Here is a 57,671-nt window from a genome sequence, read left to right as displayed (position 1 = left end):
TTAGCTGAAGCTATCGACGCATCTAATAGCTTAATGGCTCAAGTAACAGGCTCTCAAGCTAAGCTAAATGAATGGTTAGCATCTCGTTAATTATTGAAGCTGAAACGTGAATTTATTTCAGTATTAAGCACCTAAATTGACTGGCATTTTACGCCTTTACTAGGTTAGTCTAAAGACTCACTAGGGCGTGTTGATCTTTCGGGATTGAATTTGCAACGAGTGTCTGGTTTTTAGGTTAGGCAGAGCCTATGCAGTGTGGTTTTTCCACATAAATAGGCGATAACAACACATAAAGTCCAAACACGCATTGCCCAGAGGGTTCTTCCTAGGGGCTATTTTCTCTTTGTTACTCAATTTTTACTTAGCCCACTAGGTTACAAATCTCGCGCCGCGATTAAATCGCCCCTAGGTTGAACAAATTTAATCCATAAAGTCAATACGCCCTAAAGAGGTAAAAATGTCTGATATTAAAAAGAGTCACAAATTAGAAGGTGTATGTTATGACATTCGTGGGCCGGTTTTAGCACAAGCTAAAAAGATGGAAGACGAAGGTCAAAAAGTATTAAAATTGAATATAGGTAATCCAGCTGCTTTTGGTTTTGATATGCCAGAAGATATGCACCGCGATATTATCCGTAACTTATATTCAGCCCAAGGTTACTGTGACTCTAAAGGCCTCTATTCAGCCCGCGTGGCTATTTATCAGCACTACCAACAACGTGGATTACATAATTTAGATGTAGATAGTATCTATATTGGTAATGGCGTAAGCGAACTTATTCAGATGATCACCCAAGCGCTATTAAATAATGGCGATGAAGTGCTTATTCCAGCTCCTGATTATCCACTTTGGACTGCTTCTGTCACATTATCGGGTGGTAATCCGGTGCATTATTTATGTGATGAAGAGCAAGATTGGTTTCCGGATATTGCAGATATAAAAAGCAAAATAACGTCTAAAACTAAAGCTTTGGTATTAATTAATCCTAATAATCCGACAGGTGCGGTTTACAGTGATGATTTGTTAATGCAATTAATTGATATAGCGCGTGAACATAAACTGCTGTTATTGAGCGATGAGATTTACGAAAAGATTTTATACGATGGTATAACGCATACTTCAATCGGCTCACTGTGTGATGATGTACCAATCATTACTTTTAATGGTTTAGCAAAAACCTACCGTGCAGCGGGGCTAAGAATGGGGTGGATGGTTCTAAGCGGTCGTACCTCGGTAATGGATGATTTACGCAAAGGTCTTGAAATACTTTCATCTATGCGTTTGTGCGCAAATGTACCTGCGCAATATGCAATTCAACAAGCGTTGGGCGGCGTGCAATCAATTGATAATTTAATTAACCCAGGTGGGCGCTTATACGAGCAGCGCGATATTGCATGGCGCGGGTTAAACGCTATTGAAGGTATTAGTTGTAAAAAACCAAAAGGCGCGCTCTATGCGTTTGCCAAAGTAGATACAGCACTTTTTAACGTTAAAGATGATGAAAAGATGATGTACGATTTGCTAAAAGCCGAAAAAATATTACTTGTACATGGCAGGGCGTTTAATTGGCCCGAGCCGGATCATTTTAGATTGGTATTTTTACCAAGCAAAGATGATTTATCGGATGCGATGTTAAAAATGAAGCGTTTTTTTAAAGACTATCGTCAAGTATAGTTATTTAAAAAATAAAAAAACGAGCCAAATTTGGCTCGTTTTTTACTTTAGTCATGAATATATTGGCTAATACGCTTTATCTACACGCACCGTGTTGTCGTTCAAGTACACTAATCTTACGTTATCGCCTTTGCTAAAGCGCATTGATTGGTCTTGATCTTGAACAACCATAAACTGGTCGCCGTTTTCAACTTGTATTAATAACTCTACAAAATGATTTTGCTGATAATGACTTTGCTGCTGCCTATTGTGTGCAACACTGCCGCCAATTACCGAGCCTAATATTGTTGCTACTGTGCGGCCGCTACCGCCACCAAACTGGTTGCCTAAAACACCACCGAGTAATGCACCGCCGAAGGTTTTCCAGCCGTTGTTTTTGTCTTGAATGATTTCTTGTTCGGTAATATTGCGTACCGATTTTACGTCACCAAATAAAACTTGCTGCACAGGGACTGCTTTATTGCGCTCGTATTGAGCAAAAGTTGGCGCGCTCACACTAAGTAGGGCACACATTATTAATATTATAGCTTTCATAATAATCTCCTATTGGTAGCCTTTATGGGCTTATTAGCCCGTAAAGGCTTAGTAACTACCAACCAAATGTCGATTTTTCTTTAGTTTTACGAATTTCAGTTTCGTCAGCCCATTCTACAAGGCCGCTTTCCATATCCATTAAGCGCATTGTAAATTTGTAATAAACATCTGATTTATCAGCGTTTGATTTAACTATGCTCGATAAATTTCCGTACAACATATATTGCGCGCCAATTTGTTTACCAAATGCAACGGCTGTTGCAGGGTTAACAAGGGCATCTTCGTTTTGAAACGTTAATTGCTCACGTACTGATTCAACACGCGTCATATCTACAAAACGGAATTTACCACTGCGTAGCATTTGCGTTGAGATTGAATCGGTGATTGATTCAGTATCAATGTGCTCACTAGTTTTGTTTTTAATACGCTCAACAAATACTACAGGGCGTTTATTAGCGGTCATTGTGCCAACAACGGGTGAGCTGAGTAATGAATCGGTCATTTGGCTAGCTACTTTTTGTAAATCGGTAGAGCCAAAATTAATATCGGTTGTTTCTACTGCTTGTGCATCGCCATAACTTACTACGGCTTTATTAGCACAGCCACTTAATACTAAAGCGCTCAAGCCAACTAAAGCGTAAGTTGATACTGTTTTAAATTTGTTACTGATGATCATGGTTGTTTCCTTTAATCTTTAAATTCTTGTGATTCGGTAGACACTTCTCTTACTGCTAAAGAAAAGGTAACCGCATCAGAGCTCGGTGCTAAGCCCGGTAATTGTGTTTTTGCAAAACCAAATAAGGTGAGTGCTTGCCAAGGTGAATGGTTGCCTTTAATTACAAAGCCGTCTTTATCAAACCAATTAAATTGATACTGTAAATATTGTGATTTTTTATACTGGCTCGAAAGTGTCACTACTACATCGGTTAACTGGTTGGTTTGACGTGTTTTCACATCAGTAATGGCCAGCTTTTTACCAAGCTCTGGGTTATCTACACGTAATTGCTCATTAAACTGGTTTTTATTTTGTTCAACAGAAATACCCGATGTAACCGGTTGGCTGGAACATGCACTGAGCATTAAGGCTGCTAATAATGGCGCTATGTATTTCATGATGGCTCCTAAAGTTGAACTACGTGGTAATTAAAGTAGTTATTAATAGAGGTTAAGTAAATTAACGTTAACCCTTGCTTACTAATGGTAAAATTTATGGGTGCTTGTGTGCCTATATGCACAGAATGCTCACCTGTATTTAGGCTTTGCCTTGCGACACTTATTTGATTTGGAAGTGTAAGCCAGCTGCGTGTATCAGCTTGCTCAGACGCCAAATTATAAATATTAGCAAGTATGTTACCTACATCACCGGCACTGCGAGCAAGTTCTGCCCGTACTTTCTCTTTGGCTACTAATCTGAGTACTTGGCGAGCGACTTTTGCAGGTATTTGATCTTCTAATGTTTTAGCTGCAAGTGCCTCAATGTGTACCAGTGGGCTAAGCGCCAAGCTTTGTGCATCTATATTTATATTGTTAAGGCGGCGCACATAGGCATTATCTTTATATACCGGCATCGCCAAGCTGTAAAAGCGTGCATCGCCACGTGATGAATAAATTGGCAAGCGCAGTTTAAATTCATCTTGTTTTGGTACTAATCCTTGTTCAAATAAAACAATTACTTCGCCTTGTGATGAAGAAATAGTGGGCGTATCGCCAAAGCGTTTTTTAAATTCATTTAGATCTTGGTCAAACCCTTGTTTTTTAGCAAGGCGCATTACATCTTGCTGTAAATAAATATTGTTAGGTTGTATAGCCAATGCTTTTTTATAATCGATATAGGCGTCGTCGTATTGTTTAGCACTTTGGTAAAGCAAAGCAGATAAGTAAAATGTGTAGGCATTTTGAAAGCCATTTTTTATGTTTCTGGTTACATTGCTCATGCTTGGGTAGTGTTGCTGAGCTTCTTTAACGGTTGAGTCTACTTCTGCTTCATTCTCGCTAAGCGCATCAACTTGTACTTTATTAGCTCGGCGAATTTCGACCAATGCGCCTTCAACATCATTTTTATACACGTAGTTAAGTGCTTTATAACTATGAAGCATGCTCATTTCGTAAGCGGGTGGCACATAAGTTATTGCTGAGTCGTTGGTAAATAAAGCGTTACTTTGTTCAAGGCCCGCACTAACTTGTATTTTGGCGGCTTCACGCTTTTTTTGCATTTGCGTATACACGTTCTCAAATTTACTTTGTGCATCATCTGGCGTATTTGCTAAGTCGTTTAAACGAGCTTGCTCAAGTTGGTTGAGTAAGTAGCTGCTGTGCAGGGTGCTATTATTAGCAATAAGGGATTGCGCTTCTTCGATGTTATTTTTCTCGATCGCATTTCTTATTGGTGTCATTTGCGTGGCATAGTCATTAAATAGGTCATTAAAACCCATTGTGCTACACCCACTTAAAATAAAACAAAAGCTTAAAATTATACTGCGGCGCACTGAGCACTCCTCTTAATTTACCTGTATACATTAACATACTATTTTTAGCTAAATGTGTGAAATATTGTAAAAAATCGTAGAGTAAAACTGCCTGCTAATAAAGAAATATAAAATGACATTAGTGAACAAAGTGTGAATTTTTTTTGGTTTATTATCAACTACACTGAAATAGTATTTTCGCTTTAGCGGTCTTGCTAAGAGTTATATCACTCAGAGGAATTAAAAAATGAAAAAGTTTACAGGTGCAGCAATGGCTGTAATGGTAGCAGGTTTAGTTGGTTGTAATGCAATAGAGGCAGAAACGGCAACATCAAGTGCAGTTGCTAATAATGGCGCAACAACTGATTTAGTTCATTGTTATGATGCGAATGTATGTGGTGGCCATAACGATTGTAAAACAGCTGAGAATGCATGTGCAGGTCAAGCGTCATGTAAAGGGACTGGTTTTGTAGTAATGCCTGCAAAATCATGTGCTGACGTTGGCGGTACAGTAAAAGATAAATGGGTTGGCAGTGTAGCTAAAGCAGATTTAGTACATTGTAACGATGTAAATGTGTGTGGCGGTCATAACGATTGTAAGACTGCTAATAATGCTTGTGCTGGACATGCATCATGTAAAGGCACCGGTTTTGTATCAATGCCTGCAAAAGCATGTGGTGATATTGGTGGCTTTGTAGGTAGCTAATACAAATTATCGAACGCATAAAATAAGCCTGAACGATGTGTTTTCTTATTCAGGCTTATTAAGGAAGTTTATGACAAATCGTTTTTTAGGTTTTGGTTTAGGACTGAGAGCCCCGCATTTTGAGCAAATTATTGCAGAGAAACCATCTGTAGATTGGTTTGAAATTATCTCAGAAAACTATTTTGTAGCCGGTGGAAAACCTTGGCATTATTTAAATAAAATAAGAGCAGATTATCCGATTGTTATGCATGGGGTATCAATGTCGATTGGTAGTATTGACCCTATTAATAAGGACTACTTAAATCAGTTAAAAAACACAATTGCGAGGGTTGAGCCGCAGTGGGTGTCTGATCATTTATGTTTTACCCAAGTGGGCGGTATTAATAGCCACGATTTACTACCAATGCCTTACACCTCAGAGGCGCTTGATCATTTAGCAAATAAAATTTCACAAGTTCAGGACTACCTAGGGCGCGAAATGATTTTTGAAAATGTATCGAGCTATTTAACCTATAACGATTCACAAATGAGTGAGTGGGAATTCTTAGCGCAATTACATAAGCAAACAGGCTGTAAGTTTTTAATGGATGTAAATAATGTTTATGTAAGTGCGCGTAATCACGACTTTAATGCAATGGATTATTTATCAGCTATTCCGAGTACAGCTATTGCACAAATTCACTTAGCAGGACATCAAGACTTTGGTACGCATATTATAGATACGCACGATGAAGATGTTCCCGATGCGGTATGGGACTTATATGCTCAGTATGCAAACACATTAAATCCGGTAAGTACCATGATTGAACGCGATGATAATATTGGCTCCCTTGATGATTTAATTACTGAGCTTGAGCATGCTAAAGCGCTAGTGAAACCGTTTTGGGATATAAGTTCATGAGTGATTTAGCAAAGTTGCAAAAACAGTTTATGAATTTACTGCAAGGTGAAAGCTCGGATATTAGCGAGCAAATTGCGCAGCAAGGGCAGTTAAATACACAACAGCGACTCTCTATTTATCAAAGCGCTTATAAAATTCGCTTAAGAGCCGTGATTGAGCAAGATCACGAACAGCTGGGCATTTACTTAGGTGATGATTTATTTGAGATGATGGTTGATGGTTATTTAGCTTTATATCCTTCAACTCATACGTCACTACGAATTTTTGCAGAGCAACTACCAGATTATTTAGCCGCTAATACTCCTTTTAGTGATTACCCCATACTTGCAGATATAGCCAAATTTGAACGACTATTACTAAGTACTTTTGATGCAAGCGATAAAACATTACTTAATGTATCAGAGCTTGAAAGTATTGAACCTCAACAATGGCCAAATTTACTATTAAAATTACATCCAAGTGTACAGTTAGTTGCGTTTAATACGTTGGCGGTTGAAAGTTGGCAGGCAATAAAACAAAAGCAAACACCGCCAGAGCCAAGAGTCTCAGAACCTCGCTTTTGGGTTGTAGCACGTGATGCTCAAAGGCGTACACAGTATTTAAGCGTTAATGCACAAGAATATCGCTTACTGAGTTTATTAAAACAAAACACACCCTTTGCACAGTTATGTCAATCCTGTTTAAATGAACTCCCAGGCGAGAAAATCGCTGGGTTTTTAATTACTAAAATTAATCAATGGCTTGAACGTGGTTGGTTAATTAGCGAGTGAGTTAAAACAATATAGTTATTTTTCGTTGCGAAGGAATTTTTTTGAAAGCCACCATATACACATTAATTGCTTTAATTGCGTTTGCCGCAAATTCTCTTTTTTGCAGAATGGCCTTAGCAGAAGGTTATATAGATGCTTGGAACTTTACTGTTATTCGCTTACTTAGCGGGGCTGCATGTTTGGGCATTATAATGGCTATTTATACCCATAATTTAAAACGTAAAGGCACATTCAATCCCGCTATTTTAAGTGACAGAGGAAGCTGGCGAAGCAGTATTAGCCTGCTTGTTTACGCGCTTTGTTTTTCGATTGCCTACGTAGAGCTAGATACCGGTACCGGTGCACTAATTTTATTTTCTGCTGTGCAACTTACTATGATTGGCTGGGGTATTTATCAAAATGAGCAATTAAGCGTACTCCAGTGGTGTGCATTTATAGTGGCGTTATCTGGTTTTGTATATTTAATGCTGCCATCTGCAGCGGTGCCTTCATTATTAGGTGCATCACTTATGGCACTCAGTGGTGTGGCATGGGGTATTTACAGTATTCGCGGTAAAGTGTGCGTATCGCCACTGCGTACTACTGGGTTTAACTTTATAAGAAGCTTAGTTGCTATCCCTGTTTTATTACTTGTAGGTATGAGTTATTTAAAAAATATGAGTATTGAAGGGGTATTACTTGCGTGTGCCTCGGGGGCAATAGCGTCTGGAGTTGGTTATAGTGTTTGGTATGTAGCAATGCCACTACTTAAAAGTACCCAAGCTGCGGTTGTGCAACTTTGTGTGCCGGTACTTGCTGCCATTGCTGGTGTTATGTTTTTATCAGAGCAGGTAACAATGGAGTTTATAGTAGCAAGCTCGTTAATATTAGGGGCCGTGCTGGTGTTTATTTTAAATAAAAAGAAGGCTTAATAAAACCTAACCTTCTTTTAGGTGTGGGCTTACGTTTGTTACAAAGCGTTTATAAATAGCAGGTAAGTTATCAAGTATTGCCTGCTTACCCTGTAGTTCACTGTTTTTTATGCATTCAGAAAGTACTTGCTCGCTAAGTTTATTCACTAATAATTGTGATTGCTTAATATGGCTTATATGCCAAAGCTCAGGTGCTACGCCACCTAAATCATGCTGGTAAGGGCGATAAAAACCAAATTTAACTAAGTTAGTATCAAGCCAATTACTTAAAGGTGCAAACGGACCACCTTGCAAGTATTCATCAGGTGTTAGCTGTAGCTTATAATCATCACTGACCGCAGCTTTATCAAACACATCTAAGTCAGTCCCTAAATGGTGTCTGCTTGCGCCAGGTAGTGCAGAGTAGAGCATTATTGCTATGCATTTATCTACATCATTTAATTTAGTTAAATTTACAACCTTTTGCTGTTTATTATAAACAGGTCGAATACCTAAAAACTTATTATTCCAAATAATTGACTGGCGTTCAAAGTCGCGAAAACTTGAGGCAATAGTAAGATCAAATCCCGCTTTTTGAGCTGCACTTTGCAGCGCTAAAAAGTCGCTAATAATAGCGCTGTGCAAGCGATGATTTAGTATGTCAGTTAAATGTGTATCACTTTGCCCTGTGATACACATTATCGATGTTGGTTTAGTTACATCCATTATGCTAAAAGTTGCTCTAGTATTTGCTCGTAAATGTCGGTAAGGGCTATTAAATCATCGGTACTTACGCATTCATCTACTTTATGAATAGTTTCGTTACGTGGGCCAAGTTCAATTACTTTAGCACCTGTTTGTGCAATAAAGCGACCATCTGATGTGCCGCCGGTAGTTTCTAGGTTTGTGGTTAAACCGGTTACTGATTTAATCGCTTTTACTGTGGCATCAACAAGTGGGCCGTGCTCGGTAATAAAAGGTAAGCCATTTACTATCCAGCTTAATTCATAATTTAAGTTATGCTTTTGTAGTATGTCATTTACACGTTGTTGTAATTGCTCATGTGTTACTTGCGTGCTAAATCTAAAGTTAAACTGTACTTCTAGCTCACCCGGGATCACGTTGCCTGCACCTGTGCCGCCATTAATATTTGAAATTTGAAAGCTGGTAGCAGGGAAGTATTCATTTCCGTTATCCCACACCGTTTGGCTAAGCTCAGTAAGGGCAGGGGTTGCTAGGTGAATTGGGTTTTGTGCTAAATGTGGATAGGCGACATGCCCTTGTACACCCTTAACGGTTAAAAAAGCGGTAAGTGAACCTCTGCGGCCATTTTTAACAACATCACCTAATACATCTCGTGATGAAGGCTCGCCTACTAGGCACATATCAATTTTTTCACCGCGCGCCTCTAGCGTATCAATTACACGGGTAGTCCCGTTTATAAACGGGCCTTCTTCGTCGGAGGTTATTAAAAAAGAAATTGAGCCTTTATGATCTGGATGTTTAGTAACAAAACGCTCGGTTGCAACAAGCATTGCAGCTAACGAGCCTTTCATATCGGCAGCGCCGCGCCCATGTAATAAACCGTCTTTTATTAATCCTGAAAACGGCGGGTGTTGCCAATTTTTCTCTGGGCCTGTTGGCACAACATCAGTGTGGCCTGCAAAACAAAAGTGCGGTGATTGTGTGCCTTTTCGAGCCCATGTATTTAATGTGTCGGTAAAAAATAATGACTCAATATTAAAACCAACCGCAGCAAGGCGATCGTTCATCATCTGTTGGCAGCCAGCATCCTCGGGCGTTACTGACTCACGTTGTATTAGTGCTTGAGCGAGTGCAATTACATCATCTTTCATGATTTAAATATCTCATCGTATTGGGCTGCTTTAAAACCTAAGTGGTAACTGCCATTGTTAATAAGTACTGGGCGTTTGATCATGGCAGGTTGTTCAACTAACAATGGGATAGCACTTTCTTTAGTCAAACTCTGTTTTTGCTCATCAGTTAGTGCGCGATAAGTTGTGCCACGTTTATTAACAAGCTGTTCCCAATCGAGTTTATCTGCAAAATCACTTACCATTTGCTCATCTACGCCATCTTTGCGGTAATCATGAAACGTAAATTCGATGTTGTTGTCGGCTAAGTATTTTTTTGCTTTTTTTATCGTGTCGCAATTGCTAATACCGTATAGAGTGATCATAAATTTAGTTCTTCTTAATAATAGTTAATAAGGTATCTACATCCGCATTTACATGCGAATGTGAGTAATGAAATGTGCCGAGATTATGGCCGTTAAGTAAGATTAAACTGGCCAGCATAGGCGTTTCTAGTTCGCGTAAATCAAAATAAGCGAGGCGCTGGCCTTTACTTATTTCACTACCATTTAATTGTGCAATATGAGTATGTGTAATTGATTGCGAACCGGTAATAGTTAAGTTGATTAAAACTTTTAAACCATTTTTAGCCTGTAAAATAAACTCAGTACCTGCGTTTTTTACTTGTAATAACGTGCCATCAAACGGCGCTAAAATTTTGTGGCTACTGAGCTTTACAGTAATACCAGGACCGAGAATACCAAACCTAAAAATAGGTTCGGGGTGTTCTTGAAGCGGTATTACTTTACCTGTAAATGGGCTTGTAATAAGGATGGCACTGCGGGGAGTTTTATTGAGTGCTAGATATTCAATTGTTTGTGCTTTCATATGCTATTGGGCCACCACGTTGTAACCATCTTTTTTTAAGGCGTTAAGTGCTAGTGAGGCCGTTTGCTTTTTTACTAAAATATAATCGGTATCGTAGGTTGAGATTGAAAAAATAGAAATTTTAGCGCGTGCTAATACACCCGATATATTAGCCATTATTCCGGTCAGCGAAAAACCAAGTGGGCCAACCACCTCAAGTGCTTGCCAATCAGATTCGGTATCTAAACTCTCTATTTCAAAGCTACTAGGGCAAACAATAGATAGTTCATCCTGGGTTTTAGATATAAAAAATAAAGGAAGCTTGAGTAGCGCCGCAGGTATATCGGCGTCAACATCTAAACTGTGAATAGATAAAACCGTGCTGTGTAATTGTAATGTTTGTTTTGACATTAAACGCCTGCGATACAGCATTATTGATAGCTTTATAGTATAGATTATTGCCTTCAAGTTAAAGGTGTAAGCGTGACTAAAATGAGCATTTGGAAGTGGGTTTTAATAGAGATTAAAAACTTACCCACAATTTCTGTGGATAAGTATGGGGGTTGCAGGGTATAAATAGCCTAACTAGTTAATTATTAAATAAATAATAGCTAGGCTATAAAAAGCACACGTTGTGTTTAATGTGCTATTAGCGCTTCTGCTTGGGCTGCCTGAATTGCAGTTAAGGCGATTGTATACACAATATCATCGACTAATGCACCACGGCTCAAGTCGTTTACGGGTTTGCGCATACCTTGAAGCATAGGGCCGATACTTATTAAGTCGGCACTGCGTTGTACTGCTTTATATGTTGTATTACCTGTATTTAAATCTGGGAATATAAATACAGTCGCTTTACCAGCTACAGGGCTGTTAGGTGCTTTTTTAAGTGCTACATTTTCCATTATAGCGGCATCGTATTGTAGTGGGCCGTCGATAATTAAATCAGGACGTTTTTGTTTTGCTATTTTTGTGGCTTCACGTACTTTTTCAACATCGGCACCCGTACCTGACGTACCCGTGCTGTAGCTTATCATGGCTACACGTGGCTCTATGCCAAATGCAGCTGCAGAGTCGGCAGATTGAATCGCTATGTCAGCAAGTTGTTCAGCATTAGGGTCGGGGTTAATTGCACAGTCGCCGTAAACTAACACTTGATCAGGTAGCAGCATAAAAAATACGGATGATACTAGTGATGATCCTGGCGCTGTTTTAATTAACTGCAGGGGCGGGCGAATTGTATTGGCAGTGGTATTTACCGCGCCCGATACTAAACCATCTACTTTACCTTGCTCAAGCATCATTGTGCCAAGTACGACGTTATCTTGTAGTTGCTCTTGTGCTACTACAGCAGTTAGGCCTTTGCTTTTACGAATTTCGACCATAGGCGCAATATAATCATTTATAATACTTTTTGGCTCGATGATACTTACATGTTCGTTTAGCTCAATACCTTGCTGCTGTGCAATACGCATTATTTCTTCGCGATCGCCAAGCAATATAGTTTTAGCAATGCCACGTTGACCACAAATAGCAGCCGCTTTAATTGTACGAGGTTCATTCCCTTCTGGTAATACTACGGTTTTATCTGCTTTACGTGCTTTATCGGTTAATAAATAACGAAATGCAGGTGGTGATAACTTACGCGTTTTGCCTACACTTTGAGCTAGAGTATCGAGCCAGCTTGAATTGATATGTTCTGCGTTGTGATCTTTTACTTTTTCAATGCGTTGGTCATCATCATTTGGTACTTCCATATTAAAGTTATGCAGTAATAGTGATGTGCGCCATGTGTCGGCATCGGTTGCGAGTATTGGTAAACCGGTTTGCATAGCTTGTTCACACAAAGCCATAATACGTGGCTCTGGCTCAAAGCCACCGGTGAGTAATATAGCGCCAAGTTTAGTGCCGTTCATAGCAGATAAACACGCAGCAACAAGTATGTCAGAGCGATCGCCCGGTGTTACTAATAAAGCACCTGGCGTAAAATAATTTAAAATATTAGAAACCGTACGAGCGCAAAAAGTGATACGACGCAGGCGACGATGAAGCATATCGCCTTCGTTAATTATTGTTGCTTTTAAATACGCGCTTAAGTCTTTTACGCGTGGCGCTACTAAGTCAAAATCCCACGGGATTGCGCCAAGCAACATAAACGGATTTTTTTTAAAAATAGGTAAAGACGCTAAACGATTTAACTCGTTTTCAAGCTCTTCGGGTTTGTAAGCGTCGACTAAATCGGCGCGTGCACGGCCTTCTTCATCAAGTGGCGCATTTACTTTATTAAAAATACAGCCCAGTACACGAGGATGATCGATTCCACCGTAATTACCTGCTGCAATTTCTAGGCGGTCTTCTATTTGAGTAATGGTGTAATTACCAGGGGTAAGTACAAATACAATTTCAGCGCCGAGTGTTTGCGCAATTTCGCGGTTTACACGCCCAGCATAAGGTTGGCGACGAGTAGGCACCATACCTTCAATAATAGCTACTTCATCGTCGTTTATTTTACTTTCAAAGCGTTCAACAATTTCCTCTAGTAGATCATCACCTTTACCGTCGCCAATCATTTGCTCAGCATAATCAAGAGCAAAAGGGGTGGGTGGGTTAATAGGTGAACCTTGAGTGACTATTTGTGTTGACTTTTCAGGACCTGTTTCGCCTGAACGAGGCTGAGCGATGGGTTTAAAAAAGTTAACTTTAACTGTTTTTTGCTCAAGAGCGCGAACTAAACCAACTGATACCGACGTTAAACCCACACCGGTAGACACAGGAATTAACATAATACGACGTGCCATATTAAAGCTCCTTTACGATGTTAGCGGCATCAAGTGCAATAACCCACTCTTCGTTGGTCGGCATTACTACCACTTTGGGTGAAGTATTGGCTGAACTAATAATACCTTGATTACCAAAACGTGCATCAAGATTGCTCTTCTGGTCACAACTGAACCCTAAAAAAGCTAATTGATTAATGACATTTTCACGTATGATATCGGAGTTTTCGCCAATGCCGCCAGTAAATATAAGTGCATCTAAACGTTGTAATGGTACCATGTAGGCTGCAATTTGTTTGGCTAGTCGGTAGCAAAAAATATCCAGCGCTAAACGTGCTTGTTTATGTCCGGCAACAGCGGCTTCTTCAATCGTTCGACAATCGTTAGAGAGTTCGCTAATACCTAGTAGGCCGCTTTCTTGGTTTAATAAATTATCTATTTGCTGAGCGTTGTAACTAAGCTGTGTAGTTAAAAAATTAAATAAACCGGGGTCAATATCTCCACTGCGAGTACCCATAACAATACCAGCCAATGGTGTTAAACCCATACTGGTATCAACACTTTTACCATTTTTTATTGCAGTAACAGAGCAGCCATTACCTAAATGAGCACTAATGAAATTACTCTTTTCTACAGGCTGATTTAATAATTTAGCAGTTTGTCCTGCTACATAGTAATGACTTGTGCCGTGCATACCATAGCGTCTTACACCGTAGCCTGTATAAAGCTTATAGGGTAGGGCGTAAAGGTAGGCAACTTCATCCATAGTTTGATGAAATGCTGTGTCAAATACTGCTACTTGGGGTAAACCTATAAATGAAGCTTGTGCAGATGAAATACCTAACAAGTTCGCATGACCATGTAGCGGCGCTAAAGAAGACGCTTTAGTAATACCGTTAATTACGTCTTCATCAATTAAGACTGACTTTGTGAAATGCTCTCCGCCATGAACAACACGGTGCCCAACAGCAATAAGGTGCTCATCAAGGTTATGATCCTTTATTAAGCTTACAAGCGTATTTATAGCCTCAGCATGCGCTTGATTAGCCGCTAAGTCGATAACCGTCTTAGTTCCATTAAATTTGTATTTAATTGAGGGGGCTTTGGCGCCCAAGCGTTCAGCAAGGCCTGATATAATTTCGTGACCGTCGTTTGCATCAATAATGGCAAACTTTAAACTAGAGCTACCACAGTTTAAAACTAAAACATGTTGGGATTCAGGTGAGGTTGTTGGCATAGATTCAATTTCCATAAACAAATTTAGTAAGTGAACGTTAATACGTGATAGTTACACTTACGGTATTAAATAAAGCTAGAACAATTAAATGTTCAACTGCAAAGTGGTTAACTCAATGTTAAATATTTTACCTTATTTATGATGTTTAAGTTAGGATTGTTCGCCATTAAAGGGGAAATTTAAGCTCTTTTACTGAGAAAGTGTAACTCCCTCATTTTGTGTTACACTTTGGTATAGCTCGTTTTCTATTGTATTTAAAAGCAGTATCTGTGAGGAGTCATGATGCAAAAAAGTGTGATGTCACAACTACAAACAGGCCGTTTGTATGGTAAAAAATGGCCAATGCGTAAAGAGCTTGCGCCTTTGTTTTTAGAGTTTAGAGTGATTAGAGCGACCGAGCTTGCCATTACAGTAATGCCAATCTTGGCTATGTTAACGTTGTTTTTTCAGCTTAATTACTTAGGTTCTGATTTTTTACCTCAAGCTATTGCGAGTGCATTATTCTTTATATCGCTACCTTTACAAGGTTTATTTTGGTTAGGCAAACGAGCGCAAACGCCTTTAGATCCTGCAATGCAAAAATGGTACAACGAGCTGTACACTAAAATGGCGGCTAATGGATATCAAACGCAGTTAAGTGAAAACAAGCCCCGTTATATGGAGCTTGCTAACTTACTTAAAGATATGTTTGAAAAAATGGATAGAGCATTTACTAAAGAGCAGTTTTAGCGGGTTATACCATTATCTATTTTGGTAAACTGAGTAATATAAAATGATAAGGTGACATTGTGTTCACCTTTTTCTTCGAGTGCTGTCCAGTGCTCGGGTCTAAATTTCCATGCAAATGGCGTCATCATTATTAAATTTTTAATATCAGTAAAGCTAAGCGCTACATGCTCTGTTAAAAGAGTCTGTTCTGCTTTTTGAAACCCTTTTGGCGTGGCTATTTCAGTATGTTCGTTTACTTCTGAATATATATACGATTTTAGCTCTTTTAAATGATAAGGGCCTGGGCTTGCTACCACTAATGTTGCGTTTTTATTAGCTAGACGTTCAAGTTCTTCCTCAAACAAAGGCGCAAATACACTAATAAGTACATCAGCAAATTGGCTTTCAAAAGGCACTTGGCTAATTGATGCAACACTAAAATGGCACTTAGGGTAGCGCTTTGCTGCATATTTAACGGCAGATTTTGAAATATCGACACCGTACACTATAGCGTCTGTTTTACTTGCTATTGCCTGGGTATAAAAACCTTCACCGCATCCTAAATCAATAACCGTATTCGCGCTTATTCGACCGACTAACTCGCTAAGATTTTGTTGTAAAAAGCGGTAGTACCCACGCTCTAAAAATGCGCGTCTAGCTTGCACCATTTCAAGGGAGTCGCCCGGTTGTTTTGAATTTTTTTGTTGTACTGGCAGTAAATTAACATAGCCTTCTTTGGCAAAATCAAAGCTGTGGTTGTTAGCACAACGAAGTGTTGAATCAGCTTTCAAAAGTGCGAGATTACATAGCGGGCATTGATATTGTAGACTCATGAGTCTAGGTAGTCCTTATCGTAAAAAGTTTTTACCCAATGCGGGCGATAGGTGATCATAATTGTTATAGCCATGCCGTTGAGCATTGCTTCAGGAAACCAAATTATGGCACTTAAATAAACGTAGTTATCTGCAAGTTCTTGCCAATTGTATTGCCCTATAGCTAAGTAAAATAGAGCACCTAGGCTTATTTTTATACAGGCTATAAACCCTGCAGTTATAAACGCACAAACAAATATATAAACAAAAAAATGACGAGGTAAATACTGGTAACTAATTATAAAGCCAAGGTAGCTTAGTAAAATAGGAATAAACGCACCAATAAGCAGTTGTACTGGTAACAGTTCAAGTTCAATTTGACCAAAGGCAGCGAGTAGCGCTGTGGCAAGTAGGCTACTTAAAATAGTCAATCGCCAGCCTAAAATTAATGTAGCAGCCGTAACACCAAGGATGTGTAAATCAAGGCCAGTTAAAATGCCAGCCTTTATTCGCCAAAGCACTGCAAACACTAACGCACATGCAAGAACTCCAGTTTGACGGGCTGGCGTATTAAGCAATGTTTTATATGTTTTTTTATCAAAGCTTAGTAGGGCAATAATAATTACAAGGGCCCAAAGTAGCCCTTGTATTGTTATGCTGAGCATAGTAATTACTTAAATGTTGACCATATAGGGGCATGATCTGAGGGTTTTTCAATACCGCGCAGTTCGTAGTCAATACCAGTATCTATACAGCGTGCTGCAAGCTCATTAGTTGCAAGTACTACATCTATTCGAAGCCCTCGGTTATCTACAAACCCTTTAGAGCGATAGTCAAACCACGAATATTGATCGTCTGTTTCTGGGTTTTGTTCTCTAAAGGTGTCTTTAAAGCCCCAATTAAGTAATGTTGAAAGCCATTCACGCTCTACCGGTTGGAAAGAACACTTACCCGTTTTTAACCAACGCTTTGCATTAACTTCGCCAATCCCAATATCTAAATCGGTGGGTGATATGTTGATATCGCCCATAACAATGACGTCTTGATCAGGGGTGTGGTTGGTTTCAAGGTGTGTCATCAAATCTTTATAAAATTGTCGTTTATAAGGAAATTTAGTTTCGTGATTAATATTTTCACCTTGTGGGAAATAGCCATTCATGACGGTAAGGTCGCGACCGTTATCTTGTTCAACAGTGACGCTTATCATGCGTTTTTGCGATTCCTCTGTATCGGTAGCAAAGCCTTTTAAGACCGATTTAGGCTCTTTTTTGCATAACATAGCTACGCCATAATGGGCTTTTTGGCCATGAAAGTAGACGTGATATCCCATTTTTTGTACATCTTCTAGTGGGAATGCTTCGTCATGAACTTTAATCTCTTGCAAACCAATAACGTCTGGTTGATGTTTGTCGATAATTGCTTGTAATTGGTGAAGACGAGCACGCAGACCATTGATATTGAAAGAAATCACTTTCATAAAATTTACCTTAAAATTGGATCTATTTAATGAATTAAATTGTATCAGTAAATACGCGTACATAACATGACTGAAATGAGAAAATAGCTGCACAAATGTTGATCAATTGGTGAGTAAAGTTTAAACATTGTAAATGCAGTATTAATTTTTTAAATAAATAAAAAATTCAATTGAACTTAACTTTATTGAATATATAATGCGCGAAATTCACTTGTTTAGCTCGTTCAAATAGGATCTCTCATGAAAACACAACTACTTTTAGCTACTGCTTTATTAGCATCTGCAACTGCTTCAGCACAAAGCAATACTTACTTCAGTCAAGATAATAAAATTGAGTCTAAGTTATGTGTACTAAGCGCAAACGAAGGCTTTAGTGTTGCTCGTAAAGAAGCTGCTCAGCACGGTGTTTACTTATCTCGTTTTTCTAAAAGCATTTTATGTAATGGTGAAGATATTCGCGATATTGCTAAAAAAACGACATTAAGCAACGCATCAGTTGAGAAAGTAGAAGTATTTGCAAAAGACGCTCAACAAGAAACTCAATTATGTATGACGGCTTTAAAACAAGGTTTAGCACCTGTTCGCCAAAAAATTGGTAACTTAAACTCATTAAAATGTAATGGTCAAAACGTTACTGAGTTTGTTAAACGCTACCAAAACGCAGCAATCTAATTATTAGCTGAACTATATAACTAAAATTGAGATACCTGGTTTTTTACCGGGTATTTTTTTGCAAAAATTACAAGGTTGTTTGCAAAGCTTGCAAGCTTAACTTGTTGAAACTGTTCAATAAATGCACCAACCAAGATTAAGTTGTTGATTCTTATAAGTTAACTATTATTGGCATTGGATTTGTATTAGTTAAAGTGACATTTAATTAATTACGAAGGATACGTCATATGAAAAAGTTAACATTAGCAGCCACTATTTTAGCATCATTAAGCCTAGCGGCTTGTTCATCTAATCAGGGTCTTGAAAGAATAGACAGTGACTTTGCAAGTTTAGATAATGACAGCGATGGCTACATCTCAAAAGTTGAAGCTGATGACGATAGCATTTGGGGCCATTTTTCAAATATTGATACCAATATGGATAACGAAATTAGCCGCAAAGAATTCAACACTTACATGAAGTTAAACAATGGTAAAGTAGCCACTGATTCTGAAGTAAGTGAGTCGGCATTTAAAGCTGAAATCGCTAAATTCGATAAAATTGAAAGCAGCTTTTCAAGCTTAGATAACGACAGTAATGGCTATATTTCGGTAGTTGAAGGTAACGACGATGATATTTCAAATCACTTTGGTTACATGGATAAAAACCAAGATAAGCGCATCAGTAAAAGCGAGTTTATGGGTTACATTAAAAAATACGGTAACGCAGTAGCTGAAGATGATGCATTAGAAGCCATTAAACACAGCTAATATTTGTTGTTTTAAAGAGTAAATTAGAAGCCAGTGATAATCACTGGCTTTTTTGTATTTAAAATCTAGTTATTTAGTAGATATATTTTCCTAGTTTGGCGTTGTTCTGTCATAATAGATGGCTGTGTATTTTTATTTGTTAAGAGTGTGTATGGCGGGTCGGCGAATTAGTGATGAACAACTAGTTGAGATCATTGAAGCAGCTATTTTTGTTGCAGATAAGCCTGTGAGTAAACGCCACCTTAAAGATACTGTATTAATAGATTTAGCTATTTCTATGGCGCGAATAAACGACGCAATAGATACAATACAAGAACATTTTCAAACTCGTGGTATTCGCTTAGTTGAAGTTGGTAGTGGGTATCGTTTTCAGGCATGTAGTAGTTTAAGCCCTTGGTTAAATAACTTGTGGCAAGAACGTGCACCAAAATACTCACGTGCTTTACTGGAAACATTATCACTTATTGCATATAGGCAGCCCATTACGCGCGGTGAAATTGAGCAAGTAAGGGGTGTTACTACGGGTTCGAATATTATTAAAACCCTACTCGAAAGAGAGTGGGTTAAAGTGGTAGGGCATAAAGAGGTTCCGGGTAAGCCGGCTTTATATGCAACTACTAAACAATTTTTAGATTATTTTTCGTTAACTGGACTTGAAAACTTACCTGCGCTGCCAACAGAGCAGCAAAGTAAAATTAACCAGTTATTGAGCGATCCTTCTGTGAGAGAACCATCCGAATGAGTATTATACAAGGTGAAAAGTTACAAAAAGTCTTAGCCCGTGCAGGCGTAGGCTCACGCCGTGAAATGGAAAAATACATTGATGCAAACCGCGTTAGTGTAAACGGTAAAGTGGCAAAGTTAGGAGACCGTGTTGAAGAAACCGATTTGATTCGTGTTGACGGGCACACTGTAAAGATTGAAGAAAAAGCAGATAGAATCTGTCGTGTGATTATGTATAACAAACCCGAAGGTGAGTTAAGCACACGTAAAGATCCAGAAGGGCGTCGTACAGTATTTGACCGACTTCCTCGTATTGATGGTGAGCGTTGGATTGCGGTTGGCCGATTAGACGTTAATACTTCGGGTTTGATGCTCTTTACTAATGATGGTGAATTAGCTAACCGCTTGATGCACCCAAGCTATGAAGTAGAGCGTGAATACTCTGCGCGTGTATTTGGTGAAGTAACCAATGAAACGGTTAAAAACTTACTACGTGGTGTTGAGCTTGAAGATGGTCCAGCCAAATTCACGACTGTAACCCCTATGGGTGGCGAAGGCGTTAACCGCTGGTTTAACGTAACGTTAAATGAAGGACGTAACCGTGAAGTACGTCGTTTATGGCAGTCTCAAGATGCGGAAGTATCTCGTCTTATTCGTATTCGTTACGGTAAACTAGAGCTTGATAAGCGCGTGCCACAAGGTGGTTGGATGGAGTATGATTTAGAAACAGTAAACTACTTACGCAAAACCGTTAAATTAGGGCGCGAGACACAAACTAAGCTTTCTGTTATGCCTGAAAAACGCAAAGATAAACGCGCTAAAATCAACCAGATCCGCAAAGCAGTTAAAAAACACAATCAACGTGTTAAGCCTACTAAACGTAAATAATAAATTAGTTATTTATTGAACACAAAAAAGCCGCTAATTGCGGCTTTTTTAATGTGTTGTTTAAATTTTTTAAACTCTAAATTACTTTTTTACTTGAGCATCTAACGATTCGCCATTCACTTTACTAGAATCATCGCTCATCAAGTATAAGTAGGTTGGCATTAAATCTTCTGGTGTAGCAAGCGCGTCTCTATCTTCTCCTGGGTATGCAGCAGCGCGCATAGAAGTGCGAGTAGCGCCTGGATTAATACAGTTTATACGAATATTCGTTTTGCCTACTTCACATGCCCATGTTTGCATCATGCCTTCTACAGCAAATTTTGAGATGGCGTATGGCCCCCAAAACTCACGGCCTTTGCGGCCTACACCTGATGACGTAAATACTATCGATGCATTATCAGACTTACGAAGAACAGGAAAAAGCGCTTTAGTGATCATCGCTTGCGCGGTCACGTTTACTTTCATTATGTTTTCGAACGTAGATGAGCAAAAATGTTCAAGTGGACCAAGTGACCCTAAAATACCTGCATTATTAAGCAAGCCATCAAGGCGGCCAAATTGATATTCAATTGTTGCAGCAAGGTCACGATAGTTTTGTTTAGTTGCGCCTTTTAAGTCCATGGGCACAATTGCAGGTTTAGGGTAACCCGCATTAACAATTTCATCGTAAACACATTCAAGTTTATTAGTTGTTTTTCCTAATAAGATAACTGTAGCGCCGTATTTTGCATACGTAATTGCTGCTACTCGGCCAATACCATCACCGGCGCCTGTTATTAAAATAATTTTATCTTTAAGTGCGTTTTCAGCCGCTTGATATGTGTGCATAAAAGTACCCATTCATCTATTTTTTTTGATTTTAACATAGCGAAACGTGAAGTAATCGAATTTATTGTAAAATTAGGTGGCGAAAATAGAAACTTTACGTTAAGTTTAACTGGTCTAATGTCTCATTAATAACCTGATTACATTGTTTTAACTTAATACACTGATTAAACACACTATAAAAATAAAATATGTGCGGAGCCAACAATATGAAAAAAATGCTACTTTCACTCTCTGTTACAGCTGCCTTGGCAGGTTGTGGCGGCGGAGAAACGTTAGAAGATGTTAAGAACGACACAGCAACCGTTATTCCAACAGCAACGGTTACTTTTGACCCTGCTGCAGGTATCTTATCGGTACCTAATGATTTATTAATGAGTGGAACCCAAGACGGTACACTTAATATTCCTGGAGAATTAGATGACAACAATGTGTCTATTTCTCGAGCAGCTTATGCAGATCCTCAGCTTGCTCTAGGCGCACTTGACGGTTGGTCTTCTCAGGTTCCTTATAAAATCGATTTAACATTCCCACCAAATGTTAGCTTAGATGAAACGTCTGCTGGGACACCAGGTACAGTTCGCATTTTTGAAGTAGTAATGGGTGCAAGTTTAACTGACGCAGAATGTTCAGTTGTTGCTGCCGGTACAGCTTGTAAATTGGTCGGTGAGCTTACTTTTGGTGTTGATTTTGTTACTCAAGCTTCTGGTGATGCCGTTGCAATTATTCCTTTAAAACCATTTACGGCAGGTAGCTCATACATCAATGTACTAACTACTGGCCTTAAAGATTCATTAGGACGCTCTATCGAGCCTTCTTCTACTTATGGTCTGGTTAAGCAAGAAGCGCCATTAATTACAGAAGCCCAACTTGGTTTGCAGGGCGCTGTTAACAGTTACGAAAATGTAGTTGTAAGTTCAGGAAATATAACAAAAGAAGATATTATTTTTTCTAGCGCAATGACTATTCAGTCTGCGGGGCCAGTACTTGGGACAATTAAAAAATTGCTAGCTGCAAGTTTGCAACAGCCTGCGATGCCAACGCCTGCGCTTCAAGTTCCTGAACAACCTATGGTAAATGTGCAACAGGTATTTGCTTCTCAGGGTGTAGAAGTGTCTGCTGCTTTCTCTGGTGTGCAATATCAAAAAGGTAGCATTATGCTACCGATGTATCTAGGTACACCAACGGGTACTGATATTAGTGATTTAAGTGATACATATTGGCAAGGTATGTGTGATAACGCGGTGGCAATAATCGGTTACAAGGCCGTTGCTGGTGATGCATTTCCGACAGATCCTATTAGTGAAAATGATGGTTTATGTTCTGCATTAAGTGACGGGCAATTACGTGACTTAGGACTAGATAGCACACGTCATTTAACAAAATATAACTCCATTCCAAAAGTACAAAGCATGGCAAATGTGCCAGTGCAAGTTACTAAGCCTATTTTACCAATAATTAATGGTGTACGTGCGCAGTTACAATTAGATCCTATCGCAATGCCTGATAGCGGATGGCCAGTTGTTATTATGCAACACGGTATTACAACACAAAAAGAAAGTATGCTTGCTTTAACGGCGCAGCTTTCTATTCAAGGCTTTGCAACAGTTGCTATTGACCATCCAAGACATGGTGAGCGTGGAATAGATGTTGATGGTGATGGAACAGACGACTTTAATGCAACAACAGGTTCTGTGCTTAGTTACATGAATTTAAGTTCATTACTTGTTGCGCGTGATAGCTTACGTCAATCAGCGGCTGATTTATTAGGTTTACGTTTAGGTCTAAACTTTATTAATGATGCAACGATTAATGCGCAAGATGTAACTTACATTGGTCATTCATTAGGCTCTATTGTAGCCCCTGCATTTATTGCACAAGCTAATAACCCATTAGCGCCAACCGTTGACCCATTATTTAATGTAAACACAGTAGCACTTGCAAGCGGCGGCGGCGGTATAGCTAGCTTCTTACTAGAATCAGCTGCATTTGGTCCATTTATTCAAGGTTCAGTACTTTCACAAGCAGGTACAACAGAAGCTGATGAGTTTAACGCGTATTTACAAGTTGATGCAGTGTCTAACTGTGGTGCAGTATTGCCAGATATGGAAGCATATTTAACCTGTGGTTATAACGAGTATGTAGCTTCGTTAACTACAGCTGGCGAAACAAGTAAGCTTACTAATATTCAAGGAGTGTTTACTCAATTTGCATTTGCGGCGCAAACAGCACTTGATAGTGGCGATCCAACTAATTATGCAGCCACTGTAAAAGCATTAGGCACTCCTGTTTATACTAATGTTGTTGTGGGCGATGGTGTTGATAACAAGCCTGACCAAGTGATACCACCAATGGCAGCAAATAATCCTATTTCAGGCACAATTCCATTAGCTAACTTGATGGGTCTTGAAACAGTAAGTACTTCGCAAGCATTGACTGAAACACCAACAAGCTACTTAGTTAAATTTACTAAAGGGCATCATGGTTCTATCTTAACGCCAGCTCAAGATGATGCACAAGCTGCAACTGTTGAAGGCAGTGCTGCCGCTAATACAGAAATGCAGTTGCAAGTAGCTACTTACTTAGCTGCTCGCGGTCGAATGTTATTAGTTTCCAACCCTGAGGTTGTGACTGATTAATAACCAGTAAAATAATTAACCTTTAAAAGCCACTGAAAAGTGGCTTTTTTTTGCTTTAAAGCATGCTAAATTAGCTGAAATTTATAAATGGAGAAACCAGTTGGAATTTTTATACGAATACGGTTTGTTTTTTGCTAAAACAATTACTTTTGTTATCGCTATAGCAGTTATTCTAATGCTAATAGTTGGCGCTGCAGTTAAGCCTAAAGCCAAAAAAGGTGAAATACAAATTGACGACATATCAGAGCAATTAGTCGATCTTAAAGAAAGTTTTCTACAAAATACGCTGGGTAAAAAAGAGCTTAAAGCACACCAAAAGCAGCTTAAATCGCAAAGTAAAAAAGCAGATAAAGATGAGCCTAAACCTCGTTTATATGTAATTGACTTTGTAGGTAGTATGGACGCTCACGAAGTAGAAAGCTTACGAGAAGAAATAACAGCCATTATCTCTATTGCTAACCCAAGTAAAGACAAAGTACTTATTCGTTTAGAAAGTGGCGGCGGAGTTGTGCACGGCTACGGACTTGCTGCATCTCAGCTACAGCGTATTAAAGATGCCGGTATTCCTTTGAGTGTTGCAATTGATAAAGTAGCAGCGAGCGGTGGTTACATGATGGCGTGTGTAGCCGATGAGATACTAGCAGCCCCTTTTGCCATAGTTGGATCTATTGGTGTGATAGCTCAAATACCTAACTTTAATAAAATATTAAAGAAAAATGATGTGGAATTTGAGCAAATTACTGCAGGTGAGTTTAAACGTACGCTTACTTTATTTGGTGAAAACACAGATAAGGCCCGTGAAAAATTTCGTGAAGAAATTGAACAAACACATGATTTATTTAAAACGTTTGTAAGCACTCAACGCCCAAGCTTAGATATAAACTTAGTTGCGACAGGCGAGCATTGGTTTGCAACTCAAGCGATTGATAAAGGTTTGGTAGATGTTATAAAGACAAGTGATGATGCATTGCTGGAGCAGCAACATCAGCGCCAAATTTATAAGATTAAATACAAAATTAAAAAGGGATTAAGCGATAAGCTAGCTCTTGGCCTGAGTAGTGGTGTAAATAAAGTGGGAATAAACTTACTCTCTAAATTTAAATCCCTAAATCCTTAGATTAGAATTTTTTTACGATTCAGTTTAATTCTTTCTACTCGAAAAAAAACCTTGATGTATTGCATCAAGGTTTTTTTATAGCTGTATAAATGTAGCTTATGAGTCAATAGACTGATGATAATCTTCTAAGTCTTTAGCTGCATTAGGGTCGTTAAAGATGCTCTCATCAAGTTCACCTTCAGATTTAGCCACAACACAGGTAACCATACAATCGCCAGTTACATTAACTGCTGTACGTGTCATATCTAGCAAGCGGTCTACACCGATAATAATTGCAATCCCTTCTACAGGTAAGCCAACTTGGTTAAGTACCATGGCCAGCATTATTAAACCAACACCAGGTACGCCTGCTGTACCTACAGAGGCAAGTGTTGCTGTTAGTATAACCATTAGATAATCAGAAATTGTTAAATCTACACTAAACACTTGTGCAATGAATACGGTAGCCACACCTTGCATGATGGCAGTGCCATCCATGTTAATGGTAGCACCCAGTGGGATAGTAAATGAGGCAACCGAGTTATTAGCACCTAGTTTTTTAGTAGCAGTTTCAAGTGTAATAGGCATAGTTGCGCTTGAGCTCGAGGTACTAAATGCAAATAAGCATGTGTGCTTCATTTTTGCTAAGAAAATAAGCGGGTTTAAGCCCGTTAATATTTTTAAAAGCAATGTGTAGTTTACGAAAGCATGTAATAACAGTGCAAGCACTACAACGCCAAAGTATTTGGCTAGGCTAACAATTAAGTTAAGCTCAATTGTTGTAAATAGTTTTGCCATTAAAAAGAACACGCCATAAGGTGCAATGTTCATTAACAGCGTAACTAGTTTTAAGATTACTGTGTTTAAATCTTCAAAAACACTTGCTACGCGTTTGCCTGTTTTACCACTTAATGCCATTGCTACACCAAATAATAGTGCAAACACTATAACTTGAAGCATATTACCCTTGGCCATGGCTTCAAATGGGTTAGTAGGAAACATATCTATAATTACACGTGCAAGGGTAGGCGCTTCTTTGGCATCATAAGTTGCATTAGATGGCAAGCTTATACCTTCACCAGGGCTAAATAATAAGGCAAGTGTAATAGCCACCGTTATAGCAATAGCCGTAGTTAATAAATATAAACCAATAGATTTACCACCTAGGCGGCCTAGTTTTTTAGGGTCACTTAAGCTACAGGTACCACAAACGAGCGATACAAAAACAAGAGGCACAACTAACATTTTTAAGCTGGCAATAAATATTTGGCCACCAACATGGAAAATACCATCAACAAAAAAGGCTTTAATTGGCAAAGAGAATAACCCAAGTGGTATTAGATAATCGTCTTCACCAGCTAATATAGCCTGAAATATAAAACCTACTGCAACCCCAAGCGCCATACCAATCATGATGCGAGTGGTTAAACTCATTGAACGGATTTTTGACATATTCCCTGATCTACATTTTATAAATTTGCCATAGACTACCAGCAAGGAAATATTTACTACAGAAAAAATTGGTATTTATTTAAAATTATTTTGCGCAAAAAAGTAATAAAAAACTGAGATTTTAGACTAAGTTATAGGTTAATATTAAGTGAAAATTAATTTTGATTATAATAACAACGCTAGGGAGAGGTTCATGCCTTTAATGCGACTGCTCGGCATTTCATTGCTAAGTTTTTTAATCACAGCCTGTGGTGGCGGTGGGTCACTTGAAAAAGACGGCTCTATTAGTGATGGTGATTCCACGACGGAAACATCAACCTATACAATAAGTTTGAAAGGTTATTTGAAAGCGAGTGATACTGAGTCGAATAGTGTTACTGCTGATGCTCCTTTAGAATTAAGAGCTAGTTTAGTTAATGAAGATGGTGATGCAGTGTCTGGCGAGCGTATTACATTCACGTTAGCGGATTCTATTGGTGAGCTAGACCCAGTAGCAGGTACCGCTCTTACTCAATCAGATGGCGTAGCGACTATTGAACTAATAGCAGGTTCAAGTGCAGGTGCAGGTGAAGTTACAGCCACTTTTACGATTGATAGTGTCAGTTACACGGATACATTTGCTTTTGAATCTGATGGTACCGCGTCAACAGAACCTCAGTTAAGTATCACAGCTGTAAACAGTTCAGGTGAGAATACTCGTAATGTTGATTATTCAAACCCTCTTACTGTTCAAGTTGAGCTAGAGATTGATGGAGAGCCTGCTGCATTTAAGCTTGTTGAATTCGTACTCACTGGTTTAGGAACAATCAATCCAACTAACGGCACAGCACTAACAAATGCTCAAGGCATTGCAACAATAAGCCTTCTAGCTGGTACAGAAGTTGGTGCAGGTTCTATAGTTGCAACCTACACTGATAATGAAAACATTGTTTACAGCTCTGATGGTTATACATTTACTACCGAAGGTGATGCACCCGTTCAGGGTGAGTCGTTAGACTTTTCTATAGGATTGAGTCTTACATCTTCGACTTCATTGACCGAAATTAGTACCATTAGTGCAGCCGATAGTGGTGTGGTTAAAGCAACTGTTCTTGATGGTGATGGTATTAAAGTAGAGGGGGCCGTTGTTAATTTTTCTTCTACCCTAGGTAATCTTATCCCAAGCATTGGAACAGCATTAACAAACGAAAATGGTATAGCTTCACTTAATTTAACTTCAGGTACTGTCGAAGGTGCTGGTTTAATAACCGCACAGTATGAAGGTGTGGAGAAAACGTTGGGCTTTTACACCCGAGGCGATGCTGTAAACCCAGATCAAAGCACTGCGGATATCAATTTTAAAATTTTGCAAAACTGTCCGGTTGATTTTAAAACAACTAGAGATGCAAGTTTATGTGAAGAGGTAACAAGTATTTCAGGTGATTCTTCAGCTATTTTATTTATTGAAGTGACTAATGAAGACTCTACAACACCACTTACTCAAGCTTTAGTAACCGCTACTACTACTATTGGATCTATTACTCCTTCAACAGGCACTGCAATTACAGATGCAAATGGTATCGCACTACTCGATATTGTTCCTGGGCAAGATGTAGGGGCAGGTGAAATCACCGTGTCTGTACTTGATAGTAACTTGACTAAAGCGTTTCAGATTGCTGCGGTAGATATCGAAATTTCTATTTCGAGCTCTATTGCTGATGATGAGCTATTAGCGGCAGGGGCTACGGCTCTAATTTCTATTGAAATTTCTAAAGATGGTGAGTTATATACAACTCCATTAACGGTTGAATTCTCATCGGGCTGTGTAAGTTCGGGGCAGGCATCAATTGATGAAACAGTGACTAGTATTGGTGGATTTGCACGTTCTACATATCGCCCTTTAACTTGTGTGGGTGGTGATATTATTACAGCAACGGTTATTACTGGTGGAGATACCGTTTCTGCAAATACTACAATTAATGTATCACCTGCAAATATTGGTTTTTTACAGTTTATAGATGTTACAGAGCCTGTAATTGCATTAAAAGGTACTGGTGGTGCTGACCGTACTGAAATTTCAGAAGTGACTTTCAAACTTGTCGATTCAAACGGGAACGATTTAGCGTCAAGAACGGTTAACTTTGAACTTTCAACTGCTGTAGGTGGCATTACATTAGGCACTGCCAGCGCTATTACTAATGCCAGTGGCGAAGTGAAGACATCAGTACTATCGGGTTCGATTGCAACACCTGTACGTGTTATTGCATCAAGTGAAGAAGAGGTAGAAGGTAATACAGTTGTTGTAACAGCCCCTTCAGATATTCTTGTTGTTAGTACAGGTATAGCTGATCAAAATAGTTTTTCGCTATCGCGTTCTATTTTCAATCCCCATGCATTAAATGTTGATGGTAATACAGTAGCGGTTAACGCACGTTTAGCCGATCACTTTAATAATCCTGTTCCAGATGGTACGGCCGTTACTTTTATTACAGAAGGTGGAGTTATTGAGCCAAGTTGTACTACAACGAATGGAGCATGTAGCGTTACTTGGACAAGTAGCAACCCGCGTCCTTTTACTGATTCAATGTACGAAAATACAATTGCTCAAAAATGTGATGGTGGATTACCGTGCCCATTAGGTATTTTAAATAATGATCTTACAATAGATTTACCACTTGGTGGACGAGCAACCGTTCATGCATATGCTATTGGTGAAGAGACTTTTTCAGACTTAAATGGTAATGGTTACTTTGATAGCGAAGACTTCTTTGATGATTTATTTGATATCCCAGAAGCTTTTATTGATAACAATGAAGATGGTACTTTTGGCGGCAAAGATTGTAGTGATGGAACAGACCCATGTTCTCGTGACAATTCAACAGGTGATGAGTTTGAAGAGTTCGTAGATTTTGATGGTAATGGCTCTTGGACTACCCAAAACGGTTTATACAATGGTTTACTATGTCGTGAAGAAGACGAAACCGCAGGACTATGTAGCCGTCAATTGGTTAATGTATTTCAAAACCAAGAGATTGTTATGTCGGGTGATGCGGCATTCTTTAGATTAGTAACCTATGCTGATGATTGCTCCGCTATTGCAGGCGTAACAGCATCTGAGGTGCATATAAACAGTGATCCAGCGAGCCCATTAGTACGTCGCTCACAAGCTGATCCAACAAGCCAACAGATGTGTCAAGTCAGTGAAATAGATTTAACCCAGAGTCCAACAGGGACTAGTAGTGTCAGTCTGATTATGTATATTGCAGATATGTATAATAATCCTATGCCTGCAGGTACTGAGGTATCTATTAGTACTGATAACGGTGAAATTACTGGCGAAACTAGTTATGTATTTCCTAATACTACGAGCTTTGTTCCAGTAGGTGTTTCTTTTGGTATTAAACGGGAACCTTTGACAGGTGGTAACGATAGTCCATCGGGTAGCTTAAACATTTCAGTTGAAGCTCCTTCAGGTTTAGTTTCGCCATTTTCAGTTTCAGTAATCGACGATTTATAATCGTTTAAAATAAAAAATGCCAACCTTTAGGTTGGCATTTTTGTTTCTGTTCTATATATTCCACATCAATTAATCTAAAAACACCTGTTTGTTTAATTTAACGACAAAAATTGTTCGTTTATTCAGTAAATACTGAAAAGTTTGTATTAAAAGCTTGTAACAACTAGTGTTTGTAGATATACCTATAAATATTCGCGCCGCTTATGTCGGCAAAACACATTTTTAATATTTGGTTAGAAATAGGCAACTATGGGCAAATCGCTAGTAATTGTAGAGTCACCTGCTAAGGCTAAAACAATTAATAAATATTTAGGTAATGACTTCATCGTAAAGTCCAGTATTGGGCATGTACGTGATTTACCTACTTCAGGTTCGAGCAAAGCTAAAGTGCCGGCAACTAAAACGCCAGCAGAAGTTCGCAAAATGGAACCTGAAGAGAAAGCAGCGTATAAAAAGCAACGAGATTATACTAACCTGGTCGCGCGTATGGGTATTGATCCTGAGCAAGGTTGGGAGCCGCATTATGAAATCCTGCCAGGTAAAGAGAAGGTTGTTCAAGAATTACAAAAGCTGGCTGAAAATGCAGATCAAATATACCTCGCAACGGATTTGGATAGAGAAGGGGAAGCAATTGCTTGGCACCTTCAAGAAATCATTGGCGGTGAACCTGAAAAGTATAAGCGCGTAGTTTTTAACGAGATTACCAAAAACGCAATACAACAAGCCTTCGAAACACCAGGTGAGCTTAATACTGACATGGTTTACGCTCAGCAAACACGACGCTTTTTAGACCGTGTTGTAGGCTTTATGGTTTCTCCTTTGTTGTGGGCAAAAGTTGCACGTGGTCTATCTGCAGGACGAGTTCAGTCTGTTGCGGTACGCTTATTAGTTGAGCGTGAACGTGAAATTAAGGCATTTATCCCTGAAGAGTTTTGGGATATTCACGCTGATGTTAAGAATACTGAGTCTGAGTTACGCTTAGAAGTAACCAAACAAGCAGGAAAGGCATTTAAGCCTGTAAATGAAGCTCAGGCTAGTGCAGCTGTTAAAAGCCTTGAGAATGCAGAATACAAAGTAATTAGCGTTGAAGAAAAACCAAGTAAAAGTCGCCCAAGTGCGCCATTAATTACTTCAACCATGCAACAAGCGGCAAGTACACGCCTAGGTTATGGCGTTAAAAAGACTATGATGCTCGCTCAGCGTTTGTATGAAGGCGGTTATATTACTTATATGCGTACCGATTCAACCAATCTTTCAAAAGATGCGGTTGAAATGTGTCGTGAGTATGTAACGAACGAGTTTGGTGCTAAATATTTACCAAAAGATCCAATTAACTATAGCTCTAAAGGCAATGCACAAGAAGCGCATGAGGCAATTCGTCCTTCAAGCGTTACAGTGTTGTCTGGTCATATCGAAGGCGTAGATGCCGATGCTAAAAAGCTGTATGAGCTAATTTGGCGTCAGTTTGTAGCGTGTCAAATGGTACCTGCTGAATACGACTTAACAACACTGACTGTTGCTGCTAACGATTTCCAGCTCAAAGCAAAAGGCCGCGTGCTTCGCTTTGATGGTTGGACAAAAGTACAACCTGCGGTGCGTAAAAAGAACGAAGAAGATCAATCACTGCCAGCTGTTAAAGAAGGTGAAATACTTACTTTAATAGAACTTGATCCTAAGCAGCATTTTACTAAGCCGCCAGCTCGCTTTAGTGAAGCTAGTTTAGTAAAAGAGCTTGAAAAGCGTGGTATTGGTCGTCCATCTACTTATGCGTCGATTATATCAACAATTCAAGATCGTGGTTATGTACGTGTAGAAAATCGCCGTTTCTTTGCTGAAAAAATGGGTGAAATTGTTACTGACCGCTTAGTTGAAAACTTCACTGATTTAATGAACTTTGATTTTACAGCTAAAATGGAAGGTCGTTTAGATGACATTGCTGAAGGCGAGCGTGTATGGACTCAAGTTTTAGATAAGTTTTATGCTGATTTTTCAACGCAACTAACTGTCGCTAAAGACGAGCCAGAGAATGGTGGCATGCGCCTTAATGAGATGGTTGAAACCGATATAGAATGTCCTACATGTAGCCGCAAAATGGGCATACGTACGGCTTCAACCGGTGTTTTCTTAGGGTGTACTGGTTACAGCCTTCCGCCAAAAGAGCGTTGTACTACAACAATGAACTTAGTGTCGGGCGATGAAGCGGTTGCTGCTGATGTCGAAGACGTAGAAACCGAAAAATTAATGCAGATGAAGCGTTGTCCTATTTGTGAAACTGCAATGGACTCATACCTAATTGACGAAACCCGTAAACTACATGTGTGTGGTAATAACCCAGCATGTAAAGGGCATATAGTTGAAGAAGGTACCTTTAAAATTAAAGGCTACGACGGACCAATTATCGAATGTGATAAGTGCGGTTCTGACATGGAGCTTAAATCGGGTCGCTTTGGTAAGTACTTTGGTTGCAATAACGACGAGTGTAAGAACACACGTAAGTTACTTAAAAATGGTGAGGCTGCTCCACCAAAAGAAGATCCTGTTCACATTACTGAATTAGAGTGTGAGAAGTCAGATGCGTATTTTGTTTTACGTGATGGCGCTGCGGGTATATTTTTAGCCGCAAATACTTTTCCTAAGTCACGTGAAACACGTGCACCTAAGGTTGAAGAACTAAAACGCTTTAGAGACCGCATTTCGCCTAAGTTTTATTATTTAGCAGATGCACCAGCTAAAGATCCTGATGGTAATCTTGCTGTTGTACGCTATAGCCGTAAAAATAAATCTCAGTATGTTATGACTGAAGTTGACGGTAAAGCTACCGGCTGGACTGCTCATTATGAGGCAGGTAAATGGACAGAAGAAGCGAAGAAAAAAGCAGCGCCTAAAAAGAAAGCAGCTGCAAAAAAGGCACCAGCTAAAGCTAAGCCTAAAGCGAAAGCTAAAAAAGAAGATGAATAAGCTCGTTATTGCTTATTCATAGCTTTTGTAGATTTAAAAAGTCATAAAAAAACCGGAATGCACAGCTTGTGTCTATTCCGGTTTTTTTGTGCCTAGTTGAATGCTTTCGCAACGGCTTTATTAGCAGTACATTCACCTAAGCGTGTTACCAATTTGATTAAAAACATGGTCATTTTAGCGTATTAAATAACTCAGTTACTGCGTTAAACACTATTCATATATGACTGCGTAGATGCAGAAAGTAGGCATTGCAGGGAGCAGCTGCCGAGAACAAATATATGTCATGCTTTTTCGCTTAGCTATTGAGCTATATTCTTATAGCTTTAACAGATCACTAATTAAATGTAATTGGTATAATTAAATCTTAACAGAAGATACTTTTTTATAGCCTTCAGATTCAAGCTCATCATTTACGCATTTTAATACGTAGGCATTTAGCTCTTCATTGCTTACGTCATCATCTTTAGCCCAGTTAACACACATTTCTGTGTATTCTTTTATCATTTCGGCTGAAGCTGTTGGCGCATCGTCTGCAACCGCGTAAGTCGCAGATACTGCAAATAGTGGTGCTACGATTAATGCTAGCAATGCTTTTTTCATTCGTTTATTCCTAAAAAAATGGTGTGATGACTGATTTATCCAGTTTAAAGTTAGGTATAAATCAGTAGTGCCCAATTCAGAACAACTCTGTTGGTATGCTGATTTTTAATCGAAATTGAAATAAAAGATAACGAAATTTTTTTATCGTGAGGATGAGTAATTTACTTGTCAGTTTTTTAACTTTAGTAAGTACAGCATTATCAGCTGGAGTAATATATTTAGTAGCTAAGAAAACTTGATTCTGCGCTTTATATTAATAACCTTTAGATTGTTTTAGGAAAAGTGATTTTTTAGGTTCAAAAATGAAATGGATAAGCGCCATTGTATATTTCTGCTATGAGGATATTTTAAGTTTGTAATATCAGCCGTATTATTTGCTTTAACTGAATGTCTAAATGTTGAAACTAAAAGTCACTAGAATGCGTTAAATACAAAAAAGCCCAAGTGAATAGCTTGGGCTTTTTCGTGTGTAACGCGCTTACGTATACACTAAACGTAACTTTTGAGTCATTAACACTGAGCGTAAAAACATGCGTAAGGCTCAAGTATTGTGGTGCCTCGGTCTAACTTTGCGCTGTGGTGGCTAAGCTCGGTGTATTCTTTAACGATTGATGTTGGCATATCAATACTTGTTTGCTTAGCGCTGAGATTGAACATACAAAGTATTCTTTGCTTTCCAAGCGTTCTATAAAAAGCAAGCACAGGCTCTGGCGTTTCAATAAATTCAATATCACCCTCAAGTAAAACTGTTTGACCTTTTCGCCATGCCATAAACTCACGGTAGGCATTTAAAATTGAGTTATTATCATCTGTTTGTATATCTACTGATTGCTGCTTATGTGCATTATCAACGGGTAGCCAAGGTTTTACTTCACTAAAACCTGCATGAGATGAATCAGCTAGATCCCAAGGCATTGGTGTTCTACAGCCATCACGCCCTTTAAAATTAGGCCAAAATGTAATGCCGTATGGGTCTTGTAAATCTTCAAATGCCACACTTGCTTCACCCAGACCTAGCTCTTCACCTTGATACATACACACGCTGCCGCGAAGAGAAGCTAATAGGGCGGTTAGCATTTTACATTGTTGAGGGTTTACTTCGCCATTTTCGCTCCAGCGGCTCGCTACGCGCTCTACATCATGATTACTAAATGCCCAGCATGGCCAGCCTTCAGTCATACGTTGTTCTAGAGTTTGAACCGTAGTTCTAATATATTCACTTGAGTAATCATTTGTTAATAGCTCAAAGCTATAACCCATGTGCAGTTTGTCGCCACCTTGGGTGTACTGCGCCATTGTAGCTAATGAATCTTCTGATGAGATTTCGCCAAGCGATACAGTACCTGGGTATTTATTAAGTAATGTGCGAATATCTTGCATAAATTCAATATTTTCAGGCTGAGTATTATTGTAGTAATGGTACTGAAATGCATACGGATTATCTTCACTAAAACCACGACCCTGGCGCTTATCTTTTGGTTTAGCCGGATTATCACGTAATTGCGCGTCGTGATAGCAAAAATTAATTGCATCAAGCCTAAAACCATCAACGCCTTTTTTAAGCCAAAACTCAACATTATCAAGCACAGCTTTTCGAACATCTGGGTTATGAAAGTTAAGATCCGGTTGTTCGGTTAAAAAATTATGTAGGTAGTATTGCCCGCGACGAGGCTCCCACTGCCAAGCACCACCACCAAAAATAGATAGCCAGTTGTTTGGGGCTGTTCCATCATCTTTTGCGTCAGCCCAAACATACCAGTCGGCTTTACTGTTATTTTGATTTTCACGGCTATCAGTAAACCATTGGTGTTGATCTGATGTATGGCTTAACACCTGATCAATAATTATTTTAATATTACGAGTGTGGGCTTCGCTTATTAGCTCATCAAAATCATTTAGGTCACCAAAAAGCGGGTCAATGTCACGATAGTCGCTAATATCATAGCCAAAGTCTTTCATTGGCGATTTGAAAAAAGGTGAAATCCAAATAGCATCAACGCCTAAGCTTTTAATGTAATCAATACGATTAATAATCCCTCTTAAATCACCAATGCCATCGTTGTTGCTATCTTGAAAGCTACGCGGATAAACTTGATAAATAACCGCACCTTTATACCACTGCTTTTGGGTCATGCTTTTCTCCGTCATTCCACACAGTATTTAGACTATTTTTATTTGTGATTACGATTAATCACGTTATTTGCAAAAAGCATACGTGAAGCCTTGTACACTGTAAAAAGTCTGCATACGTATGCACTAAAATTAACGCAATTAAATTATTAAAAATAAGTACTTATAGCTAGTTTAAAGGTGTTTTATTTATGTGTTGGATTTTTACCAATTATGGTGCTCACTTACTTTCTGACTTTTATTAAACATAACGGTTTGTCATACAAGAGAAAATATATTTTATGTTTTGAATTTAATGGTCTGACCAATTAAACATTTGAATTGTGTCTAATATTTCTCATTCTAAATAGCGATACTAATTAGTTTCACTTTGTTTACATTGCGTCCTGTTAACTTTTAGTTTTTGATACAGTAGATTTTACATGTAATGTTGATTGCGTCATTTTCAATAATTTTATTTATAACAAAATCAATTGTTTAATGTTTGTTTGGCAAGGTTTTTATTAATCTGAAGTCGTGCTATAACTGTTGAATACGTATGCATAAAGTTGTTAATAAAATAAAGCTGGCGTTAATATTCATCCTGACAACAAAATTAGCTCGCCTGTTTGACTATCACTCAAATAAAGAAGCGAGTATCACAATATGGGTAACGGGAAAAACATCATGTCTATGTTCAAACCAAGTATATTAACGTTGGCAATGGCTACTGCAGGATTAGCAAGCTTTGCCTCTGTAGCAGCACAAGAAGATACAGCTAAAAATGATGACGTTGAGGTTATCGAAGTAAAAGGCTTTCGTGGCAGTGTTGTAGAATCAATCAACACAAAGCGTTTTTCTACTCAAGTCGTTGAGTCAATTTCAGCAGAAGATATAGGTAAGCTACCTGATTCATCTATTGCTGAGTCTATTGCACGCTTACCAGGTTTAACAGCGCAACGCCTAGATGGTCGCGCAAGTAGAGTATCAATTCGTGGTTTTGGTGAAAACGAAAGTGGCACCACATTTAATGGCCGCGAGCAAGTATCTATTAGTGATAACCGCGGCGTAGAATTTGACCTTTACCCATCAGAAATTATGAGCGGTGTAACTGTTTATAAAACACCAAGTGCAAATTTAGATGCAGAGGGTATTGCGGGTATAATTAACATGCAAACAGTTCGCCCACTAAGTAAAGGTGAACGTGTTGTTCAAGTAAATGGACAGTATGAGCAAACAAGCTTTGATAAATTAAACCCTGACGGCAACGACGACGGTTACCGTGGCACTTTCTCATACATCGACCAGTTTGCTGATGACACTATCGGTATTGCATTTGCACTAAACACCATGAGCTCGCCAAACCAAGAAAAACGTTGGAATTCATGGGGGTACCCTGAATTCACTGCTGAAGATGGTAACTCGTATTCAATTTTAGGCGGTGCTAAACCATATGTTCGTTCATCAACGCTTGAACGTGATTCAGCAATGCTTGTTCTAGAGGCAGCGCCTACAGATAAACTAAATATGACGTTTGATGCGTTGTATGTAGACTTTACAGACGAGCAAATTTTGCGCGGCATTGAAGTTCCTTTTGCTTGGGGTCAAGGTAGTATTGATGCAAGCAGTGCTATAGTAGATGCAGAAAGTGGATTTATAACAAGTGCTGTAACACAAGGCCAACGTGTTGTTGTGCGTAACGATTACCAAGAGCGTGATGCTGAACTAACTGCATTTGGATTTAACACTAAATACGATATTGATGATTCATGGTCAGTAGAATTTGACGCAAGCTACTCGCAAGTTGACCGTAAAATTTGGAGTATAGAAAGCTACTCAGGTACAGGGCGTGGTGATTCTCGCGGTGTAGCAGATAACTTAGGTTATGCTTTTAATGGTGGCAATACTGGCGCTACTTTTTCACATGACTTAGATTACAGCGATTATGATCTAATTCAATTAGGTGGGCCGCTTTCGTGGGGTGCAAGCTCTGCACTAAATGATGCATATGGATTAACTGGCACAGAGTATGAAAACCAAGCTCAAGACGGTTTTATTAATGCTCCAACTATTGAAGATGAATTAGTTACATTAAAACTTGCAGCGTCTAAAGTACTAGAAAACGAATACATTAGCTCAATTGAATTTGGCTTAGGTTATAAAGAGCGTGAAAAGTCTAAATCTTCGCAAGGTTACTTCTTGACTTTAACTGATTTTTCTCTTGAAAACCCAGGAATGCTTAGTGTACCTGAGCAATACCGTTTAGGCAGTGTTGGCCTTGACTTTATTGGGCTAGGCGACATGATAGCCTACGATGTAAATGGTTTAGTTAATGATGGTTACTATGAAACCCTTGACGAAAGTTTAACTAGCTCAACTCATGCAACTAAGTCGTGGACAGTAAAAGAAGAAATCACCTCAGCATTTGCACAAGCTAATATTAATGCAGAAGTAAGTGGTCTTCCATTAACTGGTAATGTTGGGGTGCGCTATGTTCATACAGATCAATCCTCTCAAGGTAATGCTTTTGGTGTAGATGGGAATACTGGTCTAGTCATTACTTCACCTACAGATATTGGTCACGATTATTCTCACGTTTTACCAAGCTTAAATTTATCACTTGCGATTGATGAGCAGCAAACAATACGTTTTGGCGCAGCTAAAACAATCTCACGTGCGCGTATAGATGAAATGAACGCCTCTGTTAATGCATCATATAATGATACACCGGATGAAAACGGTAACTTTTGGTCTGTATCGGGTGGTAACCCTAATTTAGAACCTAAAGAAGCAACAGGCTACGATTTATCTTATGAAAACTACTTTAGTGATGAAGGTTACTTCTCTGCTGCATTTTTCTATAAAGACTTAACCCAGTGGATTTTTGACGGTACTTACGCGATTGATATGTCGGGTGTTGCGGACCCATCAACAGGTGAAGTCCCAGCTACGTCAGAAGGTACTGGCAGTGGCAAAGTAAATGGCGGCGGCGGTGACCTATACGGTTACGAGATATCTCTAGCGTTACCATTTAAAATTTTCCACCCGTCTCTTGAAGGCTTTGGCTTAATTGCTAGTCATACAGGTATTGAATCTGATATTGAAGATGGAAATGGCAATGAGTACGAACTACCAGGTCTATCAGATAAAATTCAAAGCTTAACGGTTTACTACGAGATGAATGGCATGCAATTACGAACCAGCATGCGTAAGCGTAGTGACTTCAAAGGTGATGTTTACGGATTAGGCTTTAATACAGAGCAAGTGAATATTATCGGCGAAACAATTTGGGATATTCAGGCAGGTTATGACTTCTCTGAAGCAGGGGTTGAGAGCCTTGAAGGTTTATCAATTCAGTTCCAAGTTCAAAACTTAACAGAAGAGCCGTTCACATCGCTTTCTGGCGATAACGCGCTACAAGTTCGCGACTACCAAGATTACGGTCGCACTTACTTGTTAGGCTTTAGCTACCAGCTATAATAAAGGTTGTGTGTAGGAGCCCTTGTAATTTGTTTTACAAGGGCTTTTTTATAGCTACTTTATCAAACTTAACAAAGCTTTAAACTGTAAACGTGGACAATAATATGAAACCAATAAAACACGTCGTAATCGCAGGCGGGGGCACAGCAGGGTGGATAACAGCCGCCTTGCTTAATAAAGTGTTAGGTAAAGTAATCAAAATAACCCTTATTGAGTCAAGTACTATTGGCACTATAGGCGTGGGTGAAGCAACAATTCCGCCTATTATTCAGCTTAATCACGCACTGGGTATAAACGAGCAAGATTTTATAAACGCTACAAATGCATCTATAAAATTAGGAATTGAGTTCGAAAATTGGAAAACCCCCTCTCATAGCTACATGCATGCTTTTGGCTCATTTGGAAAAGACTTCCCCTTTTGCGATTTTTACAATTTTTGGGTAAAAGGGCACATAAGCGGTACAGAAGAAAGCTTATGGGATTTTTCATTAAATTACCAAGCAGCTAAACAGCATAAATTTGCACCATTAAATACTATACCTAACACGCAATTACCTGGCGTAAGTTATGCATACCACTTTGACGCAACGCTATATGCTGAGTTTTTAAAAAAGCTCGCAACATCACGCGGTGTTGAGCATATTGATGCCAAAATAGAGCAGGTTGAACAATGCCCTCTATCAGGGAATATAAAATCATTAACCCTTGATAACACACAGCAGATAAATGGCGACCTTTTTATAGACGCTACAGGGCAGCGCGCCTTATTCATAGAGCAAACCCTTAACACAGGTTTTGTAGATTGGTCTCATTATTTACCATGCGACAGCGCCGTTGCAGTGCAATCTCAAGGTACTGATTCGCTAAAACCTTATACGCGTTCAATTGCACACAGCGCAGGCTGGCAGTGGCAAATACCGCTGCAAAGCCGAATAGGTAATGGCTTGGTGTACTGTAGCCGTTACTTATCTGACGATGCAGCAACGCAGTTATTATTAAGTAATTTACCTGCTGAGCCCATTACAGCGCCACGTGTTATAAAATTTAAAACAGGACGGCGCTTAAAGCAGTGGCATAAAAATGTGGTGTCGGTTGGTCTTGCTAGTGGCTTTTTAGAGCCGTTAGAGTCAACCAGTATTCATTTAATACAAAGTGCAGTAACCCGTTTAATAAAGCTGTTTCCACATCATGGCATAAGCGAAACTTTAGTTACTGAATTTAATAAGCAAAGCGTGATAGAAATAGAGCACATACGCGATTTTATTATTTTGCATTACAAACTGACGGAGCGACAAGATTCTGCTTTTTGGCGACAATGCAAGCAAATGGACATTCCTCACTCATTGGCCCACAAGCTCAAATTATTTAAGGAAACTGGCAAAGTAGTGCGCGAAAACGATGAACTATTTGCCGAAGTTGCTTGGCAACAGGTATTTATTGGCCAAGGCCTCATCCCCGATGATTACAACAGTATTGTTGACTCATTAAGCAGTGAACAACTAAACGACTTATTTTCTACATTAAAAACGCTTATTACCTCAACAGTAGATCAATTACCCACTCATAAAGATTTTTTAGCAAAAATTAAAAAGGCCTAATGATGCGATTTTTAAACACACTTTTACTTGTAAGTGCCTGTACTTTACCAACCATTAGCTACGCACTTAACGTAGAGCCTGCTAATTGGTGGGTTGGCATGAACAAAAATACCATAACCATCATGGTGCATGAGCAAAATATTGCAAACGAGCAAATTAAATTAGCTAAATACAATGGTGTTAAGTTAAATAAAGTAACCCGTACAGATAACCCAAATTATGTATTTTTAAATATTACTATTACTGATACCGCTAAAGCAGGAACGCTTGTGTTTAACAGCAGCGAAGCGAGTCAAAATTTTGAGTTTTCATTACTTGAACGGGATAAAAACAGCGCAAAGCGCCAAGGGTTTACATCAGCTGATACGCTTTATTTAATTAACCCAGATCGCTTTGCTAATGGTGATAAACAAAACGATAGCGTTCCTAGCATGTTAGAAGCCGCTGATCCTAGTACTAAGGGCGGGCGCCACGGTGGTGATATTCAAGGTGTTATAAACGCATTACCGTATTTAAACAATTTAGGCGTTACACAGCTTTGGCTTACCCCAGTGCTTGAAAACAACATGCCAGATTATTCTTATCATGGTTATGCAATTACAGATTTTTATAATGTTGACCCACGTATGGGCTCAAACCAGTTATATAAAACGCTCTCGGTAAAAGCAAAAGAGCAGGGCATAGGCCTGGTAATGGATATGGTTCTTAACCATTTTGGCTCTGAGCATACTTGGGTTAAAGATAAGCCAACTAAAGATTGGATTAACTTTAATGGCGAGTTTAAAAAAGGTAAAAACGCCACAAGCCATGCGCGCCAAACTATACAAGACCCACACGCGAGTGAATACGACAAGCGCCAGTTTAACGATGGTTGGTTTGTAGAAACCATGCCCGATTTAAATCAGCGCCAGCCACTGTTAAGTGAATACTTAATTCAAAATGCTATTTGGTGGATAGAATACGCCGATTTAAGCGGAATTCGAGTTGATACCTACTCATATTCAGATAAAGCATTTTTGAGTGATTGGACAAAAGCCATAATGCAAGAGTACCCAAATTTTAATATTGTTGGAGAAGAGTGGACGTCTAACCCTGCTATTGCCTCTTACTGGCAACGTGGCAAACATAACCAAGATGGCTATACATCAAGCTTACCAAGCGTGATGGACTTTTCGTTGCAAGAGTCGGTAATCCAAGCGCTAAATGAAGAAGAAAGCTGGAACACGGGCTGGGTTAAAGTATATGAATCGTTAGCTAATGACTTTTTATACCCTGATACCAATAACATTATGGTATTTGCTGATAACCACGATATGAGCCGTGTATACACCGAGCTTGGCCAAGACGTTGCTAAAACAAAAATGGCGATGACGTTACTTTTAACCACACGTGGTATAGCGCAAATGTATTACGGCACCGAAGTACTATTAGATAACACCCCAAGTAAAGATCATGGCGATATTAGAATCGACTTCCCGGGTGGATTTAAAGGCCAAACTCGGAACGCCTTTACGGGCGAGGGGCTAACAAAACAGCAAAAAGACATGCATAACACCATCAGTACCTTGCTTAATTTTAGAAAAAGCAGCCCAGCACTTGATAAAGGAAAACTTGTGCACTTTACGCCTCAACAAGGCGTGTATAGTTACGCGCGTGTTAGCGACGAGCAAACTGTGTTGGTATTTATGAATAAAAACACAAAAGAGCTAACTAAGAATATTGAGTATATGCATGAAGTAATACCAAAAAATACCAAAGCACTTAACTTATTCACCCACAAAACACAGGTGTTGGGTAATACAGTTGCTTTACCGGCAATGAGTGCAACGGTATTAATTATAAATACCTCTCAATAGTTTACCTGAATACGTATGCAGCAACTGTATGGTTGCTGCAGTAATCTTTAGTATAAAGTTAATAACAATACTGACAAAAAAGACACACAATGAAAAAATCAGTTTATGTACCCGCAGTACTTTGTAGTGCACTTATTGCTACAGGGTGTTCAGAAAATAACAAACCTGAACAACAGCAACCACCTGCACACACGCAAAATGAGCTTACCAAGCCGGTTGTATATCAAGTATTTACTCGCTTGTTTGGTAATACGGAAACAGCCAATGTTTCATGGGGCACTAAAGAGCAAAATGGTGTAGGTAAATTTGCCGACTTTAACGATGCAGCCCTAAAAGGCATTAAAGAGTTAGGCACCACACATGTTTGGTATACCGGTGTGTTACACCATGCGTTAGTGGGCGATTATACCGACTACGGCATTTCGCAAGATGACCCCGATGTAGTAAAGGGCCGTGCAGGTTCACCGTACGCAATTAAGGATTACTACGATGTTAACCCCGACTTTGCCGTTAATGTGACGAACCGCATGGGAGAGTTTAGCCAGCTTATTGAACGTACACATAGCCACGGCATGAAAGTCATTATTGATATAGTGCCTAACCATGTTGCCCGCAATTATCAATCACTTGGAAAGCCTAAAGGCGTTAAAGACTTTGGCGAACAAGACGACACGACTAAAGCGTACGATAAAAACAATAACTTTTACTACGTACCAGGGCAGTCTTTTCAGGTGCCAACATCGCCAGAGTACAAAGTATTAGGGGGTAATACTCACCCTTTAGCTGACGGTTTTTTTGATGAAACACCCGCTAAATGGACAGGTAACGGTGCCCGTGCACCAAAACCCGATATAAACGATTGGTACGAAACAGTAAAAGTAAATTATGGCGTAAAGCCAGATGGTAGCTACGATTTTGTTCAATTGCCAAGTGAATACAAAAATAAAGACTACCGTGCTCATTATGCATTTTGGCAAGATAAAGAACTTCCTAACAGCTGGTACAAATTTAGAGACATAGCACTTTTTTGGCTCGATAAAGGCGTTGATGGCTTTAGATACGACATGGCCGAAATGGTGCCAGTAGAGTTTTGGAGTTTTTTAAATTCGTCGATAAAAATGCAAAAAAGCGATGCCTTTTTATTGGCTGAAGTATATAACCCGCTAATGTACCGTGCGTATATTCACCAAGGTAAAATGGACTACCTTTACGATAAAGTGGGCTTTTACGACACGCTAAAAGCCATTATGCAGGGTAAGCAAGCTGCTAATGCTATTTTTGCTGCCCAAAGCCAAGTTACTGATATTGAAGCGCACATGCTGCACTTTTTAGAAAATCATGACGAACAACGCATCGCGAGCCCTGATTTTGCAGGTAACGCTGCGTGGGGTAAACCGGCTATGGTGGTTTCTAACTTAATGAGCCGCGCACCCACGTTATTATATTTTGGTCAAGATGTGGGAGAAGATGGCTCAGAAAACGCAGGATTTGGCACAGCTACACGCACCAGTATTTTTGATTACATTGGTGTACCGGCGCATCAAGCGTGGATGAATAACGGCAAGTTTGACGGTGCTAATTTAACAAAAGAACAAGTAGCACTCCGTGATTACTATAAAGCCATTATGTCACTTAATAGTTTACCTGCTGTGGTTGGGGGTGAAATGACAGAGCTTAATGTAACAGGAAGCGAGCGAGTTGTTGGCTTTATGCGCAAACTTGGCCAACAAACGCTGTACGTATTAAGTAACTTTAGTGAACAACCTCAGACAATTACGGTTAATTTATCAAAGGCACAATTAGGAGCAATGAGTGAAAATACGCTATTAAATGATTTACTTGAAAATCACACCACCCAGCTTAAAGCTCACCCGCAAGGCGCTACATTTAACCTCACACTTGATGCATTTAGCAGCGCAGTTTTAACTAATAAGGCTAATCATGAATAATCAAAATAATAATTATGACAGCAACAAACCAAACCTGAGTTTTTGGCAAATATGGAATATGTGCTTTGGTTTTTTAGGTATTCAATTTGGCTTTGCACTACAAAACGGCAATGTGAGCCGAATATTTCAAACATTAGGCGCACAAGTTGATGATATTCCCATTTTATGGGTTGCAGCACCGCTTACTGGTTTAATCGTACAGCCTATTATTGGTTACTGGAGCGATAAAACATGGGGGCGCTTTGGTCGCCGCCGTCCGTTCTTTTTTATAGGTGCAGTGTTAACAACGCTTTCACTATTTATTATGCCGCATTCACCAACGCTTTGGATTGCCGCTGGTATGTTATGGATAATGGATGCGTCAATCAACGTAACCATGGAACCGTTTAGAGCACTTGTTGGTGATAATTTACCAGAAAAACAACGCGCTACAGGTTACGGGTTACAAAGCTTTTTTATTGGTATTGGTGCGGTACTAGCCTCAGCATTACCATGGATGATGACCAACTGGTTTGATGTAAGTAATACTGCAGCGCCTGGGCAAATTCCAGAGTCTGTTAAATACTCATTTTATTGGGGTGGGGTGGTGCTACTTGTTGCTGTGCTTTGGACCGTTGCACGTACTAAAGAGTATAGCCCAGAGCAATTAGCGGCTTTTGAAAAGCAAAGCGCTCAACCAACTACCAGCAAACTGGTTGATATTAACTTTAATAAAGGCGCCATTATTTTTGTAGTGCTGGGTTTAGCAACCCTTGCATTAGTAATGGGCTTATCGCTTGAAAAAGAATTATACCTATTAGCTGGTGGTTTATTAGCGTTTGGTATTGTGCAGTGGATTGCAGCAGCGCTTAAAAGTGCTAACAAAACTCAAGGTGGTTTTTACCAAGTAGTACAAGATGTATTTACAATGCCAGAAGCCATGAAGCAGCTTGCATGGGTGCAGTTTTTTAGCTGGTTTACTTTATTTGCCATGTGGATTTATACCACCGCAGCAGTAACAAGCTTTCATTATGGTAGTAGCGATGCAACCTCTAAAGCATTTAACGATGGTGCTGACTGGGTGGGTATTTTATTTGCCGCCTACAATGGATTTGCCGCAATTGCCGCTATGTGTATTCCATTTTTAGTAAAAAAAATGGGATTAAAAGGCGCGCATTGCTTTAATTTATTGCTGGGCGCGTTAGGTCTTGCAAGCTTTATGCTTATTCAAGACCCTAAGATGTTACTTATACCTATGATTGGGGTGGGGTTTGCGTGGGCGTCTATTTTATCGCTGCCTTACGCCATGCTAAGTAACGCACTGCCAAGTAATAAAATGGGCGTTTACATGGGTATTTTTAATTTTTTTATAGTTATACCTCAGTTACTTGCCGCCAGCATTTTAGGGCTCATTTTACGCCACGTATTTTCTAATCAGCCTATTTACGCATTGTTAATTGGTGCAGCCTCGTTCGTTGTCGCTGCCGTTGCGGTAATGCGCGTTAAAAATTCAAATTAAGGACACACAATGAAAAAATATTACCTTATAACCGCCTCACTTTTAACGTTAGGTTTAACGGCTTGCGGCGCTCAAAACACAAGCACAACTAACGAAAGTACCACAGCACAGGTTACATCAGCACCAGGCGCCCCAGGCACAGAGCCTTTTTGGGCTTATGCGGGTAAAACAGGTATTGGCACGTCATACGAGCAATACCAAAACGGCCAATACAGTGATTCAGCTGCAACGGGCGATGTATCTAAGGTGTGGTTTTCAATTGCTAAAGGTATGATCACCGAAACCATGTTTGGGCTTATTCACCAAGCTCAAATAAAAGACATGCAATTTATAGTAACAGGTAAAGACTTTACCGTTAGTGAAGCTGATGATTTAGATGTCACCATTGATTACTTACATAAAGATGCACAAGGTCGCCCGTTATCGCTGGCTTATAAAGTAACAAGCACTGATAAACAAGGCCGCTTTAGCCTAGAAAAACACATATTTACTGACCCAGGTGGGCAAACCCTGTTTGTACGCAGCGTATTTAATACTGAGCTTGAAGGGTTAAAAGCATATGTGTCTGTTAATCCGTATATTAATAATAACGGGCTAGGTGACTTCGCTAAAACGACTGAGCAAGGCCTTGTCGCATGGGAAGACGATAACTATTTATCACTTCAATCAGCGACCTCATTTAAAGATAAAACAGTGGGCTTTACCGGTGAAAGCGATGGTATTAACGCACTTAAAACTACGCAATCTATAAATACACAATACATAAATACCGGCGATACAGCAGGTAATGTAAGCATGCTTGCAGAGCTTGGCGACATAAGCGCGAATACCACCTTTGATTTAGCACTTAGTTTTGGTAAAACGCAGCAGCAAAGTATAAAGCAAGGCGAAAAAAGCTTAGCAAAAGGGTACCAAGCGGTGCTTGATCACTATAACGGTAAAGGTGAAGCGCTAGGCTGGGAAGATTACCTACAAAGTCTCAAACCGCTCAATAAAATGATTGAACAAACAGCCGATAACGGTAAGCTTTTATACACAAGCGCCATGGTTTTAAAAGCACAAGAAGATAAAACACACGCAGGGGCATTAATTGCTTCTCTATCTAACCCATGGGGCGAAACTGTTTCAGCCAAAGAGGGCTCTACTGGCTATAAAGCGGTATGGGTGCGCGATTTTTACCAAGTAGCCATGGCATTTATGGCGCTCGGCGATACCGCCACCGCAAAAACAGCATTCGAATACCTTGAAAAAGTACAAGTAAACAGAAAAACACCAGGTAATAAAGGCGATACAGGCTGGTTTTTGCAAAAAACGCACGTCGATGGTGAGCTTGAATGGGTCGGCGTACAGCTTGACCAAACAGCTATGCCTATCATGCTTGCCTGGAAGTTACATAAAGCCAATGTACTTAGTGATGAAGAACTAAAAAGCTGGTACGGCAAAATGTTAAAACCAGCGGCTGATTTTTTAGTTGATGGCGGCCTTGCTAAAATTTTGTGGAACGACACGCAAATTACACCACCGGCAACCCAACAAGAGCGTTGGGAAGAGCAAAGCGGTTATTCGCCTTCGACTACTGCAGCAATAGTAGCTGGCCTTATTACAGCCAGTGATATTGCAACACTAAGTGGCGATGATACAAACGCAAAGCGCTACTTAGATACAGCTAAAAAATACAGCAGCGATATTGAATCGCAAATGTTTACCACTAAAGGTAACTTAAAAGGCGAGAATAGCGATGGCGAATACTTTATTCGTATAGGCCAAGATACCGATGCAAACTCAAACACTAAAATTAACGCTAATAATGGCCGCGAAGGGTTTAATAAAAAGCAAATTTTAGATGGCGGTTTTTTAGAGCTAGTACGGTATGGCGTACGCGGTGCAAATGATGAAAGCATCGTTAAAACACTACCTGAGTACGATGACGAAACACTAGAAGATAACCTACAAGTTAAATACAGCTTTAGCTTTGACGACGGCAGCGGCACATTTGCAGGCTACCGCCGCTATGGTAATGATGGCTACGGCGAAGATGAAGTAACTGGCACAAACTATGCCGAGGGTGGCAGTAATACACCAGGCCAACGTGGTCGTGTATGGCCGTTTTTCACAGGTGAACGTGGCCACTATGAAATAGCAGCAGCTAACGCAAACAACGCCTTTGATGATGCTAAACAAGCGCAAATTAAAAATAGTTATGTTAAAGGTTTGGAGCAATTTGCCAATAAAGGGCTAATGCTACCAGAGCAAGTATGGGATGGTGTAGGTGTAAATAAAGCTGGTCATGCGTTAGGCGAGGGCACAAACTCAGCAACGCCACTTGCATGGACACATGCAGAATACATTAAGCTTGTACGCTCACTCAGTGATAAACAAGTATGGGATTATTATCCAGTGGTTGGCGAGTCACTTAAAGACTAATATAAAGCAAGCTGCAGTTATTAAAAAGGCTTCTAAATAAATTTAGAAGCCTTTTTTACTATTCAGTTATTCTGTATTTAAACTAATATGAATCAGCAATAATACTTAATTATTTGTTGGTAATAACTAGATAACGAAATTTTTATCTTGTTATCAGTACGATTTTCTTACCTCAAAATAGATCACCTAATTAGGCGATTTGATATGAAGGGTGCTCTTCATATGAAATGAATGCCACCCTTTTATTACATTATTTGAGGCCACATTTATTATCAAACCAAGATAACAACTCTGTATAAAACTCTTTTTTATGATCGTAGAAAAGCGTATCAGAAAAGTGATCAGCATCTTCTAGCTCAATATATTTAAAGTCTTTTTTGTACTTTTCAAGCTCAGATACAAAGTCTCTACTGTGTTTTACTGGAACACGACTGTCGATATCGCCATGTACAACCAGTATAGGAATATTTACTTTATTTACTTGCTCTACAGGAGAGACACCAGTAATAGTAGGGCGTTGTAAGATACTTAAAAAGCGATTTTCGTTAAGAGTTGCATTGATACGACTTAAATCACTTACACCCGCACCGGCAACAACACATTTATATATGTTGTTTTCACGCATAGATGCAGCAAATGCAGCATAACCACCATAACTCCAACCAAATAAAGCAAGCTTATCTTTTGTTGCTAAACCTTTATCTATTAAATATTGTGCGGCGTCATCTAAATCATCTTGTTTTTTCAAGCCCCAGTTATTATCACCGGCTATCCAATGCTCCAAACCGTAACCTGTAGAACCTCGGTAGTTTGGTTGAATAACTACGTAACCATGATAGGCGAGTAACTGTGCCCAGTCATCAAATACAACAGAGTCACGAACCCAAGGACCACCGTGAGGGAGTACTATTGCGGGGTAAGGACCTTTAGTTGCAGGAATAGTTACGTATGCTTTTATTTTACGTCCATCTCTTGCTTTATAAGAGATATATTTAACGGTTCCTAATTTACTTTTATCAATAAACGGAAGGCGATCACCAATCTTAGTTAACTTCTGTTTATTAGTAACAATGTAATAGCTGCCAGGGTTATCGTCAGCAGATACTCTCACTACTAATACATTATCGTTATCAGAGCTACTGATGATTTGTACAAATTTACCTTTAAATAAAGACGCAACAGATTCGTTAAGTGCTTGTAGGTTAGGATCTGTGAAATAAAACTTAGGTTGCTTAGTTGTATAGCGAAAGCCTTGTAAGGTGCCGTCGGTATCAAGTATTACACCATCAGTATCTACAGACTTAAGACCAAATTGACGTTCAGAATACTGACCTGTTTTAATATTATAAATATAAATGCCAGTCGTATTTTCGCCTAAGTTGGCATTAACATAAACTTCGTTAGGGTTACCTTTCGCAAACCCTAAAATCTCAAAGTTTTCACGCTTTTTAGGACTAACTTGCTTAATTACTTTCCAATCATCATTACCTTTATCTCGGGCATAATAATCGATTGCGTTATCAGACTTATTCCAACCTTGGGCTATTCTTATTTCACCGTCGTAGTCAGAAACGAATGAGCCTGATACTTTTTCATTTCCGCGCATTACAGTAACGCTTCGTCCAGTATTAATATTAAAGCGCACTACATCTGGAATGTAGTTATTATTAATATCAACCTCTACTAATACTTCATCTTTTTTGTCAGGAAGTATATTTATTATATTAAATTGAACATTTCGTTTTTTCTTAAATGGTAATAGCCAGTCGCCTTTACCATCTGCATCGGTTATTGCAAACTTATTAACCCAGTATTTGCGACTTCCATCTTCTAATATTTGCCTAAACATAACGCCAAGTTTTTCATCGTTTAACCATAGGATTGAAGATATTAGCATTTTATCAGCGCCTAATCTTACAGGCTCTGCATCTAGGTTATTTGGATCTCTTATCTCAATTATATAGTCACCATTTTTAGTAGTCGCTCTTAAAATAGCAAGCTTCTTACCATCAGGTGATGCTACAACACTGCGTATAGCAGATGACATTGAGAAAGCATCAATACTGCTTACTTGTGCCGCATCTCCAGTTTCGCTATTAGCAAAAGAAGATAGGCCTAGTAGGGTTAATCCTACTAATATTCTTTTTTTAAATTTCATTTTTATTCCCTCAAAAAAAATGGCCTAAAATTTTAGGCCATCTGGATTGAATATTTACTCAGCCAATTCTAATTAAAAAGAAGCTGTAAAACTGATGTATGGGCTACGACCTGAAGTGTCATAACCAACACCTAGAGGGATATTAGTGTTTGAAAAAGAACCACTTGGATCTACTTTAGGAGGTGCTTCATTAAACACGTTACGAACACCAAAGTTCACTTTATAAGCATCGTTAGACCAAGTCATACCAATGTTATGTACAAAGTAGTCATCGGTGAAGCCAACTGGGCGACATTTAAGTGCTTCACCGTTAGCGTCAGTTAAACCACGACAACCTGCAGTGCCTTCTTCAAATTCACCTAAATCATCCTCATCTTCACGACCTTTACCGATGAAACGCGTTTCCCAGTTAAATCTAAAATCAGAGTATTTAAGTTGTAAGCGAGCGGTACCACGCCATTCTGGAGAATCTGGCTCGCCCATATTGTCATCAATAGTACCAAGCACGTCAAAAACTTGCTCTGTCATGCGAGTAGCTTGAAGATCAAGTGTAATACCTAGGTTTTCTTCTGCAATTACTGTATCTGTTTCAAAGTAGATATTGTAATCAAAACCTTTAGATGAGATTAAACCAATATTGATAAAGCTAGCATCAACTAAATCAATTTGACCATTTTCATCACGCCCGATACGGCTACAGAAAGCATCATTACCATCAGCAGAATAACACTGACCAATACTGTAACCAGCGCTTGGCTCTGCAATACTATTCGTTACTTCAATATCAAAACGAGTTAATGACATTGTTAAATCAAATGCATCAGTGAACGGTTGTTCAAAGATAAAACCATATGTTTTAGCCACTGATGTTTCAGCACTAAGCTCAGTTGTACCGCCAGTTTCAATCTCAGCGCTGTAAGCAGCAGTGTATGAGTCAGTTCCATTTTGACCTAAACCAAGAGTAGTTGGATCAATACCTGATGCTTGACAAGCGTTTAGTACAGCTGTATCACGTGTTTCTTCAGCTGCATTATATGTAGCTGCTGAACCTGGGTTCAATGGGTCGATATTACGAGCATCTTCCGGAACAACACATGGATCGGCAACTGTATTAAAACCAGACGTACCGTTTAAGAAACGCTCGCGTAGGTTAGGTGCTCTGTACGAAGTACCTTTTGTTGCACGTAGAGTAAACCACTCAACAGGACGGTAAATTGTTTTAAGACTATAAGTTGATTCTGCATCGTAGAAAGATTCTTCAGAAACACGGCCAGAAGCTGTAAATGTAAGTTCTTCAGCGCCTTTAACACCTTTAAGTAAAGGGAATTCAACTTCTGTGAATATTTCCTTTAAGTTACGTGAGCCATCAGCGCCTTGGTCAGCAAAATAGCCCCATAGTAAGCCTTGAGATGCAGCAGCATTTGGATTTGATTCAATTTCATCACGACGATATTCAACCCCAACGATACCTGCAACAGTTTCGTTGTTCCATGGTAATGCGAAGAAATCACCACCCATGAATGCATTGAAAACAAACTGGTTTACTTTAGTTTCGATATCGCGGTCGATAAATAAGTAAGCAGCTTCTTCAGGTGAAAGCGTACCGCCACCTTCTTGATAAATACTATCTGCAAATAAATTAACAGGAACACATCCATCAGAACCGGTACCACAGGTAACAGTACCATCATCATTAAGAACAGCGGTTTCTAATGAGTTAATTAAGCGCTCTTCATCAATACCAACACGGTGGTCAGTACCTTTTGATGCGCTGTACGATACAGACGCGTCGTAGTACCAATTGTCTAAACCGATGTTTTCAAACATACCAAGATTACCAGTAACACCAGTAACTAAACGATATTGTGAAACTTCAACCTCAGTTTGATCACGGTCACCACGAATATTGATGATTGGCTGAACGGCTTCTGGTCCACCAGGGCCCACACCTAACACGCCAAAACAGTCAATACCGTTTGTTCCACAAGGGTTATATGGGTTTGATGCCGCTACTTGTTGGAATATCTGTGCACCTGGGCTAAAAATTGGTGATTTACGACTAGCGTATAAACCTTCGTAGTAGAAAGTTGTATCGTTATCATCTTGGAAGTTATATTCACCATTAAGCATTAGTGAAATACGTTCATTTTTACTTCTGTAATCACCACTTTTGTAATAATCAGATTGTTGGAAAGCGTATAGAGGGTCTTGGAAATCAACGTCACGGAAACCATCGCCGTTACCATCTACAAATACACCATCATTGATACCATCGCCATCAAAATCGCCCGCTACCCATGAAGGTAAAAACCCTTCAAGACTTGATGGTACAGTTGATTCGCTGAAGTTTGGAATACCAGTGTTTGTAAAGTCAGGTGTATAATAAACACTACCAAAGAAAGATGGTACGCTAATACGGTTTGTTAGAGGGAAAATGTCACAAGAATCTTCACCGCTTGCTACAGGACCATAGCCACTGTTTCGGGTTACGATACTGCCATCTTCAGCTTCCCAAATACGCTCTTCACACCCTTTAACAAAAGGGTTGCCAGCTAAAGATTGAGATTTCTGTTCTGAATATTCAACACCAACGGTGATAAAACCATTATCCATGGTTTTGCCCCACATACCCGAAAGTACAGTTTCTTCACCGCCTTCACCTTTAGGTTGACGGTAAGATGCATCAAAAATAAAGCCTTCAACATCTTTTTTTAATATTACGTTAGCTACACCCGCTACTGCATCAGAACCATAAACGGTTGATGCGCCATCAAATAAATTCTCTACACGCTCAATCATTACACCTGGTATTAAGTTCAAATCAGGTGAAGTTGGCGCACCACCTACACCTGCGGGAGCCATTCTTCGACCGTTGATAAGTACAAGAGTACGCTCAGCACCTAAACCACGAAATCCGATTGTTGCAGCGCCTGGACCGTTATCTAGTACAAAACCACCAAATGTATTATCTATTTGAGCACCAGCCGCTTGGCTGGTTGACTGGAGCATTGAACCTGCATCAAATAAACCCATTTCACGAGATAAGTCACCGTTGATAATTTGAATTGGCGATGCATTTGAAAATTCAGCTTTTCTTATACGCGAACCTGTTACAACAATTCGCTCTGGCGCTTCTTCTTCTAGTTCAACGTCTGAGTTTAAGTCATTTTCCTGGGCTAGCGCGTTAGGCGCTAAGGCTACAGATCCTAGCAATAAAGAATATCTTATTGCATTTGATAGTGCTTTAGTTTTAAACATATGTAAATCCCTGAGATATTATTGTTATTTAAGCTATAAATCATAAATTAAACAAAGTGAAATATAGCATCACAATAAATTTACATTATTGAAACTAAATAGTAAATGCGGTTAATGGTGAGTAACTACGCAATAGGTGCTGAAACAGTCAGTTTTGGGCCTTAAAAGTGATTTTTTTCGCTAATTTTTTTTTAATTGTCTGTTTTTAAATGGTTTTCTTGTTTGTAAACGAATGTGAATGGATGTAATCGGCATATACATGGAAAGAGAAGGCTCAGCTTGACTTTCTAGGAATGAGAATAGGAGGCAACAGGGTGCTTTGAACTTCTTCACCACGTATCAGTTTTAATAGGTTCTCTACTAACATTTGCCCAGCAATAGTGGTGTTTTGCTCTATTGTAGTTAGTGGTGGGTTTACATAACTTGCAATGGCTATATTATCAAAGCCGACTACCGCAACATCTTTCGGCACGTTAATATTTGCTTCTTTAAGTGCGCGTATAGCCCCAATAGCAATTAAGTCACTTGCAGCAAATAAGGCGTTAAATTTAATATTATTAGCAATTAGTGAGCGTGTTGCGTGATAGCCAGATTCTTCAGTAGAGATAGCATTAGCCATTTTACGCTCATTTATTTTAACGTTGTTAGCCAATAGCTCATCTTTAAAACCCTGAAAACGACTAAAAAATTCGGGGCTGTGATCAGAGGCGTCACCAATAAAAGCGCAATCAGTTCTGCTATGCGCAATAAAGTGCTCAGCGGCGAGCTTACCGCCACCGTAGTTATCACAACAAACAGTTAAATCGGGACGGTTATCTACCGTTGCACCCCAGCAAACAAACTTAGTATTTTGTTCAAGTAAGGTGTTAAATTTTGGTTGGTAATCAATGTAATCGCCATACCCGAGTAAAATAATGCCATCAGCTCTGTGGCTATCTTCATAGTCTGCTTGCCAATCAGCACTGGCCGATTGAAATGAAACTAATAAATCGTAACCTTCTTTAGCGCAAGCACGGGTAATACTGCCAAGCATGGCTAAAAAGAAAGGATTTATTTGGGACTCGTCAGAAGTAGGATCTTCAAACAACAATAATGCAAGCGTACTACTTTGTTGAGTGCGAAGGTTACTCGCATTTTTATCAACTTTATAATTAAGCTTTTTGGCTATATCGAAAACACGCTTGCGTGTTTCTTCATTAACAAGGTGGCTGTTACGTAAAGCGCGAGATACAGTCGATTGAGATACCCCTGCATAGTGGGCAATATCAAATGAGGTAGCTTTACCTTTCATTGTTACAACTTAATTAAATTGATAAATAATTGTGTCATTTTCGTTTATTGATGAATAATTTCAAGCTTTTTGTGAATTAACGTATATTTTTATTGATAAATTCCTGACACCGGTGTCATAATGTCAGTGTTTTATCATTTTGTTGTCAAAACGTATTCGCTGTCTATATCTTTATAGGCAGCATTTTTTACTGTGATAGCTACTTTGAGGTGATAGCTCAAAGTATAAATAACAATGGTACACCATTGTAAAATAATAAGCATGAGTCGCTTAACAAAAGAGATAATACTATGAGCCCAAACGCTTCTGCCCAATTTGATCCCATCTTAGTTGCTGATGTCGGCGGCACTAATGCCCGCTTTGCTTTAATAACTGCTTTTAATGAACAGACTAACCAATTTATAATAGAGCACATTAATATTTTTCCTAGTGCCAATTTTGGTTCTCTTGAAAGTGCGCTCGAGCAATATTTACAAACAGTCCCACATATTGCACCCAAACGCGCATGTTTAGCCGTTGCAGGGCCAATAAAAGCCGGGCAAGTGCATTTAACCAATTTAGGTTGGCATTTTAGCGTCAGTGAATTTAAAACTCATTTTGATTTACAACAACTTGAAGTCATTAATGATTTTGCTGCCTTTGCTTACGCTGCCCCTTACTTAGATCCTAAACAAAATGTCATTGTTAAATCAGGTCAAGCTGATGATAACGCAAACATTGGTGTTATAGGTCCAGGTACTGGTTTTGGTGCCGCGTGCTTAGTTAGAACGTCTCAATCTACCGCAGTGCTAAGTTCAGAAGGGGGGCATATATCACTTGCACCTGTTAATGAACTCGATACTTTATTATTAAATGAGTTACGTAAAGATCATCCCCATGTTTCTATCGAAACAGTTTTTTCAGGTCCTGGCATAACGCATTTATACAAAGCAATGTCTGCGGTTAAGGGTGTAACAGCTAAAAATTTAGATGCCGCACAAATTAGCAGCCTTGCAAATAGTGGTGAATGTGATGTGTGTGATGCAACCTTAAACCAGTTTTGTGATTGGATTGGCAGTGTTGCCGGTGATTTAGCGGTTGTTTATGGCGCGTTAGGTGGATTATTTATTGGCGGTGGAATACTACCTCGTATGCAAGCGAGACTTCTTGAGAGTCGTTTTGTTGAACGATTTTCGCAAAAGGGTATTATGTCGCAGTACGCAGGACAAATCCCTGTAACACTCGTAACACAAGACAACATACCGCTTATTGGCGCTGCTGCGTGTTTACACAATAGCAAATAGGGCTTTGGTCTTACAGGTTGTATTTGGATAATGGACAGATGAAAAAAGTAACCATAAATAGTGTAGCAAGCCATGCAGGGGTTTCTAAAAAAACCGTCTCACGCGTGTTAAACAATGAGCCTAATGTAAGTGCCGCCACCCGAGAAAAGGTGCTTGCGGTATTTAAAGAGCTTGATTACACCCCAAATCCAATTGCACGAGGTCTTGCTCAAAATCGTAGCTTTATTATTGGCTGTTTATACGATAACCCAAGTAAAAGTTATATTACCCGAGTGCAAACGGGCGCCTTAGAAGCGTGTAAAGAAAACAACTATAATTTATTGATACACCCTTGTGAGTTTCGTGGTGAAGCACTTATAAATAATATTGAGCAATTACTACAAACTTCTCGATTAGATGGCATTGTGCTAACACCTCCTTTTGGTGATTTTGCTGAGCTTGCTTCTTTTTTAAAATCTAAAAAAATTCCTTATGCAAGAGTTGCTTCAGCTTTACTACAAGATGATTCAATTTCAGTGCGTAGTAACGACGAGCAAGGCGCATTTGAGATTACCGAGCATTTAATTAACCTCGGTCATAAATCTATAGCCTTTATTAAAGGGCACCCGGATCACAGTGCCACGCAACAACGTTTTAAAGGTTACAGGCGTTCACTTGCAAGCCATGGTATAGAATTTGATGAGCGCTTAGTCGAGGAGGGTAACTTTAGTTATCACTCAGGTGTAGATAGTGCACGCAGCATATTAGATTTATCCCCTAGGCCAACCGCTGTATTTGCATCAAACGATTACATGGCGGCTGCCGTACTTAAATTAGCAACTCAGCGCCAATTAAAAGTGCCTGATGACATTTCAATAGCTGGGTTTGATAATGCGCCCATTGCACGTCATATTTGGCCTGGGTTAACAACGATTGCACAGCCCGTTGAAGAAATGACTAAACAAGCCGTAACGCAACTTATTTTACACATAGCTCAACCACAAGAGCAGCCGTATCAGGTAACGCTTGAGTCGCGCTTGATTACACGCGAGTCTAC

General features: G+C 39.3%; 44 protein-coding genes (2 of these 44 running past the window's edge). 23 read left to right on the top strand and 21 right to left on the bottom strand.

The annotated features are described in order from the left end of the window. Both H5160_RS01785 and H5160_RS01780 read left to right on the top strand, forming a co-directional pair. Positions 1–90, top strand: the 3' portion of a protein-coding gene (locus tag H5160_RS01785; protein ID WP_002959674.1) for an Hpt domain-containing protein. It extends 255 nt beyond the left edge of the window; the window shows 90 of its 345 coding nt (coding positions 256–345); the start codon falls outside the window, past its left edge; it ends in the stop codon at positions 88–90. 367 nt (positions 91–457) lie between these two features. Continuing rightward, positions 458–1,675, top strand: coding sequence for a pyridoxal phosphate-dependent aminotransferase (locus H5160_RS01780; protein ID WP_024597609.1), 1,218 nt, complete (start codon positions 458–460; stop codon positions 1,673–1,675). A 66-nt stretch (positions 1,676–1,741) separates the two neighbouring features. On the opposite strand, the gene H5160_RS01775 is transcribed toward H5160_RS01780, so the two are convergent. Genes H5160_RS01775 through H5160_RS01760 form a run of 4 tightly spaced genes read right to left on the bottom strand, consistent with a single transcriptional unit; the run spans position 1,742 to position 4,695 of the window. Continuing rightward, positions 1,742–2,209 carry a glycine zipper 2TM domain-containing protein gene (locus tag H5160_RS01775; protein WP_182736516.1) on the bottom strand — a complete coding sequence of 156 codons (468 nt, stop codon included), beginning with the start codon at positions 2,207–2,209 and terminating at the stop codon, positions 1,742–1,744. Between the two features lie 55 nt (positions 2,210–2,264). Beyond that, positions 2,265–2,885: a penicillin-binding protein activator LpoB gene (gene lpoB, locus H5160_RS01770; protein ID WP_002959677.1), complete on the bottom strand. Its 621-nt coding sequence runs from the start codon at positions 2,883–2,885 to the stop codon at positions 2,265–2,267. Between the two features lie 11 nt (positions 2,886–2,896). Then, positions 2,897–3,322, bottom strand: a complete 426-nt coding sequence (locus tag H5160_RS01765) for a YcfL family protein (protein ID WP_002959678.1) — start codon at positions 3,320–3,322, stop codon at positions 2,897–2,899. Between the two features lie 8 nt (positions 3,323–3,330). Continuing rightward, on the bottom strand, positions 3,331–4,695 hold the full coding sequence (locus H5160_RS01760) for a COG3014 family protein (RefSeq protein WP_024595111.1): 1,365 nt from the start codon (positions 4,693–4,695) through the stop codon (positions 3,331–3,333). Positions 4,696–4,921: 226 nt separating this feature from the next. Here H5160_RS01760 and H5160_RS01755 point away from each other — a divergent pair, with 226 nt between their 5' ends. The 4 genes from H5160_RS01755 (at position 4,922) to H5160_RS01740 (ending at position 7,962) form a co-directional block, all read left to right on the top strand. Continuing rightward, complete coding sequence (locus tag H5160_RS01755; RefSeq protein WP_182736515.1) at positions 4,922–5,380, top strand: hypothetical protein; 459 nt, start codon at positions 4,922–4,924, stop codon at positions 5,378–5,380. Between the two features lie 70 nt (positions 5,381–5,450). Continuing rightward, entirely contained in the window at positions 5,451–6,281 is an 831-nt protein-coding gene (locus H5160_RS01750; RefSeq protein ID WP_182736514.1) for a DUF692 domain-containing protein, read from the top strand. Further along, positions 6,278–7,051, top strand: coding sequence for a putative DNA-binding domain-containing protein (locus H5160_RS01745; protein WP_182736513.1), 774 nt, complete (start codon positions 6,278–6,280; stop codon positions 7,049–7,051). The genes H5160_RS01750 and H5160_RS01745 overlap by 4 nt, the downstream gene beginning before the upstream one ends. A gap of 41 nt (positions 7,052–7,092) precedes the next feature. Beyond that, positions 7,093–7,962 carry a DMT family transporter gene (locus H5160_RS01740; protein ID WP_182736511.1) on the top strand — a complete coding sequence of 290 codons (870 nt, stop codon included), beginning with the start codon at positions 7,093–7,095 and terminating at the stop codon, positions 7,960–7,962. Between the two features lie 6 nt (positions 7,963–7,968). Here the strand turns inward: H5160_RS01740 and H5160_RS01735 are convergent, their stop codons facing one another. The 7 genes from H5160_RS01735 to H5160_RS01705 all read right to left on the bottom strand — a co-directional run bounded on the left by H5160_RS01735 (position 7,969) and on the right by H5160_RS01705 (position 14,636). Continuing rightward, entirely contained in the window at positions 7,969–8,667 is a 699-nt protein-coding gene (locus H5160_RS01735; RefSeq protein ID WP_182736510.1) for a M15 family metallopeptidase, read from the bottom strand. Next, positions 8,667–9,797, bottom strand: coding sequence for a succinyl-diaminopimelate desuccinylase (dapE, locus tag H5160_RS01730; RefSeq protein ID WP_154903259.1), 1,131 nt, complete (start codon positions 9,795–9,797; stop codon positions 8,667–8,669). The genes H5160_RS01735 and dapE overlap by 1 nt, the downstream gene beginning before the upstream one ends. After that, entirely contained in the window at positions 9,794–10,141 is a 348-nt protein-coding gene (locus H5160_RS01725) for an ArsC family reductase (protein ID WP_024594546.1), read from the bottom strand. Before H5160_RS01725 ends, dapE begins: the two co-directional genes overlap by 4 nt. A 4-nt stretch (positions 10,142–10,145) precedes the next feature. Continuing rightward, complete coding sequence (locus tag H5160_RS01720) at positions 10,146–10,643, bottom strand: PTS glucose transporter subunit IIA (RefSeq protein WP_002959694.1); 498 nt, start codon at positions 10,641–10,643, stop codon at positions 10,146–10,148. A 3-nt stretch (positions 10,644–10,646) separates the two neighbouring features. Continuing rightward, entirely contained in the window at positions 10,647–11,033 is a 387-nt protein-coding gene (locus tag H5160_RS01715; protein ID WP_002959696.1) for an ACT domain-containing protein, read from the bottom strand. A gap of 227 nt (positions 11,034–11,260) precedes the next feature. Further along, positions 11,261–13,420: a phosphate acetyltransferase gene (pta, locus tag H5160_RS01710; protein ID WP_002959697.1), complete on the bottom strand. Its 2,160-nt coding sequence runs from the start codon at positions 13,418–13,420 to the stop codon at positions 11,261–11,263. A 1-nt stretch (position 13,421) separates the two neighbouring features. Further along, positions 13,422–14,636, bottom strand: coding sequence for an acetate kinase (locus H5160_RS01705; protein ID WP_182736509.1), 1,215 nt, complete (start codon positions 14,634–14,636; stop codon positions 13,422–13,424). Between the two features lie 282 nt (positions 14,637–14,918). Between H5160_RS01705 and yfbV the strand changes: the two genes are divergently transcribed. Next, positions 14,919–15,365, top strand: coding sequence for a terminus macrodomain insulation protein YfbV (gene yfbV, locus H5160_RS01700; protein ID WP_024596543.1), 447 nt, complete (start codon positions 14,919–14,921; stop codon positions 15,363–15,365). Here yfbV and H5160_RS01695 read toward each other — a convergent pair. Genes H5160_RS01695 through xthA form a run of 3 tightly spaced genes read right to left on the bottom strand, consistent with a single transcriptional unit; the run spans position 15,362 to position 17,633 of the window. Continuing rightward, positions 15,362–16,177, bottom strand: coding sequence for a putative RNA methyltransferase (locus H5160_RS01695; RefSeq protein ID WP_182736508.1), 816 nt, complete (start codon positions 16,175–16,177; stop codon positions 15,362–15,364). The two genes, yfbV and H5160_RS01695, sit on opposite strands and share 4 nt — an antisense overlap. Continuing rightward, complete coding sequence (locus H5160_RS01690; RefSeq protein ID WP_182736066.1) at positions 16,174–16,821, bottom strand: energy-coupling factor ABC transporter permease; 648 nt, start codon at positions 16,819–16,821, stop codon at positions 16,174–16,176. Before H5160_RS01690 ends, H5160_RS01695 begins: the two co-directional genes overlap by 4 nt. Before the next feature lie 5 nt (positions 16,822–16,826). After that, positions 16,827–17,633, bottom strand: coding sequence for an exodeoxyribonuclease III (xthA, locus tag H5160_RS01685; protein WP_182694965.1), 807 nt, complete (start codon positions 17,631–17,633; stop codon positions 16,827–16,829). Positions 17,634–17,873: 240 nt separating this feature from the next. Here xthA and H5160_RS01680 point away from each other — a divergent pair, with 240 nt between their 5' ends. From H5160_RS01680 to rluB, 4 genes are all read left to right on the top strand, one after another. Continuing rightward, positions 17,874–18,305 (top strand): hypothetical protein, encoded by a 432-nt coding sequence (locus H5160_RS01680; protein ID WP_007582577.1) that lies wholly within the window; start codon positions 17,874–17,876, stop codon positions 18,303–18,305. A 227-nt stretch (positions 18,306–18,532) separates the two neighbouring features. Beyond that, the gene (locus H5160_RS01675) at positions 18,533–19,054 is read left to right on the top strand and encodes an EF-hand domain-containing protein (protein WP_002959711.1); all 522 of its coding nucleotides are present in this window, start codon (positions 18,533–18,535) and stop codon (positions 19,052–19,054) included. Between the two features lie 151 nt (positions 19,055–19,205). Then, on the top strand, positions 19,206–19,796 hold the full coding sequence (gene scpB / locus H5160_RS01670; protein WP_002959713.1) for an SMC-Scp complex subunit ScpB: 591 nt from the start codon (positions 19,206–19,208) through the stop codon (positions 19,794–19,796). Further along, positions 19,793–20,665: a 23S rRNA pseudouridine(2605) synthase RluB gene (gene rluB / locus H5160_RS01665; protein ID WP_024595359.1), complete on the top strand. Its 873-nt coding sequence runs from the start codon at positions 19,793–19,795 to the stop codon at positions 20,663–20,665. Before scpB ends, rluB begins: the two co-directional genes overlap by 4 nt. Positions 20,666–20,746: 81 nt before the next feature. Here rluB and H5160_RS01660 read toward each other — a convergent pair whose 3' ends face one another. Continuing rightward, positions 20,747–21,493 (bottom strand): YciK family oxidoreductase, encoded by a 747-nt coding sequence (locus H5160_RS01660; RefSeq protein WP_002959717.1) that lies wholly within the window; start codon positions 21,491–21,493, stop codon positions 20,747–20,749. Between the two features lie 206 nt (positions 21,494–21,699). Between H5160_RS01660 and H5160_RS01655 the strand changes: the two genes are divergently transcribed. Then, positions 21,700–24,129, top strand: a complete 2,430-nt coding sequence (locus tag H5160_RS01655) for a VolA/Pla-1 family phospholipase (protein ID WP_182736507.1) — start codon at positions 21,700–21,702, stop codon at positions 24,127–24,129. A 100-nt stretch (positions 24,130–24,229) separates the two neighbouring features. Next, the gene (gene sohB, locus H5160_RS01650; protein ID WP_182736506.1) at positions 24,230–25,246 is read left to right on the top strand and encodes a protease SohB; all 1,017 of its coding nucleotides are present in this window, start codon (positions 24,230–24,232) and stop codon (positions 25,244–25,246) included. Between the two features lie 96 nt (positions 25,247–25,342). On the opposite strand, the gene H5160_RS01645 is transcribed toward sohB, so the two are convergent. Next, complete coding sequence (locus tag H5160_RS01645) at positions 25,343–26,677, bottom strand: dicarboxylate/amino acid:cation symporter (protein WP_182724288.1); 1,335 nt, start codon at positions 26,675–26,677, stop codon at positions 25,343–25,345. A gap of 193 nt (positions 26,678–26,870) precedes the next feature. On the opposite strand from H5160_RS01645, the gene H5160_RS01640 reads away from it, so the two are divergent. Both H5160_RS01640 and topA read left to right on the top strand, forming a co-directional pair. Next, positions 26,871–30,173, top strand: coding sequence for an Ig-like domain-containing protein (locus tag H5160_RS01640; RefSeq protein ID WP_182736505.1), 3,303 nt, complete (start codon positions 26,871–26,873; stop codon positions 30,171–30,173). Positions 30,174–30,422: 249 nt separating this feature from the next. Further along, complete coding sequence (gene topA / locus H5160_RS01635) at positions 30,423–33,131, top strand: type I DNA topoisomerase (protein ID WP_149602799.1); 2,709 nt, start codon at positions 30,423–30,425, stop codon at positions 33,129–33,131. Positions 33,132–33,488: 357 nt separating this feature from the next. Here the strand turns inward: topA and H5160_RS01630 are convergent, their stop codons facing one another. After that, positions 33,489–33,731 carry a hypothetical protein gene (locus H5160_RS01630; protein ID WP_002959734.1) on the bottom strand — a complete coding sequence of 81 codons (243 nt, stop codon included), beginning with the start codon at positions 33,729–33,731 and terminating at the stop codon, positions 33,489–33,491. A 510-nt stretch (positions 33,732–34,241) separates the two neighbouring features. After that, a complete protein-coding gene (locus tag H5160_RS01625) occupies positions 34,242–35,864 on the bottom strand; it encodes an alpha-glucosidase family protein (RefSeq protein WP_182736504.1) in 1,623 nt (540 codons plus the stop codon). A 663-nt stretch (positions 35,865–36,527) separates the two neighbouring features. Between H5160_RS01625 and H5160_RS01620 the strand changes: the two genes are divergently transcribed. The 6 genes from H5160_RS01620 to H5160_RS01595 all read left to right on the top strand — a co-directional run bounded on the left by H5160_RS01620 (position 36,528) and on the right by H5160_RS01595 (position 48,645). Further along, positions 36,528–39,320: a TonB-dependent receptor gene (locus H5160_RS01620; RefSeq protein ID WP_182693524.1), complete on the top strand. Its 2,793-nt coding sequence runs from the start codon at positions 36,528–36,530 to the stop codon at positions 39,318–39,320. A gap of 104 nt (positions 39,321–39,424) precedes the next feature. Then, entirely contained in the window at positions 39,425–40,918 is a 1,494-nt protein-coding gene (locus H5160_RS01615; protein ID WP_182736503.1) for a tryptophan halogenase family protein, read from the top strand. After that, complete coding sequence (locus tag H5160_RS01610; RefSeq protein ID WP_182736502.1) at positions 40,918–42,774, top strand: glycoside hydrolase family 13 protein; 1,857 nt, start codon at positions 40,918–40,920, stop codon at positions 42,772–42,774. The genes H5160_RS01615 and H5160_RS01610 overlap by 1 nt, the downstream gene beginning before the upstream one ends. A gap of 89 nt (positions 42,775–42,863) precedes the next feature. Then, positions 42,864–44,723 carry an alpha-amylase family glycosyl hydrolase gene (locus H5160_RS01605; RefSeq protein ID WP_182736500.1) on the top strand — a complete coding sequence of 620 codons (1,860 nt, stop codon included), beginning with the start codon at positions 42,864–42,866 and terminating at the stop codon, positions 44,721–44,723. Then, a complete protein-coding gene (locus H5160_RS01600; protein ID WP_182736499.1) occupies positions 44,716–46,221 on the top strand; it encodes an MFS transporter in 1,506 nt (501 codons plus the stop codon). The genes H5160_RS01605 and H5160_RS01600 overlap by 8 nt, the downstream gene beginning before the upstream one ends. Positions 46,222–46,230: 9 nt before the next feature. Next, positions 46,231–48,645 (top strand): glycoside hydrolase family 15 protein, encoded by a 2,415-nt coding sequence (locus H5160_RS01595; RefSeq protein ID WP_182736498.1) that lies wholly within the window; start codon positions 46,231–46,233, stop codon positions 48,643–48,645. Positions 48,646–48,895: 250 nt separating this feature from the next. On the opposite strand, the gene H5160_RS01590 is transcribed toward H5160_RS01595, so the two are convergent. The 3 genes from H5160_RS01590 to H5160_RS01580 all read right to left on the bottom strand — a co-directional run bounded on the left by H5160_RS01590 (position 48,896) and on the right by H5160_RS01580 (position 55,352). Continuing rightward, a complete protein-coding gene (locus H5160_RS01590) occupies positions 48,896–50,803 on the bottom strand; it encodes a S9 family peptidase (protein WP_182736496.1) in 1,908 nt (635 codons plus the stop codon). Positions 50,804–50,875: 72 nt separating this feature from the next. After that, positions 50,876–54,061 (bottom strand): TonB-dependent receptor, encoded by a 3,186-nt coding sequence (locus H5160_RS01585; protein WP_024596124.1) that lies wholly within the window; start codon positions 54,059–54,061, stop codon positions 50,876–50,878. A 274-nt stretch (positions 54,062–54,335) separates the two neighbouring features. Beyond that, on the bottom strand, positions 54,336–55,352 hold the full coding sequence (locus H5160_RS01580; protein ID WP_024596123.1) for a LacI family DNA-binding transcriptional regulator: 1,017 nt from the start codon (positions 55,350–55,352) through the stop codon (positions 54,336–54,338). A gap of 290 nt (positions 55,353–55,642) precedes the next feature. Here H5160_RS01580 and glk point away from each other — a divergent pair, with 290 nt between their 5' ends. Together glk and H5160_RS01570 are read left to right on the top strand one after the other, a co-directional pair. Next, positions 55,643–56,635, top strand: a complete 993-nt coding sequence (glk, locus tag H5160_RS01575) for a glucokinase (protein ID WP_002959751.1) — start codon at positions 55,643–55,645, stop codon at positions 56,633–56,635. Between the two features lie 38 nt (positions 56,636–56,673). Beyond that, on the top strand, positions 56,674–57,671 hold the 5' portion of the coding sequence (locus H5160_RS01570) for a LacI family DNA-binding transcriptional regulator (RefSeq protein WP_182197028.1). 16 nt of this gene lie beyond the right edge of the window; the window shows 998 of its 1,014 coding nt (coding positions 1–998); the start codon lies at positions 56,674–56,676; its stop codon lies beyond the right edge, outside the window.

Source organism: Pseudoalteromonas sp. SG43-4, from assembly GCF_014164325.1.
GTDB lineage: Bacteria > Pseudomonadota > Gammaproteobacteria > Enterobacterales > Alteromonadaceae > Pseudoalteromonas > Pseudoalteromonas distincta.
Note: the sequence above shows the minus strand (reverse complement) of the source record. Positions and strands in the feature narration are given on the sequence as shown.

What these genes read in the sequence shown, in the direction of transcription:
- H5160_RS01780 (WP_024597609.1), top strand. Translation starts at nt 458, where the DNA reads ATGTCTGATATTAAAAAGAGTCACAAATTAGAAGGTGTATGTTATGAC.
- H5160_RS01775 (WP_182736516.1), bottom strand. Translation starts at nt 2,209, where the DNA reads ATGAAAGCTATAATATTAATAATGTGTGCCCTACTTAGTGTGAGCGCG.
- lpoB (WP_002959677.1), bottom strand. Translation starts at nt 2,885, where the DNA reads ATGATCATCAGTAACAAATTTAAAACAGTATCAACTTACGCTTTAGTT.
- H5160_RS01765 (WP_002959678.1), bottom strand. Translation starts at nt 3,322, where the DNA reads ATGAAATACATAGCGCCATTATTAGCAGCCTTAATGCTCAGTGCATGT.
- H5160_RS01755 (WP_182736515.1), top strand. Translation starts at nt 4,922, where the DNA reads ATGAAAAAGTTTACAGGTGCAGCAATGGCTGTAATGGTAGCAGGTTTA.
- H5160_RS01750 (WP_182736514.1), top strand. Translation starts at nt 5,451, where the DNA reads ATGACAAATCGTTTTTTAGGTTTTGGTTTAGGACTGAGAGCCCCGCAT.
- H5160_RS01745 (WP_182736513.1), top strand. Translation starts at nt 6,278, where the DNA reads ATGAGTGATTTAGCAAAGTTGCAAAAACAGTTTATGAATTTACTGCAA.
- H5160_RS01735 (WP_182736510.1), bottom strand. Translation starts at nt 8,667, where the DNA reads ATGGATGTAACTAAACCAACATCGATAATGTGTATCACAGGGCAAAGT.
- dapE (WP_154903259.1), bottom strand. Translation starts at nt 9,797, where the DNA reads ATGAAAGATGATGTAATTGCACTCGCTCAAGCACTAATACAACGTGAG.
- H5160_RS01725 (WP_024594546.1), bottom strand. Translation starts at nt 10,141, where the DNA reads ATGATCACTCTATACGGTATTAGCAATTGCGACACGATAAAAAAAGCA.
- H5160_RS01720 (WP_002959694.1), bottom strand. Translation starts at nt 10,643, where the DNA reads ATGAAAGCACAAACAATTGAATATCTAGCACTCAATAAAACTCCCCGC.
- H5160_RS01715 (WP_002959696.1), bottom strand. Translation starts at nt 11,033, where the DNA reads ATGTCAAAACAAACATTACAATTACACAGCACGGTTTTATCTATTCAC.
- pta (WP_002959697.1), bottom strand. Translation starts at nt 13,420, where the DNA reads ATGGCACGTCGTATTATGTTAATTCCTGTGTCTACCGGTGTGGGTTTA.
- H5160_RS01705 (WP_182736509.1), bottom strand. Translation starts at nt 14,636, where the DNA reads ATGCCAACAACCTCACCTGAATCCCAACATGTTTTAGTTTTAAACTGT.
- yfbV (WP_024596543.1), top strand. Translation starts at nt 14,919, where the DNA reads ATGCAAAAAAGTGTGATGTCACAACTACAAACAGGCCGTTTGTATGGT.
- H5160_RS01695 (WP_182736508.1), bottom strand. Translation starts at nt 16,177, where the DNA reads ATGAGTCTACAATATCAATGCCCGCTATGTAATCTCGCACTTTTGAAA.
- H5160_RS01690 (WP_182736066.1), bottom strand. Translation starts at nt 16,821, where the DNA reads ATGCTCAGCATAACAATACAAGGGCTACTTTGGGCCCTTGTAATTATT.
- xthA (WP_182694965.1), bottom strand. Translation starts at nt 17,633, where the DNA reads ATGAAAGTGATTTCTTTCAATATCAATGGTCTGCGTGCTCGTCTTCAC.
- H5160_RS01680 (WP_007582577.1), top strand. Translation starts at nt 17,874, where the DNA reads ATGAAAACACAACTACTTTTAGCTACTGCTTTATTAGCATCTGCAACT.
- H5160_RS01675 (WP_002959711.1), top strand. Translation starts at nt 18,533, where the DNA reads ATGAAAAAGTTAACATTAGCAGCCACTATTTTAGCATCATTAAGCCTA.
- scpB (WP_002959713.1), top strand. Translation starts at nt 19,206, where the DNA reads ATGGCGGGTCGGCGAATTAGTGATGAACAACTAGTTGAGATCATTGAA.
- rluB (WP_024595359.1), top strand. Translation starts at nt 19,793, where the DNA reads ATGAGTATTATACAAGGTGAAAAGTTACAAAAAGTCTTAGCCCGTGCA.
- H5160_RS01660 (WP_002959717.1), bottom strand. Translation starts at nt 21,493, where the DNA reads ATGCACACATATCAAGCGGCTGAAAACGCACTTAAAGATAAAATTATT.
- H5160_RS01655 (WP_182736507.1), top strand. Translation starts at nt 21,700, where the DNA reads ATGAAAAAAATGCTACTTTCACTCTCTGTTACAGCTGCCTTGGCAGGT.
- H5160_RS01645 (WP_182724288.1), bottom strand. Translation starts at nt 26,677, where the DNA reads ATGTCAAAAATCCGTTCAATGAGTTTAACCACTCGCATCATGATTGGT.
- H5160_RS01640 (WP_182736505.1), top strand. Translation starts at nt 26,871, where the DNA reads ATGCCTTTAATGCGACTGCTCGGCATTTCATTGCTAAGTTTTTTAATC.
- topA (WP_149602799.1), top strand. Translation starts at nt 30,423, where the DNA reads ATGGGCAAATCGCTAGTAATTGTAGAGTCACCTGCTAAGGCTAAAACA.
- H5160_RS01630 (WP_002959734.1), bottom strand. Translation starts at nt 33,731, where the DNA reads ATGAAAAAAGCATTGCTAGCATTAATCGTAGCACCACTATTTGCAGTA.
- H5160_RS01625 (WP_182736504.1), bottom strand. Translation starts at nt 35,864, where the DNA reads ATGACCCAAAAGCAGTGGTATAAAGGTGCGGTTATTTATCAAGTTTAT.
- H5160_RS01620 (WP_182693524.1), top strand. Translation starts at nt 36,528, where the DNA reads ATGTCTATGTTCAAACCAAGTATATTAACGTTGGCAATGGCTACTGCA.
- H5160_RS01615 (WP_182736503.1), top strand. Translation starts at nt 39,425, where the DNA reads ATGAAACCAATAAAACACGTCGTAATCGCAGGCGGGGGCACAGCAGGG.
- H5160_RS01610 (WP_182736502.1), top strand. Translation starts at nt 40,918, where the DNA reads ATGATGCGATTTTTAAACACACTTTTACTTGTAAGTGCCTGTACTTTA.
- H5160_RS01605 (WP_182736500.1), top strand. Translation starts at nt 42,864, where the DNA reads ATGAAAAAATCAGTTTATGTACCCGCAGTACTTTGTAGTGCACTTATT.
- H5160_RS01600 (WP_182736499.1), top strand. Translation starts at nt 44,716, where the DNA reads ATGAATAATCAAAATAATAATTATGACAGCAACAAACCAAACCTGAGT.
- H5160_RS01595 (WP_182736498.1), top strand. Translation starts at nt 46,231, where the DNA reads ATGAAAAAATATTACCTTATAACCGCCTCACTTTTAACGTTAGGTTTA.
- H5160_RS01590 (WP_182736496.1), bottom strand. Translation starts at nt 50,803, where the DNA reads ATGAAATTTAAAAAAAGAATATTAGTAGGATTAACCCTACTAGGCCTA.
- H5160_RS01585 (WP_024596124.1), bottom strand. Translation starts at nt 54,061, where the DNA reads ATGTTTAAAACTAAAGCACTATCAAATGCAATAAGATATTCTTTATTG.
- H5160_RS01580 (WP_024596123.1), bottom strand. Translation starts at nt 55,352, where the DNA reads ATGAAAGGTAAAGCTACCTCATTTGATATTGCCCACTATGCAGGGGTA.
- glk (WP_002959751.1), top strand. Translation starts at nt 55,643, where the DNA reads ATGAGCCCAAACGCTTCTGCCCAATTTGATCCCATCTTAGTTGCTGAT.